We start from the raw sequence: 57,671 nt of genomic DNA on the forward strand, positions 1-57,671 counted from the left end.
CGGGGAATGCGTCTCAAAATATACTGCAGAACAATGGTTTTGAGGAAGTCTATAATTTATCCGGTGGTAATAAGAATTATCAAGCGTTTGTTCGGTGAACGATCTTTCTGAAAGTGCCTGCCCCTACTTTGGGTCAGGTGCTTTTTTTCGGTTATGCAACCCTGAAGGAGAACCAAGAAGAGAAGTAAAGGAAAAAACTGTCACCTCAGGTCATCCAAATTATGGATGACCTGAGGTGGTTAATTATGGATGAGGGTAAAACGTGATAAAATAGATACAAAACGTGCGACGGAGGATGAAATCTTGAAAATCAGTATTGTAACCGTAGGAAAACTAAAAGAGAAATATTTAAAGCAAGGGATCGAGGAGTATGTGAAGCGGCTCGGGCCGTATGCCAAAGTGGACATTATCGAAGTTCCGGATGAGAAAGCACCAGAAAACCTGAGTGAAGCGCAGATGGAAGAAGTGAAGCAGAAAGAAGGGGAGCGGATCCTGTCTAAGATCTCACAGGACACGTACGTGATGACGCTTGAAATTGAAGCGAAACAGCTGACTTCTGAGAAGCTGGCCAGTCATATGGACAGTCTGGCTACATATGGGAAGAGTAAAGTGGCGTTTGTGATTGGGGGATCGCTTGGGTTGAGTGATGAGGTGCTGAAGCGGAGTGACTTTAGTCTGTCGTTTTCTAAGATGACGTTTCCGCATCAGTTGATGCGGTTGATGTTGGTGGAGCAGGTGTACAGGGCGTTTAAGATTATGAAGGGTGAACCTTATCATAAATAATAGATAGTGGAATTAGTTTTCAGATAGTGGAACCATTAATGAAATGCTAAAATAGTTGTAGAAAAGATACTGTTTATTAACGGTATCTTTATTTTTTTGTTATAGGGAAGTGGGTCTCTTATTGAAATAATAGCATTTATAATAATCATTTTAATCGCCTCCATACTTCAGACGAGTACAGGATTCGGATTTTCAATTCTGGCTACTCCATTTCTTCTTTTAATATTTGAACCAATTGAGGCCATTCAAATAAATTTAATATTGTCTTTAATTATTTCCAGTGCATTAATCATGAAAATTAGAAAGGATATTGATTTTGGCATCCTTAGAAGATTTGTGGGAGGAAGTGTTTTGGGTCTCCCCGTTGGAATTACGATCTTCCTGTTAATTGATATAAATAGTTTAAAGCTGGGAGTGAGCCTTCTTATCTTGGTATTAACCATCATGCTTATTCTTAAGTTTCGAATTAACCAAAATAAGACGAGAGATTTACTTGTAGGCGGACTATCAGGTTCCTTCACCACAAGTATAGGAATGCCCGGTCCACCGTTATTATTATATTTTTCAGGAACAGATACTAAAAAAGAAAAATTAAGAGGTACTACACTAGCTTTTTATTTGTTTATATACCTTGTTAGTTTAATCATCCAAGTAATTTTTGCGGGGACCAATCAGACAATATGGGTGTCCAGCTTATGGGCCTTACCTTTGGTATTTGCAGGATTGTATTTGGGACAACTATTATTTAAAAGAATTAATCAAAATGTCTTTCGAATATTTACGTATATAATCTTATTTTTTACAGGGATTTACTTGATGATCGAGAGTTTGGGAGGGTTATAACCTAATAAAAATAATGGAACATAGCATGAAACTATATTCTGTTTTCCTGTTATGTCACCGAACACCATAGTCAAACAAACTATCTTCTTAAAAGATTCCCGATCCAGAACTTATATGTCGACTTAAGTGGCACCATTTTAACCTCTATGTTTAATCCAAATTCTCTTTAGGTTTTTCCTTATGCTTTCTATTCTTAACCTCGGTAAACAAGTTATCTGGTTCACTTGATGTATCTGTTGATGTTTCATTTCCTGAAGTAGCTCCTTGGGCTTCAATCAACGCTTTAAGCATTTGAATATCCTCTTTCGTAGCATAATCCTTATCAGGTTTCAGCATATAACCTAACTGCCCGTTTGGTTCTATGGTTGCCCATTTTAAATCGGAAAAATGCTTAATGTTCTGCTGTCTCATTCGCACCTCAAGCATATCAACCGTTAAGCGCAGTTTTTTTAAATTAGCTTCATTAATCTGGCCGTTCTCAACGACCAAAAGTGATTTTCCATATATGAAGCTTTCTAGAGCATCTGACCTCAAGACCACATATTCAATCGAAAGAAGCGTAAGTACCATGAGAAAGGTGATCGCCATAGTAATCCAGATGTTCCTGTCGCCAACCGGCTGAATAATCAAGGATCCAACCGCGATCATCATGACCGTCTGCGCTACCGTAAGCTGGGAGATAGACTTTCGGCCAGCTAACCGTAAAATAAGGACGCCTCCAATGACCACGACAACGGCTTTCCATATGAAGTTGAAATCCATAAGCGTCAACCTCCCGAGCTATCCATTTGGTTTCGTATCTTTTTTCTTTTTCTCCACATTTTCTATCGTTTCTCCCGGGGGAAGATTGTATAACCTGCTCTTAAGACCATATATCTTTTGAGAAGGCCATAGTCCATGATGTCCTGAGAAGAGATAGCTGACTAAGCAGGCAACTAAAAAGAACTCTAACCCTTTTCCGTCAAACATCTCCATAGCCAAAAGGAAGGCGGCCAAAGGGGTATTGGCACCTGCACAAAAGGCAGAAATTAATCCTAACGCAGCGAGAAAAGACAGAGGCAAGTCGATAAAGCCATGTAAAGCATTGCCTAGAGTTGCCCCAATGAAAAATAGAGGGATCGCTTCCCCGCCTACAAATCCGCTGCCTAGGGTGACCGCAGTAAATACCAGCTTGGCCAGAAAAGCAAAGGGAGGGACGTCTTCCTGGAAAGATTGTTCAAGCATCTCTAATCCCCGGCCGTTATAGTCCTGGGATCCAGTCAGTAGTGTTAATCCTACAATGATCAGTCCTCCAACGAAGGCTCTTTTCATATGATTTTTCTTAAAAAGTTTCTCAGAGAAATTTTGTATGCCGTGCCTCAACTGACAGTAGCAAACACTGATGAGACTGAAGATGACCGCTAATAAAATCACTTTCATAAAAGTACTCACCGATACTTCCGGTAGGCTTTGTATGATAAATTCTTCGTGTTCATGTCCCCAGGCTGCTGTTGTTACATAGTGGCCGACGAAGCTTGCCGTAAGACAGGGAACGAACGCTTCCAGTCTCAGCTTTCCTAAGGCCGTCATTTCCATGCCAAATACGGCACCGGTGATGGGTGCCCCAAAGGCAGCGCCAAAACCAGCACTAATGCCGCTCATCGTTAACGTTTTTCTGTCCAGTTTGTTGACGTTAAAGAATTTGTTCACGGCTGCCGCTACACTTCCGCCCATTTGGACAGCTGCGCCTTCTCGTCCCGTTGACCCGCCAAATAGGACAGTTATAAAAGTGCCGAGATAAACGATCGGCCCCATTCGCCGCGGCACTTCTTTTTTTCCATGTACAGAGTCGATCACGAGATTATTTAATTCAGCCGTGTCATTTAAAGTGTTATTCAAAAATACCTTTCCGTAGTTCATATACAGATATCCTATGAGAACTCCTCCAAGGGGGAGGAAGAAGATCAGCCAATCTTGTTCTAATCGAACCTCATCTCCAAGATAATCGTTCGTTTCTAAAAGGAACGTGGTTGTCGAGCCAACGATTAAACCAATTATGCTTCCAAAGAAAATCCATGAACCAAGAATTGAAAAGAAGTTTTTGTACTTTAGAAGCATCCACCATTCACCTCATTTCCATCTAGTGGGAATGTTGGTTCTAGTTTTGCCTATTGGAATAGAATTATTAAATTAAGGGTGGAATAAATGGTGGTTGAGTGAAGTGAAAGAGGCTATGGAGCCCAATACATATAACCGTACGTTCGAATCCTTACAAAAAAATCCCCTCAGGTCTCCCAAAATAGGAGTCCTAAGGGGGGGACGGAAGTTTGACTTCGGTACTATCGTAAAAATCAAAAGTGATGATACACCGACAGCCACTCCCAGAACCTTTCCTGTCCAGTTCCCATAGAATACAGGACAGGGAAGGAGGGGATTATCATAAACGAAAAGAACCTGTTACAACGACTCATCGCCGCCGGACTTGAACTCATGATCGCCGGCTTTATAGCCGCCTTATATACGCAGTGGCAGGATACCGGCCGGGGATTCGAGCCGAACCCAGTGTTTTGGAGAGCTTTTATCATCACTCACTTCACTTTCTTACTCGCCATTCCACTGTTCGCAAACGGAAGGACACTGGGGATGCTGCTGATGAATTTAACGGTCACATCTAACAACGGAAAGAAACCAAACTTCTTCCAAATCATCTTGCGGGCGGTGCTCGGATTCGGACCTATCATTCTCACCAACGGGCTGTGGTACTTCGTTTCTTTGATCACCGGTTTGGTCGATAAGAAGGGACGGGGATGGGGAGAATTGATCTCTTATACCACCGTAAAACGAAAGGAAGAGCCTTTTGATTAAGTACTGACAAGGATCAGTGCTTTTTTGTGTTCATAAAAAGTGATTTTCAGTCCATGAGAGGACATATCTCATGAGCTAAAAAAAGCCCCTCAGGCCTTCCGGAAAAGAAGTCCTTAAGGAGCTTTTTGAATCGATTACTAGCTTCGCGACTGCCGTAAAAACCGCGGATAAGATACCAAAGCAAGCACTCCACCAGCCACACCCGCTACAATTAAGAACACCAGATGAAACCAGATATCACCGACTCCGCCGCCAGACAGAATAATCTCTTTATACCCCTGAAGCGCCCAGTACTGCGGCAGGGCTTTACTAATGTTCTGAACCACTTCAGGCATAAACTCGACCGGCATCCAAAGACCACCGAGGAGCGCCCCGCCTAAGGCGAGAATCTGTGTCATGGCAATCCCCATATTTTCCGTTCGCACAATGACGGCCATCGCCATACCCCATCCGGTCACGATAAACGCAAGCGCCAGGGATAAGAGAATGAGAGCAAAGGGGTCTCCAAGCGGCAGATCATAGACCACGACACCAAACCCAAAAAGAACCGTAATTTGAACAAGCACGACGATCATGAACGGCAGCCACTTGCCGAAGAAGTATTGATGGATCGAGAGGGGAGTGCTGGCAATCCTTGCGACCATCCCGCGCTCTCGATCTTTTACAAAAACAATGACCATAGAAATCATAATGAAAAAAGCGAACATGATCGTGTAGCCCGGGATAATCTGAGTCACCACTTCTTTATAGCTCGTGCTCTCATCGCCAGAGAAAATCGCGACAAACGCCACAATAAATACAATCGGGAGCACAAATGTCCAGAACCACAGCCCTTTATCCTGGACCGTCTTTTTCAATTCAGTACGAGCGATTGCCCACATATGGATCCCTCCTTTTCTTAAGCATCCCTTAATTGCGTGCCGGTCAAATTGAAGAAAATATCTTCAAGCCGCGGGTGATAGAGTTCCAGCCTGTGAGGCTCCAAATTATGCTCGCGGCAGTGCACCACCAATTTTTCCAGAGTGAGAAGCGGCTCGTCACTATTCAGTAAATAGCCGTTTCCTTTCGATTCCGGCTCACCAAAGGTTTGCAACATCTCAAGCTCTATACCCTCTCCAGCAATAAACAACGAAGGCTTCGCATACTTCTCTAACAACTCTTCCATCCGGCCGAACTCCATGAGCTGCCCCTTATCAATGAGGCCAATGCTGTCACACAGCTGCTCGACCTCCTCCATATAGTGACTGGAGTAGATGATCGTACTTCCTTCAGATTTCAGTTGCTGAATAATTGAAAAAATCGAATTCCGCGACTGTGGATCAATCCCGACGGTCGGCTCATCCATGATGACGATGCCCGGTTTATGCAAAAGCGCACAGCCGATGTTCAGCCGGCGCTTCATACCACCCGAGAACGTCATGACTTTATCCTTCACCCGATCCGTTAAGCCGATCTGATCAAGCACCTCATCCATACGACGCTGCAGCTCTTTTCCTTTTAATCCATACAAGTTGCCAAAAAGGATCAGGTTGTCACGAGCGGTCAGCGTATCCTCCAGGCAGATTTCCTGAGGAATATAGCCGATCTGCTGCTTGATCTTGAGGCGGTCCTTCGAAACCTTCCAATCTTTCACATGGATGTCCCCGTCAAAATTAAGTAAAATTCCGGATAATATCTTCATGAGCGTCGATTTGCCAGCGCCATTTGGTCCAACCAGACCAAAGCACGTACCTTCGTTGATAGTGAAACTGATATCGTTGAGTGCATGTATGGAACCGTAGTGTTTGCTGATATTCTCTACCTTGATCACAAAACTGTCTCCTTTCTCTCTAACATTCAATTGTATTAACTGCCTTTTATACGTATGCTAAGAATTACAGGTTTCGGAATTTTGTGAAAAAGAAGGTGTATTTTCTTTTTAAAAACCTCAAGAGACGCAAGTGATCACGCTTGAAATCGAAGTGAAACAACTGATTTTTGAAATGCAAGCTAGTCATATGTACGGACTAGCTACTTATGGGGAGAGTGATGAGGAACTAAAACGTAGTGGCTTTAATTTGTCGTTTTCTACGAAGGGGTTGATAAGTGGAGCAGGGCTACAGGGTTTATAATTATTACTTAGGGAATCTTATCTGAAGTAACAGTGAACCCTATAGGAAGTAAAAATCCCTTCTGACCATCGTCAGAGGGAGGATTTTAACAGTATTCTTTTGAAAAAGTAAAGAATTGTTGGTTAAATTAGGTCATGACCGTTTTCTTGAAATTTATTATCCAGTTGGTTTACAAGGTAGTCCTTAGCATGATTTGTTATTTGAATATGAGGTTTTTGGTGGTGCCTTCTAGTGATTCTGGTTATATCTGTATCAGGGTTATTGATAGTCCTTGGGTAGAGTTTATGTCTCAAAGTATTGCACAATTCTATTAGTGGAATTCCTTCACGTATTGGACTATTAAGAAATTTTCCATTAAAAAGCTCGATATAATAGGGGTATCTATTGTTCCACCTTTTATAATTACTATCAGTATGATCTATCTTGTTATTGTTACTGAATCCTTTAGCATAAGCATAACCAACAATAACGGGGGTCTCTATTCCAGTTTTACTTTTACTTACCATCGCAATAAATATAAGATCGCCATTTTTTACCCCTCTAGGTGGCCGTGGGTAATACGTTCGTTCAATGTACTCATGAAGCTCCTTTTTCCTATTGATATAAACTTTATCATTTGGAATTCTACTATCACTATTACCCTCAAATTTGATCCAAATCCCTGTATTAATTTCCTCAAATTGTTCTTCTTCATCAATGAAATCTTCTACAAAATCTTTTTTTTCTGGGATCCATTCTGGGTCATTCAATTCTCTATTATTCTCATTATCATCCAATATTGCCCCCCATCTTTTTCTGTTTCTGTATGCTGTACTAGAACTAGTTCGCTCTGATAGTAATTTGTTTACTTCCTCTTTTTCTTTTTCTATTAAAGAAATGTCAATTTCAAACTTCTGAATTCTTTCTATTAGATCATTAAAGTATTGGACAGTATTACTTATAAATTCACTTTCGTTTTGTATAAAAACGCCGAATTCATGATTTTTGAAAAGCCCTTTAAAAGTGAAGTTTGCCGAACCTAATAACACACTACTATTATCGAAAATATATATTTTACTATGTAAATGCTGCAAAGAAAATAGCTTTACACCTACATTGTAAAGCTGTTCTAATGCTTCTAAACTATTAACTCCTTGGATAAAGTCTTCTCGATTAAAGCGTGTTATTAACTGACATTGTATAATCTGGTCATGGTTTTCAAGCCAACTTGCCAAGTAGGAAGCTGTTTTGTAACTAATAAAAGGGGAAGATATAGACAGGGATGATGTCGTTTTTTTGAGTAGCTCTTGAAATTTTGAACCAAAATTATTATCAATTATTTCAATATTCATTAAAGACCTCCCTATACCATATATGTTAATTATACACTATTATCAGACATATATGGTATTATATGTCTGATAATTTAGAATATAGTATCCGTTTAACCTTAAATATAGGATGGAGGGCGATTATGGAATCAATTATTGAACAATTACAACACTCGTTTCATAAGGGCTTTATAGACAAAGATTTTTCAACATCTACGCGCTTTCGCCCAGAGCTATTAGTTAACAGTAAAGAAAAGCATAAAGATGTCCTTACATCATTGGTTGATGAGTTGAAGAATTGCCGTTTCTTCATGTTTTCCGTGGCTTTTATTACTGAAAGCGGGCTAGCAACGTTAAAATCACACTTGCTTGATCTAAAGCTTAAAGGTGTCAAAGGGGAAATCCTTACTTCTACCTATCAAATGTTCAATAAACCGAAGGTGTTCAAAGAACTTTTAAAGTTAGATAATGTTAACGTGAGAATAGCTAATATTGAAGGGTTTCATTCGAAAGGATACATATTCAACCATGACACACATGTTTCTCTTATCGTTGGGAGTTCAAATTTAACGACCAATGCTCTTAAAGTAAATTATGAATGGAACATCAAGTTAACGTCTCATGAGAACGGAGAAATCATTCACCACTTTAATGGTCAGTTTAGAGACATGTGGGATAAAGCTGTCCCTTTAACCACCTCATGGATAAGTAGGTATGAAGATCAATATGAACCACTGCTATTATTTGAAGTGTCGGATGCACCAGGCTCGTATACAAGTAATAAATTAATGGATTCTTTATCAATTCAACCCAATAGTATGCAAAAAGCTGCTTTAGATGGGATTCAACGAGTGAGAGAGTCAGGAGAAGAAAAAGCTCTCATAGTTTCAGCAACTGGTACAGGAAAAACCTATTTATCTGCTTTTGATGTTCGTAGAGTACGACCGAAAAGAATGCTATTTATCGTTCATAGAGAACAAATTCTACATAAAGCTAAGAAAGATTTTCAAAACGTCCTGGGTGGAGAAGATAAAGACTTTGGTATTCTATCTGGATCGAATCGTGATACTGATGCTCGTTATTTATTTGCTACTGTACAAACGATGTCAAGGTCAGACATCATGAGTTCTTTCAATCCAGAAACTTTTGACTACATATTGATAGATGAAGTACATAAAGCGGGTGCACAGTCTTACTTAAAGCTCATTAAATATTTTAACCCTCACTTTTTATTAGGTATGACCGCCACACCTGAACGTACAGACGGATTTAACTTATTTGAGTTATTTGATTATAATATAGCCTATGAAATTCGTTTGCAAGAAGCATTAGAAGCGGATATGCTCTCGTATTTCCATTATTTCGGAGTCGCTGATTTTGCTATAGATGGAGAGAAAGTTTCGCAACACGAGCTATTTAATCACTTAACAGCGCAAGATCGGGTCGGTCACGTGCTTGAAAAAATTAGGTATTACGGATTTTCAGGGGCCCGAGTCGCTGGTCTAATTTTTTGTAGTTCTAAAAGAGAAGCCAAACAGCTCTCTGAACTCATGAACGAGCGAGGATATCGTACAGTTGCGCTTACAGGCGATAACTCACAGGAAGAACGACAAACACAAGTTCAAAGGTTAGAAAACGGAGCATTAGATTATATATTAACGGTGGATATTTTTAACGAGGGAATTGATATTCCATGTATTAATCAAGTGGTCATGTTAAGGCAAACTCAGTCTAGCATTGTTTTTATACAACAACTTGGACGTGGTCTGAGAAAACATGATAATAAAGAATATGTAACCGTAATAGATTTTATAGGAAATTATGAAAATAATTATCTCATTCCTATAGCTTTATCTGGCGATCATTCACAAAACAAAGATAATATACGAAGAAGAGTGATTGATACCAGTTATATTCAGGGAAGGTCGACGATTAACTTTGAAGAAGTAGCTAAAGAGCGAATTTACGAAGCTATTCGAACGACGAACCTTACACAAATGAAGGTGTTACGAAATGCCTATACAGAATTGAAGAACAGGATTGGCCGTATCCCTTTATTAGAAGATTTCCAAGCCCATCATTCGATTGACCCAGTTGTGTTAGTAGATAAGAAAGGGAACTATTATGACTTCTTGGAAAGTATGAAAGAAGAAGTTGGGCACTTAACCATTCGTGAAAAACAAATTTTAACCATGTTATCGCAGGAAGTGTTAAATGGAAAAAGGGTGCATGAGGCATTATTGCTTTGGTTATTATTAGACAATCAAACGATCTCATATGAATATTATAAAGAACAAATCGTCAGAGTTAGTGGAGTGGTTGATGAACCCACCCTACGTTCAGTTGAGCGTATGTATAGTCTAGATTTTTTTAAGAGCTCTGATCAAATTAAATATGGGGGTAAGCCAATCATATTTTTTGACGGTCAGAAGATTAGATGGGAAGAAGAGATGCAAGCGTCCTTAATCCAGAATGAACTGTTCCACAAATTTGTTAAAGATATTGTTTGTGTATCTATAATTAAGAATCAAGCATATTCAGATCAACAACCTTTTACACTTTTCCAAAAATATTCTCGGAAAGACGCTTGTAAACTCCTTAACTGGGAGAATGATGAAAGTTCAACTATTTATGGTTATAAACCAAAGTTTGGAACGTGTCCTATCTTTATTACCTACCATAAGAGTAATGAAGTCGAATCAAGCATTGATTATAAAGATGAATTTCTAAACCCTGAAGTACTAACATGGTATTCAAGAAGTAATCGGACATTGCAATCAAATGAAGTAAAACAGATTGTTGAAGCCACACAGAGAAACAATGATATCCATATCTTTGTAAAAAAAGACAACGGAGAAGGAAGCGACTTTTATTATTTAGGAAAAGCCCAGCCTGATCAGAGTTCGGTAGTACAAACTACCATGGAGGATAAAGAAAAACATTTACCCGTTGTTAGAATGAATATGAAATTAAAGCATCATGTCGACCAAAAATTATATGATTATTTTCATGAATAAACAAAAGCCCCTTCTTGGTGAAGGGGCTATACTTATTTTTGGTTAATTAAAAGTTCTACTGCTGGGACATCTGCTGGCGCCCACCTCAAAGAAGAAAGATTCTCTCTTTGCAACCATAATAGCTTCGAATGTTCATGAGGGTTTGGTGCCCCATTAACTATCTTTGCTTTTAGTGCGATCAATTGAATAATAAACTTGTCATATTCATGAGTATGGTCTTTTAAAACATCATGTGCTTCAATCTCACAAGATAACTCTTCTTTAATTTCACGTTCCAAAGCGGTTTGAAGATCTTCTCCTTCTTCTACTTTCCCACCGGGGAACTCCCACATATTTGGAATTGACATTTTTGGTGAGCGGAGCGCACAAAGAATTTCTTTATCTTCATTTTCAATAACTGCTGCAACGACTCTAACGGTTTTTTTCATTGAAGAACGTCCTTTCCTATATTGTCTTCGATTATAGTAGCATAATGTCTATTCAAATCCGTGTAAATAAATTACAGTTAGAATAACATACATGGTTATAGTTGAGTTCTTAAGCTTATTCGGTAAGTTTAGTGTTTAAGAAAGTTTAGGGTTGGTAGGAAGAGGCGCGAATATACTCAAAAATTAAGGTCTTTCATCATTTTTGAAGTCGCCTAAGTGTTTCTACTTCTTAGTTTTTAAAAGAGCAATACCATTCCAGAGTCGATTCGTAATGCAGTTAAAAAAAGAGAGAAAAGCACCAAAGGCACTTCTCTCCTAAAAAAATAAGAATTATTCGCTTCAAAAGAAACGGGCTTTGCTTAAGAAACAGAAAAACTTTCCTCTTCATTCACGCCATCTCTCTCTGTAAACTCATCCAGCAGCGCACGTACTTCATCAGTAGAGTTTGTACTCATCAGCTCATTCCGCAAGGCACTCGCTCCACTGAATCCGCGAACGTAAATCTTAAAGAAACGGCGAAGCGGTTTGAATATCCGAGGTTCCAGCTCTTCAGAATACTTATCATGAAGATCGAGTTGCAGGCGCAGGAGATCGAGAAGTTCTTCACTGGTATGCTCTTTCTTCTCTGTTTCGAAAGCGAACGGGTTATGGAAGATTCCGCGGCCGATCATTACGCCGTCTACGCCATATTTTTCCACGAGCTCAAGTCCCTTCTGACGGTCAGGAATATCCCCGTTGATTGTCAGAAGTGTATCAGGAGCCACCTCGTCACGAAGCTGCTTGATTTCTGGAATTAGATCCCAGTGAGCATCGAAATTACTCATTTCTTTTTTCGTACGGAGATGGATGGAAAGGTTGGCAATATCCTGTTCCAGGAGGTGCTTTAGCCAGTGGTGCCACTCCTCCACCTCTGTATAACCGAGACGGGTTTTCACACTTACGGGCAGTCCTCCTGCTTTGGATGCCTGAATGATTTCAGCCGCAACATCTGGACGACGGATCAACCCGCATCCTTTCCCTTTGGCTGCAACATTCTGTACAGGACAACCCATGTTAATATCCACGCCACGAAAGTCCATTTCGGCTAGACCAATACTCATGTCCCGGAAGTGTTCAGGATTGTCTCCCCAAATATGGGCGACAATCGGCTGTTCATCTTCCGTGAACGTTAGACGCCCCCTTACGCTGTCGTTTCCTTTCGGATGGCAGTAGCTATCCGTATTCGTAAACTCTGTAAAAAATACGTCAGGTCTCGCTGCTTCACTCACAACATGACGAAAAACGACATCCGTCACAGCTTCCATCGGTGCCAGAACAAAAAATGGTCGCGGCAACTCATGCCAAAAATTATCTTTCATAATATATCTGAACCCTTTCCTTAAGGGAATCCGTGTTCCCAAAATTAAAAAGTGAATATGTTTTTGTCTTATCCATTACCATGCTAGTTTTCAACCATTATATACTTTAATGGTTTAAGACGAAATGTGCAAGGGAACGAGCCGTCTTATTTTGAAGAAGTTAATTGTAGCCAAAACCAATGTGGCGGAGTTGGTAAAGGGAGTGAAAGTAAAGTAGAGGATAATAGACCATGCGATTTTGAATACATAATAAAGGTATGGCTGAGAGCTAGGGTTACGGGGTTATTAGCGTGGAAAAGATTTGGTGGTTCAAGGTTTAAGGGAGGCCGTATCGACTTATCTTTAGACCCTTTTAAATACCTCGTATTAAGAATGGGTTAACGAACCTAATTTATATAAAAAGATGGGCGAAGAATCACCCATCTTTAAAAGTAGCCTCTAATAAAAATTAGGCTGATTTTTAAGGGAGAGAGCTACTTAATAATATTTTATCAAAATTCCTAATTTGTATAAAGGTCTTATTTGACAAATCGTCATCAAGAAGCCTGACAGAGGGGATGGAAGAAAGTATTTCTAACCACTTTTATCCTCCTGATCAAGGGAAAGAATATCTGTGCTTTAGGATAGAAGTTACACCGGTACTCTCCAAGCAAGTCAGTCTATATTGGTTCGCAGTCTCCATTAGCTTAAAATTGAAGGCTCTTAAGCCTTCTAGAAAGTGAAAGAATTCTCCGTAAACAAATTAGAGAAAATACTAAAGGTTTGGTGCCAAACCGTTTAGAAAAGCAATGTTAAGATGAAGGAGACTATAGCACTATGAAGAATAAGGAATAGTTTAAGTAGTCAGGTACATAGCGAAAAGGGAAGTATTAATTAATCCGCGTAACTGAAGGTCAAGATAAAAAGATTTTGTTCCAAATGAAAAAGGGGAAAAAAACGAAGAGTACTATAAGTGGCAGTTTATATATTCCTTAATATATAGCGGGCTATATTCTAAGGATTTTATAGGGACAGAGGTTCGATTTCCTAAAGGAAATAAAAATTCAGCTCCTCTAAGGTTAGATGCAGCTATTTTTGATAGCCCTGATTGGATCGATCGCTACAAGAAATATTGGTTAGAAAGAAGATCTGAAGATTTAGAATGGCTTAACGAACATTTAATTGCCATAGTTGAATTTAAAAAAAATGAAAGAGAAATAGAAAAAGTGTTCAGTGGGCAAATTAAACCAGCAATGAAAGAGAAAGATCCTTCAACTGCATATGTTTTAGGTATTTACTACGATAATTTAGAGAGAACCTATCTATTCCAAAGACGCAATGGGTTTTTTTTAAGGTATGACGAAGCAAAAAACTCTAAAGGAGACGAAAGTAAAACTGGAAGTTTATCGCTAGATATTTCCGATCCATACGATTACTTACCTTCCTACAATGACCTAATAAATCGTGTCAATCGCCCAAACACTATTACCAGAGATAAAAGGGGAGTAGAAGATTTAAACATAATTGCCTCAATCAATACTTCACAGTCTCAAGCTGCATTATCTTTTGTTCTTAGATCATTAGACAAAGCAGGTCTAGTAAATCAGAGAGGATATCAGATTTTAATCCAAACTCTAGCCTTAAAAATATTTGATGAAAAAAGGAATGAACAATATCCTAATAGGTATTTAGAATTCTATGTAACAGATCAAGAAAGAGAGTTTACTGATTTAACCGACGAAAGAATTCAAACTTTTATCGAAAGGCTACGTAATATTTGGGAAAAGGCAGAAGAAAAGTACCAAAAAATCTTAAGTGATCAGGCGATAAACTGGACAAATATTAATCATGTTAGAGCAATTACTGCAATATGTGCTGCTTTTCAAGATTATTCTTTTATTAATTCAGCAAGAACTGATTTGTATCAACTAGTTTTCTATAACTTCGCGAACGCGTTTACCCGAGATGAATCAGCACAATTTTTAACCCCTCTCCCCGTTATTGAATTTATAGTTGACATTGTAAATCCCCAAAGTGATGAGACAGTTCTAGACCCTTGTTGTGGGACGGGGGACTTTTTATCAGTGGCATTTGTAAAATCTGCTGAAAAAAGATGGAAACTAGATGATGCTAACATATTTGGTATAGATGTAGATGAAAGCATGATTATGCTTTCAACTTTAAATATGCTTCTAAACGGAGATGGAGAAGCAAAACTCTTCCACGAACCAGATAAAGGCTCTATCTTAGGGAAAGTTGGTTATAAGCAGGGGATAACAACCCCTGAATTAATTCCATTAGACTTAGACAAACATAAGAATGGTGAATGGGACGCTCCATTTGCAGATGGAAGTAAATTAAAAAAATTCGACGTAATACTTACTAATCCACCATTTGGAGATGATCGAGCATATAAACCTACTACTAAATTTGATAGAGATGTTATTGAATTATATGATACTTGGAATATGGCAAGTAGATCTAAAATCGACTTAGGAATTGTATTTCTTGAGAATGCCTACAGAAGCCTTGCAGAAGGCGGTAGATTAGGGATAGTATTATCAAATTCCTTTGCAGCGGTAAACAAATACCAGGAAGTAAGAGAATGGCTAATGGACAAGATGCGAATAGTCGCTTTATTTGACTTGCCACCTAATGTATTTGCAGAGGTAGACGTTCATACTACAATTATTATAGCTTATAAGCCTAAAAAAGATGAGTTGGATAGACTGAGTGAGCAAAGCTATTCTGTTTTTACAAAAGATATACAAGCGGTAGGTTATGAAAAAAGAACAAGAGAGAGAAATAAGTTTTTTAATCCTATATACAAAGTGAACACACTTGATTTTACAGTCCAAACGGATGAAGAAAACAGACCTATATTAGACGAAGACTTTTCTGGAACCATAAAGGATTTTAGAGCTTGGGCTCTTGGACAAGAGGATAATTTGAAAAAACTCTTCTTAAAAGGAGATGAATAAATTGAATTATTTCAAAGTACCAAGAGAAATAAATAGTAAAAATATAAATAAAAATGATGCATGTTTTTCCCCAAGTAAATACCGTCAATTCGTAGTACCTAATAAAGACACTTCTAAGGTTAAGTATGAGAATTTAAATAAGTTAGTAGTATTAAGGGAAGAAACCTTTAAAATCCATAAAACAGAGCTTTATAAGTATGCTGAAATTGGAGATATTGATGTAAATACTGGGGGAATAGTTTTTAGGAATGTAAGAGGTAACGAACTGTCTAGCAGCAATTTGAAGGTAGCCAAAAAGGAAGATATTTTGATGTCAACTGTTAGAACATACAGAAAAGGAATTGGCATGGTATCTTCCAGTAGTGAAAACCAGGTTACTACTAATGCTTTGATAAATATTTGCGACACCACAAATTATTTTCCTGAAATTACCAAGCGTTATATCTATTCTTTTTTAAGATCTTCCTTCTTTATTGATCAAGTTTGGTCAATGATTAATAGAGGAGTTTATCCCAGAATGGACAAAGGTGCATTAGACAAAATTATTGTGCCCATTCCCGCTGATAAGAAGATTATTGAATATATTTCAAAACTCACAAAAGCGATTGTTGAAAAGGAAGAGCAGATCAGAGCTAAACATAAGCAGATGATTAATAAAATTGAAAGTGAGCTTGAGAACAATCAGGGGAGTGGTAATAAATATATTCATTCCTACCCAACCAACAACGATATTATAACTAGTCGTCGAATGGATGCTAGTTTTTGGTCCGAAAAATTAAAAAGAAAGATACATTTTATAAAGTCATATAAGTACGGGTGCTGGGAATCAATTTATCAGGCAGGATATTTTACAAGAAGAGGTCAGAATTTACAAGTTTCAAATGTTGGTCAAGGATATTACTACGATCATCCAGTAGGTAATTCATATGCCTTGGTATATCCTTCTGATATTAATGATTACATGTCAATTAGTAAGTTTTCGTATTATGGTAATAAGCGAAAATTAAATTATGTTCGAAAAGGTGAAGTGATTTTTGCTGCTAAAGGAAAGCGAGATGTTAGTATAGGTCATTCTTATGTTAATTTAATGAATAGGAAATTTCTGACAAATATTGATGCCTTTTTAATTGATTCAGGTGATATAGAAATGAATATATTCTTAGGGCAATGTTTCAGCTATTATAAACAAATAGGTTTGTTTTCCAATTTATCAGATGCATCAAATGGTGGAAGTTTTGTAGAAAATTACTTTAACTACTTGCCTATTCCTAAGTTTCCAAGTGATAAAGTTAAGGAAATCACCAATCTATATCATAATCCTAGCCCTGAAATGAGCGAGCAAGAGGATGTGAATTTGAATAATTTTGTGGTCTGGCACAGAAGGAGAAATAAAGAGCTCGGGGTTTGGGATTTAGATATGGATTTGAAGACTTTACAAAGCGAATTGGATAAAGTGCAAAACCAATTGGTGAAGGGTGAAGATATTAATATTCCTGGAGAAAATCTGGTTTATAAATAATATTTATATTGGTGATTTTGAATAAATTTACCCAAACCTAAGAGGATTTTCAAATTAATTTGAAAGCTATATGAGTTGGTAAAAGAATAGAAAAACTATTGCTAACCTAGAATCTATTAAATTTTTGCCTAACATTACCTTCCAGTTAAAGCAATATCCAATCATGTGTTTCTAATTTATTTACTTGTTATTGAACTAATTTGAATAGTAAGAACTAGCTTTTCTAAAAAAACAAGAGCCTTCTAAACTTAATTCAAGTGGATTATTAGCGCGGGTAGCTTTATGAGATGAATTCTACAAGTCTTCAACATACAGTGATTTAAAGCACTTCAAAAAATGAAGAAGCCATCAGTGGCGCTATATCCACTATCACTATTATTGACTTAAAAGAAAATAAACCTAGTCTTTTGAAGCGAATTTATCTTCTATTGACTAGGATTTATTTTTTTGGAAATAAATTATTTAATGTAAACCAATTATGGAATGGCATTGCATATCCTCTTTCAGATCTTGAAAATTTATTAGACTATAGTAATTTGACCTATTTTTCTAATGTGGTTACCCTCAAAAATCCGCCTGTTAAGAAAGTTTGGTAATAAAAAAATGGTTGCCGGCTACTGTTGACAGCTATTTTTTTATGTGTCTTTCACGAGGAACGTAAGGCTCCTCGAAATCTTTCGATATTTTTAGTGATAAAAAATTACAACGATTCATTTTTTAAAACGGAAATACTCGAATCCTAAAAATTCTTTATAAATATTTTTGAAAAAATTGACACCAAAGCAGACCTTCCACTCGATTCTAGAGATAAGAAGGTCTATTTTTTATGCCTTCAAAAAAGGAGGAGAAGAATAATTGAATTACTTAAAAGAATTGAACGCGTTTTTAGATCAACTGGAAATGGAGGAGTTATCTTTACCTGCCTCAATGCTTTGGATTTCTCTGATGCACTTCAATAACAAAGTCGGATGGAAAAAAGAATTCGCAGTTCCTACAGCCACGCTTATGACCAAGGCTCGTCTTACGGAGAGCACTTTTAAACGTGCCCGCGCAGAGCTGAAGGAGAAGGGTTACATTAAGCACACTTTTATTAACCGGAATCGTGCACCTTTGTATGAAATGATATCACGCATAAACCAGATCGTGACCGAAGAAGCGGGCGAAGAAGTGAACGCAGGAGTGAGCGTAGGACTGGACGGAGGACTGGGCGCTTTATTTAAAAGAAAAGAAAGAAAAAGAAAAGAGAGAGAGGAAGAAGCGGCCATTGGTACAAATCCTCATGAATTTTACGAACAGAATATCGGAATGTTGACCCCCTATACAGCTGAGAGTATTACCCAGTGGTGTGAAGAGTTGTCCGACGAACTGGTCGTGGAATCGATGAAGCGAGCCTTACAGCATAACAAGCGCTTTTATAAATATTGTGAAGCTATTTTAAAACGATGGCAGGCAGCGGGTGTTACAACACTCAAAGGGGCGGAGGCCCTGACACTTGAGCACCGCCCCAATATAAAAGATGCAGATGAAAAAGAAGACGATGTTTTTGAGCAGATTAGAAAGGAGAGAAATGTATGAACTATGAAGAAGCGGTAGAAGTGTTAAAAACCATTGAGGAAGTGTATGTAGGCAAGTTTTCACTGACGAAAAGGAAGGTTGCCCTCTGGACGACCGAGCTCGAGAAAATGAAATACGATCCTGTGATGAGACGTTTAACGAACCACGTGGTGAAATCACCGTTCCCGCCAACGCTATCAGAAATCGCCGTATATGAGGTATCGGATAATGGAATGGCTGAAAAGATGGCGCGTTGGAAAAAAGAAGCGGCAGAAGTATCGGAGGAAACGAAACGGATGTTTCTTGAGAAACTGGATGAAATGGAAAGGAAGATGGACAAATGATTTTCAATCAACAAGCAGAACAATCAGTTATCGGCACACTGTTAATGGAAGGGTCGCTGATGGATGATGTCATTCTTTCACCGGAACATTTCTCCGATAAAAGGCACTTGAAAATTTTCCAGGCGATGAGAACCGTTTATGAAGCCAATGAGCCGGTCAACATTGTCACAGTGACCACAGTGTTAAAAGATAAGATCAGAGAGGTGGGAAGTGTCACCTATATGACCGAGCTTGCTACATCGGTCCCGACGACGGCTACCTTTAAACATCATCAGCGTCTGGTGCTTGATGCGTACAGACACCGCATCACCAGGGCAGCGGCAATCCGATACGTCAAAGATCCAGGCGATGAAACGTATGATACGTTAAGTGCGAATATGGATTCTTATCGAGAGGTTGGCTTCATAGAAGATGAGGGTTCGGTAAGAGAGGTTCTCATTGAGATTGCAAAGGAAATGAAGACCCCAGTAAAAGATGGTATAACTGGTTTCTCAACCGGATATGAAGAGCTGGATCAAATGACAGGCGGCACCCAGAAAGGGGATTTAATCATTCTTGCGGCCAGACCTTCGATGGGGAAAACGGCATTTGCCCTCAACCTTGCTTCCCACCACTGTAAGGAGGGCGGGAGTGCTCAGATCTTCAGTCTGGAAATGGGGAAAAGGCCGCTTATCAAGCGGATCCTTTCCTCAGAAGCTTTAGTGGATGGAGCGAAATGGCAATCCATGGATTTTAACAAGCAGGATTACATAGACATTCTAAATGTCATGGGGCCAGTATCCGAATGGCAAATCAACATTGAGACTAAACCAAGAACCGTCAGTGAAATCCGTGCAAAAATCAGGTCCCATATGAAGAAAATAAAGAACGAACGCCACCTGGTCATCATAGATTATCTTCAGCTTATGTCCCCCTCAACACGCTCCGAACGTCGTGACCTCGAGGTCGGCATTATTACAAGAGAACTGAAGTTATTAGCTCTTGAGCTTGAGATTCCGATTGTACTACTCTCACAGTTATCCCGCGCTGTAGAGCAACGGCAGGATAAACGGCCGCTCATGTCCGATTTACGTGAATCGGGAAACATTGAACAGGATGCCGACGTGATCGCGTTCCTATATAGGGAGGATTACTACAATTTGCAGGAGAATAATGACAAGATAGAATTGATTATCGGTAAGCAACGGAATGGTCCGGTAGGAAAGGTGAAGCTTCAGTTTCAGAAGGAGTATGGGAAGTTTGTGGGAGATTCATCTCAGCTGGCTATTTATTAATCATTCAATGAACAAGGTTTCTCTCAATCTCTTATTATCTGATTATCGCTTGGTAATACAATTGTCTTCATCAATAAATCAATGGTCGCATTGCTTTTTTCGGCCGTCGATTTATTGATGTTGCGATAGCAGATAAACCAAAATAAGCTATATTAGTACTGGAGGTATAAAAAGGTCAATATTTTCATACTTGATTTGTACCAGGAGTAATTATTTTATAATAGTATTTTATTTTACACCTTACGATTTGAAGAAATTATTTAGGTCTATAAAAAAAGAAATAATATCATTTTTGGAAAAATATGCTATTATTAGAGTGGAAATTATTATTTTCGTAAACAAGTTTTATATTATAATTAGAAAGTTTTATTTACTATGGAAAGGTGCGTGAAAGCTTGCTGAAAATATTGGAGATTATAAAAATAATAACCCCTATCTTATCAACAATAATTTTACTGTTATTATTAAAGCCAAGTTTTTTAACATTTTTTCAATCCACCTCTAGCGAAAAAAAATTACTAAGTAAAGAGGTAGAAATAGCTTATAAAACTTTTTTGTTTCTAGTACTTTTTATTTTATCGCCAGTCCTTTATACTTATCCTTTTTTTGAAAGCATTAATAGTAAATTGCTTTCCTTCCTGGGTGAGGATAGATCTACTAGTCTAATTAAATTTACAATTTGGGCTAATGTTATCTTAGGTTGGGGTTATTACATATTAGTACTTAAATATTTTAAAGAATTCGTTGAATTACGAAGGAGTTATAAGAATGCAAAAAATAAAATTCGTAAATATAGAGATAAAAGAAAAATAACTTATATAAATTTGGCTTATCTAATTACTGCCTTGTTGGTTCTAAATACAATTTTATGTGCATTTTTTATGGGTTTTATTCATTCAAGCCTTTATATTTCAAATAATGAACTTCTAGATGTTATAACAATTATCCTTTTCTCTATTCTCTTATTTCTGCCGAATTTCTTTAGCTATAATTATATTAATACCCCCTTAGTTAAGATACATAAAATTGTTCTAACAGATGGGGTTACTATAGTAAATAAATATTTATCACATAGAACTTTTAAAAATAATATTCTGATTAGGGATCATCCTGATCAGAAGAAAAACAGAAAGCTGATACTGGTTAAGAGTACCGAAATTGTCTATTGGGAGCTAGAGGAAGAATATATTTTTAGAGTCAAAAATAACAAATGATTGATGATTTTCTAAGATGGATACATTTTCTTCCTTTAATGTAGGAAAACAGCCCGCATGGATCTACCATGCGGGCTGTTTTAACTCTTATCTACTTGAAACAGAAGATAAGTACTAGGTTCCTCCCCGTTTCCTTGCTGTGCTTTTTTTATTAATTCTCTGGTGTCATATTGAATTTGGCATAGGAAGAGTAACACGGAAAGGATAAACAGGGCCGACGCTAAAACAAAGTAGGAGGTGGAATGAGTGCCGTTGATGATGTAATTATACGCATCTCCGCCAACATAAGCATTTTTTGGATCTTCGCTATCATTATCAAGCAAATAGGACTCTTCACTGTCCGGGTTATTATAATTGTGTATTCGGTCAAATCCTAAAGTTAGAAAAGTGATGCCGATAAGCAAAAGTATGAAGCTTAGAAAAGTGAAAATTTTTATTTCTTTCATAAGCAAAACTCCTTTGATGTCATGAAATTTCTCCATGGAATAGTTTAATAATGTGTAAGTGTATTTATTCCATATAAGAAGTTGACCTTATCGGGATACCTGATTTTACTAGGTTATTTTTCTTAATTATCCAGAAAATGAGACTTCCTAATTGCCCTTTCCTGTGAAGAGGAGTACAGTGGCACCATATTGAAAATATGCATAGAAAGGGTGGTTGGAATCATGCAAGAAGGATATGTAAAAGTCAACGACGTCAATCTTCATTACGTCACAGAAGGAGAAGGCGAGCTCATGCTGTTTCTCCACGGGTTCCCTTATTTCTGGTACAACTGGCATCACCAGATCGAAGAATTCTCAAAGGATTATCGTGTGGTCGCGGTGGATATGAGAGGGTATAACCTTTCAGATAAGCCGGAAGAAGTTTCTTCTTACGATATGTCGATTCTGGTTGAGGATGTGAAGCAGCTGATTGAAGCCTTCGGGGAGAAGGACTGCATTTTAGTTGCCCATGACTGGGGCGGGGCCATTGCGTGGACACTTGCGTACACGGAGCCAGACTATGTGAAGAAACTGATCATGTTTGATGCGCCTCATCCATACACGTTCAGGCGTGAACTGAAGGAGAATCCGGGGCAGCGCGAAGCGAGCAATTATATGGGCTATTTTCAGCGTACGGACTCGCATGAGAAGCTGCTGGAAAACAATGCGGAGCGGCTGAGAAAAATGATGACGGAACCTGGTAAGAAGAAGGGGTATCTGACCGAAGCGGAGGAACAGAAATACATAGACGCATGGATGCAGCCGGGTGCGATGAAATCGATGCTTCATTATTATCGGGCAGCTTCTTTCTATCCGTTCGAGGAGCACGTGAAACAGCCACTGGATCTGCCTTATCAAATGTTCGAGTCTCCGACGTTGATCATCTGGGGCGATGCGGATCCTGCTTTTGAAAACAGCAATCTGGATGGGGTGGAAGACTATGTCCATGACCTGACGATTCATCGTATGGAAGGGGTCAGCCATGCCCCGCATCATGAACAGCCGGAAACGGTCAATCGATATATGCAGGAGTTCTTAGAAGAAAAGCAATAAGCGAAAGGGCGGTCCTCACGGAGAGGATCGCCCTTTTTTCTATTCAGTAACGCATATCCATACCTCTCCGTTGGTTACTTCGGCGTACACATCCCGGTCGCAGCCGGTTAGGATATGATCAGCTTTCTTCTCTGTGACCGTTTCCTTTGCTCCCTCTTTCACTTGGATCGTTTCTCCGTCTCGTTCTTCGATCTCTCCGTAGTTTTCTACATAGTAGCCGTCGTCGTTCCATTGTTCTAATGCCCTATTGTTTTGCGAGAAGGTGATCTCCCCATCTGCAAGCGTAAATAAAGCTATCAACACTCCTATGAACACGAGTGCCCAGGACCCGTAGCGCAGACGGTCGATTTTCACCCGTGGCAAATCAAACTTGCCCTTCGAAATAGCGATCGATAAAGCTACGCCTCCCGCCGCAATCAGGATCGCTACCACCAGCCAAATCCATACTGTCCCAGTTGATCCGTAATCTCGTAACAGTTCTTCCACACGATCTCCTCCCTATTTTTATAAACTTCCCCTTTCATAGTTTCGAGAAAACGTAAAAAGACCTATTTTTTTACAATATAATAGTTCTTCATTCATGTCTTATCCACGGTTTCTCTTTGTTTTAAAGTTATAAGAAAAGATAATAAGCAAAAGGGCGGTCTTCAGCGAAAAGGATCTCCTTTTTCGTTCTTAATAATATTTTGACCAGGACAAAAGAATTAGAGTAAGATGTAAGAAATAGATTCGGCCACCACGAAACTCTCCAATATGACAAATAAGGGGCAGAAGAGACATGGACTATGTCGTGCAATTTCAAGTGAATATTTTTGCGATCATGATTCTTGCTGTGCTCTTTATCATCATGCGGGCGAAATCCAGGGTGAAAAGCTTCAGTAAGCGGCTGTTGAAGATGATTATGGTGGTTGCGGCTGTGGCGATCGTCTTTGAACCGCTGACCTGGATTTTTGACGGTAAATTCTTCAATGGTGCCTATGTCCTCGAGTACTCGACCAATTTTATTCTGTTTCTATGCGGCCCGGTGCTCGGTGGTCTAATGCTTTCCTATGTCGATTACCACCTGTTTGGAAACCCCTCTCGTGTTTATAGGAGGTGGTTCTACCAGCACCTCAGTTTTCTCACTCTGTTTATCCTGCTCGTGAACCTTATGTATCCTGTTTATTTTGATGTGGACCCTTCCAGCCATAACTACATAAGCGGGGATTATAAAGACTTTCATAACGCGCTTCTAATTGGTCAATACATCGCTATTTGTGTGATGGTGGTTCGTAACCGCAGCAGAATTTCTTCCCCCGTGAAATGGATCTTCCTTATTTTCTTCGCTTTACCCATTGTCGGGATGTTCGTTCAGCTGTTTGATAAGCAGTTGTATTTTTCCTGGACATCGATTGTACTTGTCGTTCTTATGGCGTACACATTTCTTGAATCGGCTGCGACCGAGCAGGATTACCTCACCAGGCTGTATAATCGGCATAGCTATGAAACCTACCTTCAGCACCTGATCGAAAGGGAGCGTGCGTTTGGAATTGTGCTGATCGATTTGAACGATTTTAAACACATTAACGATGAGTATGGCCATCATAAAGGGGACCAGGTCTTAATCGAGTTTGGACGGGTCCTTGTAGATGCCTTTCCTAACCAGGCATTGGCTGCACGGCTTGGCGGGGATGAATTCATCGTCCTTGTAGAGAACGGCAGGGATATTGATACTTATGTGTCCAGCATCCATCGTTTTCTTGAAAAAAGTGATGATCCTTTGTTGCAAAGTTTAAGCTTCAGCTATGGCTACCAGGTTTACCAAGAGGGGAGGTCAATGGATGAGCTGTACACGTCGGTTGATAAGAAAATGTATAACGATAAGCGTTCGAAGCGGTCGATGTAGAGGGGTGATAAGTATGTCATCGGCCTGCTTTAGGAGGGGACCGACTACTTTTTCAGAATTTTAAATCCAGCGGAACTAGAGGATCATAGCGGAGAAAAGAGATATGACAACCAATAGGATTATGCAAAAGTTGATAAAAATCCAGCCAAAAGATTTTTCTTTTTACGAAAAAGAATAGAATGGATCAATCCGAGGAAGATCCTAAGTCTGTGTAACTCGTGAATAAGAAATATACCTACCTTGCCCCGCATCATGAAGGGTCATGCCGGTCCACGTGGGTACATAGCCTAATTTATTGCCTTTATACCTAGTATTAGGTACTATGGATGCACAAAGAATTATGTATGCAATGGAGGAAAAAATATAATGAGCAAGGAATTTATGCCGTCAACGATTAGCGAAACCGATGACTCTGACTCGAGTAGTGACAGTCCCTCTACTCAGAAGCCACACCATTGTATCCAGCCAATCTACTTCATTAAGGTGGTAGATGGCTTATGTTAATAGCTACACTGACTTTGCTGCTTGGCATCATCGTGATTCTCGCCATCATAGCTGCAAACGGTTATTTTGTCGCCCAGGAGTTTGCGTACATGTCTGTCGACCGCTCCCGGTTAGGCGCATTGGCCGACCAGGGCAATAGTGCAGCTAAACGTGCATTGGCGGTCACAAAGCGGACCTCATTTATGCTTTCTGGAGCTCAACTGGGTATCACGGTTACAGGCCTGCTGATTGGGTACGTGGCCGAGCCTCTTGTGGGGAGGAGTTTGGGCGTGCTGCTCGATGGGGTGGGTGTGCCTGCCGCGGTCAGCATCTCGGTCGGTACTGTGCTGGCTTTGAGTGTGTCGACAGTTGTACAGATGATCTTTGGTGAGTTGTATCCTAAGAACCTCGCTATTTCCAATCCTGAACCATTGGCTCTCAGACTTGCCCATTCAACGAATATTTACCTTACGATTTTTGGCTGGTTAATTAAGGTTTTTGACCAGGCAGCCAATAAATTCCTGAGGATGCTAAAAATCGAGCCCGTCCATGACATCGATAGTAGTGCCACCGCTCGTGACCTGGAGCACATTGTGGCCGACTCCCGTGAAAGTGGTGATCTGCCCAAAAATCTGTCCATCGTACTGGATCGGATTCTTGACTTTCCGCAGCGTGACGTCGAGCACGCCATGACACCGCGATCTCATGCAGATACTGTGGAGCCGGATATTTCCATCGGTGAGGTGCGGTACTTGATGGCTAAGGAACATACCCGTTATCCGGTTATTAATTCCGACGAAGAACCAATTGGTGTTGTGCATCTTGTCGATGTACTGGCTTCATCTTCAACTGACGATAAACCTGTCACTTCGATTATGAGAACGCCGCTCGTAGTCCCCACCGTAATGTCGCTGCCGGAGGCACGAATGCGTATGAGTCAGTCAAAAAACGACCTCGCTTGTGTGATCGATGAGTATGGCGGCTTTACTGGAATATTGACATTGGAAGACTTGGCTGAAGAAGTGGTCGGTGAAATTTCAGATGAGCACGACAGCGAACTGCCTGCCGTCGTTGAACCTGAAGGAGAGGACTCATGGCAAATAAGCGGAGATGTTCACGTCGATGAGGCCGAGCGCGAAATCGGTTATTATCTGCCGCGAGGTGATTATGAAACGGTAGCTGGAATGCTTATTGCCCATTGTGGTAATCTCCCGGCTGTCAGTGAAACAGTCACGGTCGAACTTCCAGGGGACCCGGCTGACCTCGTTCATGAGGATCCCGTCCGCCGTTACTTAGTGGCGCGGATAATGGAGGTAGACAGATGGGTCCCGACCTTGATCCACCTGACAATAGATGAATCACAAAAGGATGTTGGGCATGAACCGACTAAGGAGGGGAAATCATGACTAACCCCTTGATTATAATATTAGTGACAACAGTAATTATTTCACTAAGTGCGTTTTTCGTTATCGTTGAATTTGCGCTGCTTGGAGCCCGGCGTCATCGACTCGAAGAAGCAGCGGTCACCAGCCGTGGCGCCCGAGCTGCATTGCGATCAGTAAATGAACTTACAGTCATGCTCGCAGGGGCACAGCTGGGAATTACGGTATGTACATTCGCCCTCGGTGCAGTGACTAAACCAGCGGTTGATGATTGGTTTTCACCGCTATTCGCTGAGGTGGGGCTTCCATACTGGCTGGCCGATGGAACTTCTTTCTTTTTATCATTGCTGATTGTGACGTTCCTGCATCTCGTCGTTGGCGAAATGGCGCCGAAATCGTGGGCGATCGCGCACCCTGAGGCCTCGGCCATCATGGTCGGCTTGCCTTCCCGCATATTCATTCGGCTATTCCGGCCCCTGCTGTTATGGGTTAATAATATAGCCAATCGTCTCGTGAAGGCTTCGGGTGTGGAACCATCCGATACCGCTGCGATTGGTGGTCAGGATGCTGCGACCATCCGACACCTCGTGGAACATTCGGCTAATGTCGGTGCGCTGGACGCGTCCATCCGCAGGCCTATTTCAGGCGCTCTTGATTTGGAAACCTTACGGGTCGCCGACTTACTTCCAAAAGAAATATCTCCAACAGCGGTGGATTCAGATGCCACAGCCCTTGATGTCCAGAAAGCGACAGAACGTACCGGTCACAAACGCATCCTCGTTATGACAGAGGATGAAGAGCCCCCGGCAGTCCTTCATGTTCGTGATACTCTGCTTGAGCCGGCGGACCGGCCGGCAAGGGAACTTGCACGCCCTTCGTTCGTCCTGCACCCGAGTACACTTTTGCATGAAGCTCTTACAAGCATGCGACGGTCCAGTGAGCAGCTGGCCGTGGTTATGGATGGTTCTGAGTTCCTCGGCGTCATTACGACGAACGATGTCTTTCACAATGTGCTCCCTCGCATGAACGAGCACTAAAGTAGGAGACTTCCTCTCGAATAGATATCCAAGTCGATCAGGAAGAAAATCATATAGCAAAAAGCATTGGATTTGGACATATACATGTCCTATCTATATTCGTTAAATGAAGAATAGAAAAGAAGCTGGTCTCCCCCCCTTGAGATCAGCTTCTTTTTCGTTTGAGTGAAGATACTGGAATTTTAAGCAGGGTAAGAAAGCAAAGTCGAACGGTCGAAACTCTGTTTTTTTATCCTGTCATTCTTTTTAAAATAGAGTTACTATAGTGGAGGAATAAAAATAGAAGTGCTCCATCTGGCATTTTTAGAAAGAAGGATTCACGTTGTTCAAAGACAAAGCCATCATCATACCCATACAAATTGCCATGTTATATCTGATTTATCTAGCCGGCGTAGGCATTCAGAACCTGTTTAACCTCTTCATCCCCGGCAGTGTGATCGGCCTCTTAATCCTGTTTACGTTACTATCTTTAAAACTGGTGCCGGAATGGATTCTGCAACAGGGAGTCTCCTTCATGGTCAGGCACCTGCCTTTCTTTTTCATACCGGCGACGGTTGGAATCATTAGCTATGCGTACGTATTTAAAGGAAAAGGCATACTGCTGATTGTGATTGGTCTCTTCAGTACGGCGCTCGTCATGGCGCTGGCCGGACGGGTCACCCAGTGGATGGTGAAAAGGAGGGAAGAAGCATGAATGCTACGCTTGTGGCTTTATTTATGATTGTGTTCACGATTGCTGCTTATATCGGGTCTCTCCAACTTTACCGGAAGCACCGCCGCATCTACACGACCCCAGTAATTGTGGCAACACTTGTGATCATCGTGTTTCTGGTGCTTTTTAATATTCCTTATGATACGTATATGACGGGCGGGAAGTGGGTTGATCGTCTGTTAGGTCCGGCGGTGGTGGCGCTCGCTTATCCGCTCTATCAGCACAGGGAGATTTTGAGAAAAATGCTTGTACCTATCATGACGGGGACTACGATCGGAGCGGTTGTCGGTATCAGCTCTGGTCTTTTACTTAGTAAATGGGCCGGCTTCAGCAATCAGATTATTTATTCGATTGTGCCTAAATCGGTCACGACACCAGTTGCGATGTCGATCTCCGAATCCACTGGCGGCGTGATGCCGCTCACCGCCGTATTCGTGATGATCGCCGGGATCGGCGGGATGCTGATTCATCCCCTCGTCATGCGTTACAGTGGTCTGACCCACCGGATTGGCCGGGGCGTCGGGATGGGCAGTGCTTCCCACGCAATCGGCACGGCGGCTTCGATGGAACGGGATACGCTGGAAGGCTCGATCAGTACGGTAGCAATGATCCTGAGTGCGGTGATTGTCTCGATTATTGCGCCGGGACTGACGCTGTTGCTGTTGTAATAAAAAAGAAAGCTCTGATCCATTAAGGGTCAGAGCTTTCTTAGTGGTATTGGGGCAAGGATTAATCGTCTATGACAGCCTTTCCTTGTGCACGTAACTCATGAATAGAGGTAACCATGTGATTGATTTCTTCCTCAGAATGTCTTTCCCATGAACCTAGCTCAGCTACAATTTTCAAAGGTGATTTCGACCTGTAAGAGCGTGTAGGATTACCAGGGAATTTTTTGTCCGTTACGTTCGGGTCATTTTCAAAATCGCCTACTGGTTCTACCATGTAGATTCTTTCCTGAGATGAAGAGGAGGCTAATTCAGCGCCCCATTTGGCAGCTTCCAGCGAGGCCGTAAAATAAATGTAGTTCGATTTCTTGTCCTGGTAATTGGAGCGGTATTGCGGTTTTAACAGCTCTCCAATTTTTAGTTCTGCTTTTGTACCGTGAAAGAAGGGACCAGGGTCTAAGACATCTTTTTTCCCATTCAAATGAATACACCTCTCCGGGTTTAGACTTGTATATAACAGTATAGATCAGGGTCCATAGAAAGAGTAGTCTATAATTTACGGCCAGCTCGCGGTATAATGGAAGTAGAAAGATGGGGGAAGCCCTATAAAGCGTTCAATTATAAGTGATTTTTCATAAAAAAGGGAACTCAAACTTATTGAGTTCCCTTTTGCTATAGGTTATTAGTTTTACAGAATGCCAACCGGAGATAATAGTGTGTAGATAATAATCATCGCAATGGTTACGGCAATTCCAACTGGATATAACAGCTTCCATGGCGTCATATCTACTTTGGATTTTTCTTCTAGATAGAAATCTTCGTTTCTTGGATAAAGTTTTCCGATGATTAACATTAGCGTTGCACATACAACGAACAATATACCCAGGATATGAAGGAAGTGTAAGCCAGTATCCCATACTAATTGCGTCGTTGCGTACGTCGAGATAAATACAAACAACGCGATCTTCGCTGCAATGGCAGGCACTCGTTTGGTCAGATAACCGACGATCATAATTGTGAAGATCGGCACGTTATAAAATCCATTGACCATCTGCAGGTATTGGAAAAACCCTTGTGGTACTAAGTCGATTAATGGCGCAATACTGATCGCGAATAAAGCAATGACCGTACCGACATATTTCCCTTTACGGACCACTTCTTTATCAGAAGCCTTTGGTTTGAAATAGGGCTTGTATATATTTAACGCAATCAATGTAACCGATGAGTTTAAAGCTGAGTTAAAGGAAGAAAGAATCGCTCCAAACAACACCGCAGCGAAAAAGCCTACTAAAGGTGTTGGCAGAATCTCATTGACCAGTCTTGGATAAGCATTGGTCGGTTCCATATCAGGACCAAACATATTGAAAGCGATGATCCCTGGTAAGATAAGAAAAATGGGTCCCAGCAATTTTAAGAAGGCCGCAATCAGGACGCCTTTTTGCCCTTCTTTTAAACTTTTAGCTGAAATGGCCCGCTGCATAATATGCTGAGCCGTACCCCAGTAGAACAGGTTCACAAGCAGCATCCCGGTAAACATGGTACTGAATGGGACGGGGCTGTCAGAATCACCAATGGAGTTCATCTTCTCCGGAGAATTTTCCAGAATCGTAGAGAAGCCGGCGCCAATAGAGCCATCGCCGAGGACGAATAAGCCGATAACCGGAATCATTAACCCGCCAAATAAAAGACCAATTCCATTAATCGAGTCGGAAACGGCAACCGCTTTCAAACCTCCGAAAATAGCGTAAATAGAGCCGACAATTCCTATAGCTAATACGGTTACATATAAAGAGGGGATCCTGCCGATGCCAAGCGCTTCGGGAATGTTGAACAATCCATTCATGGCAACGGCTCCGGAATATAAAATCGGCGGTAATAGATTTAATATATAGCCGAATAAGAATAGGATCGTGACGATCTGCTTGGTACCAAAATCATAGCGGTCTTCCAGAAAATCTGGAATCGTAGTAATGCCGCCTTTTAAGTATCTTGGTAACAGGAAAAAGGCCACGACGACGAGCGCAATAGCCGCTCCTACTTCCCACCCCATAACAGCAATGGTGTCGGAATACCCTTGAGCGTTAAGCCCGATTAATTGTTCCGTTGACAGGTTCGTTAGCATCAATGAACCTGCAATCGTCCATGCACCTAGACTCCTGCCTCCCAGGAAGTAACCATCCTGCGAATTCAAATCTTCTTTTCTCGTAATATAATAGGAAATTAAAGCAACTAAACCTGTGAAAAATAAAAACGATATAATCGTAAATGGATTCATATTTTTCTCTCCTTCTCATTAGGTGGGGACTTTCTTTTGGTCTACACAACCATGGAATCTGCATGTAAGACTTACGTAAAGGCGTGAGATGGTAGTCTATGTACCGAACAGATATTGAATGCGTTTACAAAGTAGTTTATAAAATAATTTAATTAATTATATGCTAAGGTAACATATGGAATCGTGTTATAAAAGACATAATGAAAATTTTGGTAAATTTCAAGTGTTTTATAGATAACTTCGTTAAATTACTTTATTTTTAGGGGGGAGGGAGTTCAATTGGAATACCTGGAAGCGTAATAAAGCATGCCATCACGAAAGATGTCCCGGATCGAGTTGTTGTAGGTGGAAATCCGGCTAAGGTTATTAGGGAGCTGGAGCGGTAAGGTTTGGAACTAACTGTTTAATCAAGATAGTGTAGGTTTGAAGAAAGGCATTTTGTTAGTGATTCTAATTGCTTCCCTAACGGTAGTAAGCGGCGTTCGACTGTAAAGCTGTATTTTTTTGTTCTAATATAAAAGGCTGAAGCATTTGTGAAATAATTCACAAATATGCCACAACTAACTCTGTTTAGATCACTAAATAGGGGTATAATAAAAGTGTAAAGAAGATAACAAACAACTAAACAACTTAGGTGGCTCAACCATCACGAGTTCGTTTCCAAACGAACAAAGAGACCGGCCAATTAAGGATGTGAAATCCTTTGAAAGGATGGAGAACAAACTTTGAATGGTCAGGTGCTCGATTAAACCTACAGTTCGTAGGTAACGTGAAGACTTTGTAAGAGGATGCTTCCCCCTTAAGGTAGATTAAGGATTAAGTATTCCAACACAGAGAACCACCTTAGCAAGTGCTTCATCTCTTCATTTAAATTTAGGAGAAATGGAGGAGAAATTGGACTTAACAGGAGGAGGAAACGGACTCTCCAAGGATTGTCCATCAAGCAAGTAGAAATTCAGAAGTGTTTAGAATCAAGGATGATTCTTACATGGTTGGGTCACCTAAGTTGTTTACCTTAGCCCTCTCACTCAGTGACAGGGCTTTTTATTTTGAATTTTTACATTTAACTCTTACTGAGGGGCAGCGTAAGGGAATTACAAATTTACAGCCACCCCATTATCCTAAAGTGCTTTATTTCTTTTCTAAAATTACATCTTACCTCTTCTAATTTTTCCTTCATATATTCGATAAACCTTTTAATAGCCTCTAAAAAATTATTCTTACCGGATTCTTTCTTTCCGATCAGTGCAGTAACTTTTGGCTCTGCAGATAAATAGTTCTCCTTTATCAACATTTAAAGAGCCAAATTTAAAAAACGATTGCAAAACGACACCAGTGTCGCTATAATATAAAGTATCAAAACGACACGAATGTCTTTTTAGGGAGAGGGGCACGTACATGAAGCGTTTATTAAAGAACAAAGGGTATATCACCTTGATGTCCGCCCAGGCCATTTCCAGCATTGGCGACTGGCTCAGCATCGTCGCCATCATTTCGCTGGTCGGCTTGAAATGGGAAGCTTCACCGCTTGAGGTTTCGTTCGTATTCTTATGCTTAGCGGTACCGATGGCGTTGTTTGGCCCTGCGGCCGGTATGGTAGCGGACCGTTTCAGCCGGAAAACGCTTATGATCGTATCGGATGTGGTCCGGGCAGGTTTGATTCTTCTTTTAACCGTGGCTTCATCGCTCTGGATGGTTTATGCCACGCTGCTCGCGGTCGGGATTTTTTCCTCGCTGTTCATTCCAGCGAAAAACGGAAAGTTGAAGGAAATCGTGGCAGAGGAAGATATGAAAGGGGCGATGTCGATCACCTCAATGATCGATTCGTCGACTAAGATTCTCGGTCCGCTTGTGAGTGGCTTACTTGTGACGGTATTCGGTGCCCAGCAGGTGTTCATGATCGACTCAGCCACCTTCGCGGTTTCGGCGGTGATCCTGCTGTTCATTCCGAACGCCGTCCATGATGAATTATCGAAAACGGAAGCTGAACAGGAGTCCTTCAAGAAGGAATTCGCGTTAGGATTTTCTTTTATCAAATCAAGCCGCTTCATGTTGTATGGTTTGGCCCTGGTGGGACTCAGCCTGTTGATCCTGCAGGCTGCCGATTCACAACTGATCGTGCTGATTAGGGAATTGACCTATGCCTCTCCTGATTTATTCGGGTACCTTGTGACTGGGTCTGGTCTCGGGATGTTCACGGCTGGCTTTTTACTAACGAAAAAAACTGACTATAATCCTTATCCACTCATGCTTCTTGGCGTTTGTGGGATCGGCGCGAGCTTTGGCATGATGGGTGTCCTTGCCCATTACGACCTTGGTTATTCCATCCTCTGGGGGCCAGGACTCGGATTCACGGCCGGCTTCTCAGCGAGCCTGATTTTCGTCCCTTTCCAGGCGACCGTCCAAGTACACACGCCTGTCCATATGACGGGCCGCGTGTTCGGCGTTCTCAACAGCGTGATGACAACGGCGACGATCATTGGTCCGCTGCTTGGAGGGTGGATCGCGACGATCATCGGAGTGGTTCCGACGTTTACGATTACGGCGAGCCTTCTCGTCCTGGTATCACTGATTGGATTTTTGACAAAACGAAAAGTAGAGCGAGGGAATGCAGATGTCTCCACGAGTAAGCAAAGAGCACCTGAAGCAACGACGAGCTGATATTATGGAGGCCGCAACCAGCGTTTTTATCGAGCATGGTTATGAACATACGACGATGAAGCACGTCATGGAAGCCGCCAATGTCAGCCGGGGCGGGCTTTACCAATACTTTGCTAATAAAGAGGATCTGTTCGAAGCGATTCTTGAAGAAGGACTTAGTCAGGAAGCGGAAGAGGCAGATTTTTCTCTTGAAGAATCAGTATCTCAGCACTGGACCCTACTCATGGAGCTGATGTTCGGAGAAGTTGGAAGTCCTGATGCGAATATGGACCCGCTCGCCCCGAGCAAGCTCGAATTCTTTATCACCGGCCGCAACGATGAACGCCGTCGCACCTATGGGGAGAAGCGGTATGAGATAGGACTGAGCATTTACGACGAAATCATTAAAGCCGGTCAGGAAGCCGGAGAGTTCAGCGACCGCTATGATAGCGAGTTGTTAGCGAGATCGATTATTACGTTTGTAGATGGTCTGGCGCTTGACCATGCCATTCTGCCTGAGGAAAAGGTGAGAGTGAAGGAGCAGTCGGAGTTGTTTGTCGAGTATTTAAAGATGGCGCTGGATGTATCCTCCTCTTCATGAGGGGGATTTTTATTTGGGCTTGTGGGTATTTGCTTACAGGCCGCTTCCATTTAGGACAAATATAGTAAGGAAACTTTTGCAGATGGAGAACGTGAAAAAGGACTTTTACCCAATAAAAGCGAACCTATCTAAGTACAAATAAATATCCAGGAGGAATTTTTATGCGTTTAGGTGCTTTTTCTATAAGTTTAAGTGTGAAAGACATTCATACATCGAAAGCCTTTTATGAAAAGCTGGGATTTGAAGTATTCGGGGGTGACATTACGCAAAATTGGCTGATGATGAAGAATGAAAACAGTGTCATTGGTCTGTTTCAGGGAATGTTTGAAGACAACATCATAACGTTCAATCCTGGCTGGAATCAGAATGCCGAAGATGTGAATCCATTTACAGATGTGCGGGAAATCCAGAAGCATCTTAAGGAACACGGAGTGAACCTGGTATCTGAAGCTGACGAAACGACGGAGGGGCCGGAAAACATTACTATGGTAGACCCTGATGGGAACCCGATCCTGATCGATCAGCACAGATAGGTTGGTAGATGCAAAGGACATCCGTGTGGAACACAATGGGAGTTGGGGGACTTCAGGAGTTTATGGGAACTCAAAATCAGTTAATGGAGGCTTTCGACCTTATTCTTTGAACCTGTCGGGGCATGTAGAATAATTCCTCCATAAATTGTTTTTAGTTTTTCATTTGTCTAATGACTTAATGGACGGGACGACAACGACGAGAGATATGTAGTTCTTTTAGATCTGTTCAGCATGAGTCATAGGTCACCTCCTTATCATTGGACATAAACAAAGCCCTTCCTATAAAAGGAGAGGGCTATTTCAATTGTTTTTTTTCTTTCTTGAGAGTACGGACCAGGCCAATCATAGTAACGATTCCAAGTACAAAAAGTAATCTTGATGAATCATCGATGCCGAAGGACAAAAGGGAAATTAGAAAGAAAGCTGCAATCCCTATAGACACATAGGACATGAATATCTTTCCGAATTTCTTTTGAAATAAAAGAAATACACTAAGAAATATTAAGAAACCAACTAACTCGATCATTAACAACAACGTATCATCCTCCGTTCTTATTATCGTTTATATGCATAGGCTTTAGGCGGAGCCCATCTAAAGACCATAAGTGAACCATGATAACTTCTATTATCTCTTAATTGGGTATATAGTTTTCCTATTATCGTTATATTTTCACTCAAATACAAATAGATATATTCTTCTTTTAATTCACAATTCCTCCTTTTATTTACAAAAAAGAGGGGGAGTCGTGAGTCAAAATGGTCATTATAAACGAGCGTAGGTGAAAAGTTTTACTTTCGTAAAGGTTAGGGTTCTTCAGGTGAGCAACGGAAATAGCAGCCCGCATGTTTCCATCCTTCTTCATCCTTCTTAACCTATGATACGTGTTTCGGTTGTCTACAAAACTATAGGTCTAGCCCATTTGGACAAGACCACTGTTAAGAGTAGCGGGAAATAAACAGTCTATGAATTAATCAACCATTTCCTCATCTACAAGATCCCCCTCCATTGTGTATATATTTTCAGGGCAGGGGCTTTAACTTTTTTCTCGATTCGACCATCTCCACAAATTTTAAGAAAGTGGATGTTCACTACGTTTTAAAAGCAGACCGTCAGAGCCTTTTGGCAATCATTAAAGCATTCTAATTAGAACCGTGCTCCACTGCTTATCCACACATTGAATGTCCGGTTTTATGACTCCATTCCACCTTGCCTCCTACTGATCTCCCCAGGCAAAAAGGATTGAAAAAGTATAGAATGAGTTAAAAAGGTCACAGTTACGGGGGGGAGAAAATACCAGCCATTATGTTCATTGGGATTGTCCAGTGAGAGTAGCAGCTGAAATCTGGGACTGGAAAAACGTGAGATAATGGTGCTTGCGGCATTTAAACGAGGGTCTCAGGAGCTGAATAGTGTGAACGGTTCTTCCTTCGATCACCCATGTTTATTTCATTTTTTAAAAGGGAAATTGGCAGATGTATTATAGGAAGATTTACACGGAGAAAAAGAGGGAGAAGTACACCTAATGAAGCAAATGAGACAAATCGTTTTCATTCTACTACTCGGCATTACATTTTATCTGACGTTATTTAGCGAGCAGCCCTTTCCGATCAGGGTATCGGCCGCCGCTGTTTATATAGTAATCATAGTATCTGTCTGTTATGTACTGATTTTGGAAAATCGTTCGCCCCACAAAACACTATTATGGCTCTATTCGATCCTATTTTTCCCGGTGGTGGGTTACGTTTTCTTTGTCTATTCAGGTCAATTACAGGTCAGAGGACATTTATTCGAAAGTAAAAGAGAGGATAACCAAAGGTATTTAGATTCTTCTATCGATAAAAACACATCTAGTGGCTGGAATCAGCTGACCAGTGAAGAGCAGTTTATTTCCAATAGAATCGAAGCGGAATCAGGCTTTCCGATTAGTTTCTCTTCTGAAGTATCCGTCTTAAAAGATGGGGACGAGACGTTTCCTGCTATTAAAGAACGTTTGCAGGAAGCTAAAGAATATATTCACATGGAGTATTATACCTTTCGTGATGACCAGATTGGCCAGGAGATTATCGATATTCTGAAGGAAAAAGCGGAACAGGGTCTTGAGGTTAAGGTCATTTTTGATGCGGCCGGCAGTATTGGAATGTCGGGGAATGCGAAGCGCAGCATGAAAAAAGCCGGTGTCGAAATGGCTTGTTTTCATTCTATAACAAGTGGATTCTTCACTCAGAAGATTAATTTCCGCACCCATCGGAAAATTATTGTAGTCGATGGCGACACTGCGTTTGTCGGCGGCCTAAATATCGGTGATGAATATCTTGGACGACATCCTAAAATCGGTTTCTGGCGGGATACGCACCTGAAAGTAAAAGGAGAATCCATACGAAGTCTCCAGACGATTTTCATGATTGACTGGTCCTATTTGAAAAATGAGACCCTGGGTCTGGATACGTACACGCCTGTTCAGAATAAGGAGGAGTACTCTGGCGGGGTACAGATACTGGGCAGTGGTCCTGACGCCAATCAGGGCATGATCGCGGAGCTTTATTTCGATATGATTGCGACCGCTAAGCATTCTGTGTGGATCGCTACGCCTTACTTCGTGCCGGATAAGGACATTCGTACGGCCCTGTCCATGGCGGCGAAGAAAGGGGTCGAGGTTAAATTGATGGTGCCCGAGATCAGTGATGGTTATTTACCGAAATATGCCACCCGGTCTTATTTTGCTCAATTCCTCAATAAAGGAATTGAGATTTATCAGTATCAAAAAGGGTTTATGCACCAGAAAATTATGATTGTAGATGGTCGGTCTGCGTCAATCGGGACGGCTAACGTCGATTTTAGAAGCCTGAATTTAAATTTCGAAGTGAATGCCTTTTTATTCCGGACTTCAAGCGTGCAGAGTCTGATCGATAACTATAAACATGATATGGAGAACAGCCATAAAGTGGATGCAGAAGCTTTTCAAAATAGAGGGGTCCTTGTTCGAACCAAGGAATCTTTTGCCCGTTTATTTTCACCTGCTTTGTAGTAGTGGCATAGATAATATGAAAAGAGCTTCCATGAAAGTGGAAGCTCTTTTTTTAATACGGATACTGGAGGAGGTTCTTCAATTAGAATCGCCGCTTTTTTATTAGTAGGGATTTTGAAAGAAAAAGCTGCTCTCCTAAGACAAAGTTAAGGGGGGTTATTGGATTTGAACCCACAACCTTTCCGCAGACAATAGATGTCTCTGTTCCGATTAAGCTATAAATACAAATCATATTGTTCTACAGTTCGTACGTTAGGTTAATCGATTCCCAGTCATAAACCGTTTGTAAATCTATCTATCAACCAAATCTTCCTTTATACGCTAGAATCTTTTTCATGGCTTCTTTATGGAGCTTTGCCATTTTTGAATTAGCCAACGTTTCTTCTGAAAAATGAGTAATGCCACGCTTGAATTTTTCAATTCGTTTGGGATCTTTAGCCATTTGGCTTGATCTCCCTTCTCCCTTGTTTTTACTCATTCTATTCAAAGGACAGGAAATCTATACAAAAAAACAGGGTGCTTATTGGGGCACCCTGTTTGTAATCTATCGATTCAGATACGACATTATTTTTTTATTCAGTCTTTCAAGTTCTTTGGTCGTTTTACTTTTGGAATGCTCCGATAACGTAGTCACTTGTCCTTCCCTGGAGAAGCGGGCATGGCGATTGTTAGCACCTTTCAGAACTTTGCCTCTAATTTTTGTTTTCTGAGGAAGTTTGATACTCATAGTAAGCCCTCCTTTTACAAGTGTTCTTACACTTATTATAACACATAGCTAACGATACAGGTGATACAGGTTGGTTAGATTAACGATATGAAGAGCGTCTATTTCTAATACTTCCCCGCGTTCACTCTTCAAAACTATTAAATAGTGCTCTTTATTGTTGATCACGGGAACAATCATGCTTTCTTCCTCTATTAAAGAAACCACTTCATATTGAAGCAGGTAATCGGCATATTCCTCTTTATGATTTCCCATCTCAAAATTATGAGTGGCTTCAATGGTGTCCAACTGTCTTAAAATAGCTTCATATACAGGCTGGACTTCTTCATATTCATATTTTTCTTCTTCACTCATTGTTTCCCATCCAGGATTATACTCAGGCGGAGACACTTCCAAGGGAGACACTTGAACAGATATACCATACAGGTCTGTGTACTCTTTTAGGTACTTTTCTATATCTCTAGCGCGACTTAGCATCGGAAAGTAATCATCTGGAAAATAGTTATGTGCATTTTGAATCATGGCTGACATGGTTTCAACCCGTCGGTAATTTGCTTTTCTCACCTTTTCATATGTCAGAATAATGTTTTGCAAATCGTTATTGCGTTCAAACTCTGCTTTCCATAGCTTCATAATGCTTGGAGTTAGTAATAACGCTAAATCCATAAATACTATGACAGTAGTGATTGTTAAGATGAACGGCCAATTAGATAGATGTGTCTCTCCCACCAACAGTCCTACAGCGAGTCCACCCACATAAAGAGTGTACAAAGTCTTTCTAATTTTCGTTAAAGACAACCAATATTTCTGTTGATCCCATAAGAAAAATAGATAGTTTCCTATAGTAAAAACCAATAACGCCCCTACAAAGAAATTAAAAGCCAAGTCATCCTCTCCCCTCCATTTTAAAGATCTACTGATTTGTCTGTTTTACATATCAGCTCCGCCTCCTCATGTATCGAAAGGTAGTAAGTTAATTCTATTTTACCATTCCAGAGATTGGAACTCTGTTTAAAAAGAAAAACAACCCTATCCATAAGAATGGTAGAGTTGTCGAAGCAACAGGACTCTAGGTTGTCCGTTCTTTTTCTAAAAGAGTCTAAGGCTTCTTATAGAACTCTTATGACATCGGTGCATCATCTTCCTATTAGAATTTGTTCGTTCTTGGGTGTAAACTGTCAGTGGAAGGTTTATTCCTATTCATTCGTCGAATAAGAACGCATAAGAAACATCGATCTATTTTACTTAATCCGTACCTTTAACTTAAAAATGAAACAGAGAAGGTGAAAACCAAATTGAAAACACGCAGCTTAGGTAATACAGGAATTCAAGTGTCCGAAGTTGGTTTTGGAGCGTGGCAATTAGGTAATGAGAAAGACTGGGGAAAGATGTCCGATAATGAAGCGATTGATCTAGTGAAGGCAGCTAAGGATTCGGGCTGCAATTTCTTTGATACCGCTCCTAATTATGGCGCGGGTAAAAGTGAGGAACTGCTGGGACAAGCTCTTAAAGGAAAAAGAGATCAGGTGGTCATTAGCAGTAAATGCGGCCATCATCCGAATGATGAACAAAACTTTGATCCTGAAAGATTGATAGCATCAGTAGAAGATAGTTTACGAAGGTTACAGACGGATTATCTGGATAGTCTTCTCCTGCATAATCCTCCTTTCTCCTCTCTTCATGGAAATAGTCCGCAGTTTGAGGTACTACAAAAACTGAAAGACGAGGGAAAGATCAGAGCTTTTGGGGCTTCGGTCGATACGGGAAAAGAGATGGCTGAACTATTGAATCAAACGGAGAGTCAGGTCATTGAGGTGATGTTCAACCTTTTCCATCAAGAACCAGCGGACGCCATGTCATCAGCCCATGAGCAAGGAGTTGGCGTTATTACCAAGGTTCCACTTGATTCTGGATGGCTTACCGGAAAGTACGATGCCAACAGCACCTTTAGTGGAATCAGAAGCAGGTGGAGTGCAGAGGAAATCGAAAGAAGAGGAACGTTAGTCGAACAAGTTCGTCGTATTGTAGGGAATGACTACTCGATGGTACAGGCAGCCCTGCGATTTATTCTTTCGTACAGAGAGGTGTCTGTCATCATTCCTGGAGCTAAAAATATTTCACAATTAAATCACAATCTGAGTGCCTCAGAAGGTGTCCTGCCCATGCAAATGGTTAAGGAATTAAAAGATTTTTGGGAAGAAGAAATCAAGGATTCCAGGTTGACGTGGTAAGGGGAGGGGATCCCTTACCGGATAAATGAACCTTTTTTTACCAGTTATGAATCATGTATAATGGGTAAGGAAGCATGACTTTTTCACTGTTAAAGCGTTATCATATAGGTAGCTAGTAAATAATCATTGGAGAGGCGCGACTGAATACCGCTCGCTGCTTCTCTGCAAAACTCAGGAATAAGGATGGTTAACAATGACCAACAGAGAAACGAGTAAGGATGTCGTCCTGATCGGCGCCGGCATCATGAGTGCCACATTAGGATCGCTTCTGAAAGAATTAGCACCCGATTGGAATATTAAAGTGTTTGAAAAGCTTGATAAGACAGGTGGAGAAAGCTCGAACGTATGGAATAACGCCGGGACGGGCCATGCGGCACTTTGTGAACTCAATTACACAAAAGAGCAGAGCGATGGATCGATCGATATCAGTAAAGCGATTAAAATCAATGAACAGTTCCAGATTACGAAGCAGTATTGGTCATACCTCCTAAGCAAAGGCTACATCCATAACCCGGAAGAATTCGTGCGCTCCCTGCCTCATATGAGTCTCGTACACGGCAGAGACAACATTAACTTTTTGAAAAAGCGTTATGAAACGATGACCGATCATCCACTATTTAAGGGGATGGAATTTTCCGAGGATCCGGAAAAGCTGAAGGAATGGATTCCGCTGATTATGAAGAACCGCACGCTGGATGAGCCGGTGGCGGCGACTCGAATGGAAACCGGAACCGATGTGAACTTCGGAACCTTAACCGAGAAGATGTTTGATCACTTGGAAAGCCAGGACGTTCAATTGCACTATAATCAGCGCGTGGACGATGTGAAGCGTGCAGATGATGGCTCGTGGATGGTCAAAGTCCAGCATATGGACAGTGATCAAACGGCGCTTCATTCCGCTGATTTCGTCTTTGTCGGCGGCGGTGGCGGCAGTCTGCATCTGCTGCAGAAATCCGGTGTGCCTGAAGGGAAAGGCTTTGGCGGTTTTCCAGTAAGCGGACAGTTCATGGTCTGTAACAATCCGGAAGTGGCGAAGCAGCATGAGGCGAAAGTCTATGGCAAGGCTGCAGCTGGTGCTCCGCCGATGTCGGTACCACACTTGGATACGAGGTATATCGATAACGAGCAGTCGCTGTTGTTCGGTCCGTTTGCCGGCTTCTCTCCGAAGTTCTTAAAAGCGGGTTCGCTCGCTGATTTATTCACTTCGATTAAAGTGAGTAATATCTTGACCATGCTTGCGGCGGGTGTGAAGGAAATATCCCTGACGAAATACTTAATTGGTCAGGTCATGCAGACGAAAGAACAACGGATGGAAGCGCTGCGCGAATTTATCCCGGATGCGAAAAGCGAGGATTGGGATCTTGTCGTCGCAGGCCAGCGTGTGCAGGTGATTAAAGATACAGAAGAAGGCGGTAAAGGAACGCTGCAGTTCGGTACCGAGATTGTGAATAGTGCCGATGGATCGATTGCAGCATTACTCGGTGCTTCGCCGGGTGCTTCTACGGCGGTGCATGTCATGATGGACGTGCTCGATCGATGCTTCCCGCAATATATGGATGAATGGGGGCCGAAGCTTACGGAAATGGTTCCTTCTTACGGGAAATCGCTGAGTGAGCATCAGGATCTTCTGAACGAAATCCACAGTTCCACGGCGAGAACGCTTGGGCTGAAGGAAAAAGAACCGGTCCATCAATAGTTCATCGTATAAAAAAGAATAGGGTACTAAAAAAGGATGATCTCTGCTTCAAGCAGGGGTCATCCTTTTTCATGATGTTACTTAGGAATTAAATGCTTATACGTTTTTCGTAAGTCACTTAATGTTTTTAAACGTTCCAGTGATACTTCCTCTAATTCCAGCCCCACGCCCATCACCATGGCCTCGAGAACAGCGACGGGAGCCACCATCGTATGGAATTCCCACATTTCCCCGCGGTGTGTGTAAAGCGAATAGTCTACATACTCATGCAAGTTCGAAACCAATTGATCGGTAATTAATATAATTTTCATTCCCAGGGAATTGGCATGTTCAAATAAGGCCTGGGTTTCAGCAAGCATCTCGACAAATTGAAAAACGATCAGGGTCGAAGCTGAGGACATGTGCAGCATCGATTCGTAGACTTCAAATCCGCTTTTAGCGATCCGTTCGATCCGAATACCAAACCGTTTCAGACGAAATTCTAGTAGATCCCCAAGTCCCTCCGATGAAGCGGGTGCGTAAATATACACGTCTGAAGCGGTGCAGATCGTCTGAATCGCTTTTTGCATATGTTCTTTGTTCAGATGGTTGCCAGTCTGAACCAGATTTTTAAAATGATGTTCAATCAGTCGATTCAAGATGTGATCTTCATCCATCTGCTCGGCGAAGTTCTTAAATTTATTCTCCGGGGTCACTTCGATCCGACCCTTCATCACCTGCTTGAAATCCTTGAAATTCGTAAAGCCGATAAGCGGCCAGAACCTTGATACCGTGGGGACGCTGACCCCCGATTTATCGGCTATTTCCTTTTCCGTGTGATAAACGATGGACGTTCCCTCTTTCTCCACCACATCGGCGATTCTTCTCTGCTTCGGAGTTAAGTGAACTCCTTCCAGTGAAAATAATGACTCCATATCCACCCCTCCCTCGTGAAGTATAACCCGATTTCTTTTTTGTTTGAAAAAAAACTTTCATTCTTATAAAAATGTTTACTTTATTTACAAACCTTTATAGAAAAGCGGGGAAGTCCATTTACGTTTGTTTCTTACCATAAGAATTAGAAAAACATTAGGGAGGTCATTCACATGAACCAATTAAACCGTGAGCAGTATTCGCAGTCTCAGAAGATGATGATTTTTATTTTAGCGATGTCTTTGTTTGGACTGGCTAATTTATTCACAGAGCTGCTACCTGAATTTGTAATAGGTCCTGTAGAAATTTCCGTTTCGTATCTTGCCTTTATTCCTTTGTCGTTAGTTATGCTTTTTCACCCTTTATATGCAGCAGTTGGAGCTTCTGTAGGCGAAATTATTTTTGGGGATTTACTGTTAGGTGATTTTGGTGGACTTGGAGAATTAGAAGGTTTTATTCAATTTACACTCGCCATGTACATTGCCGGCTTGCTGGTAACCAACCTTAAAAGTAAGAAGCAGATCGGTATTGCAGCGCTTGTCGGGATTGCCATTGATCAAATGCTAAGTACGATCGTCGATGTGGGTAAGGTCTGGTTTGGCATTGAAGAAGTAGAAGCCGTGCCTGGATTGCCGGAATCGATCCTCGCGATTGAGGGACTCAGCTTCCTGACAGAAATGATAATTTCCGGCATCATTTTTGGTCTGATTCCTACCTTGTATTTAATTCCCAGATTATATGGAAAAATTGAACCTCTGCTCGGAATTAAGCCTCGTGAAGGTCGCGTGAAAGCCTCTATGACGGGATGGTTGTCGGTAAGGTTTGTCATCCTCGCGATTTTCCTCACCTTCGTTGGAATTGTGGCCGAATTTATGGCAGAGATGGATATCAACTTCGCCGTATGGGAGCCTGAGTTCTTAGAACAGTTTGGAGAAGGGTATATTTGGCTGCCGATTTCTGCTGCCGCTATCATCTTCGTTGTAGCAGTTTCGATCGCGGTGAAAATGATGGGGTCTTCCAGCCAGCGTAAGGAAGGGAAGTCAGCATGAAGGAACCCATCATTACGATCGATCAAGTATCTTTTAAATATCCTGGAGGCACGGATTGGGTCCTCCAGGATTCCTCTCTTACGGTGAATAAGGGAGAATTTCTAGCGATCATCGGTGGCAATGGAAGCGGCAAGTCCACCTTGTGTAAAACCATCAATGGGCTGATTCCGCATTATTATACCGGGGACTTCGAAGGCTCCGTTTCTGTAGACGGAATTAATATGTATGAATCTGCTGTCGCTGTGTTGAGTCAGAAAGTAGGTTATGTGTATCAGGATTTCGAGAACCAATTAATGCGTCCGACGGTATTTGAGGATGTCGTCTTTGCCCCTTTAAACTTCGGAGAACCTGATTTTAAAGAAAAAGCCGAATGGGCCCTGGATGTGCTGGGGTTAACGGATATTAAAGATAAAAGTATCTGGCAGCTTAGCGGTGGACAAAAGCACTTAACAGCGATCGCAGGCGTTTTAGCCTTAAATCCGGAGATCCTTATTATTGATGAGCCTGTCGCGCAGCTGGATCCGCATCATGCGAAGGAAATTTACGAGAAGTTAAAAATTCTTCAACAAGAGCATGGCAAGACCATTATCGTCATTGAACATCATACCGAATTCATCGCTGATTTCTGCTCGGATGTAGCGCTGCTCGATCAGGGAGGCGTGCTATGGAAGCATGATGTGAAAACCGGACTTCAACGGATTGACGATCTACTTGTCCGTCAGATCTTCCCGCCACAGGTGACCCAGGCGGCTGTTGGCGCCAGGAATCCGGAAAAAAACAGTCTGCCCATCACCATCGATGAAGCCGTGGACTACTTTGGGGGTTATAAAAGGAAGGATACAGGCAGAGAGAGGCGTGTTTCTGAAGTAAACGAAGATAGAGAAGAAATCGTGAGTCTTGAGCATGTGAGCCACTATGCCAAGTCCCTGAAAAACCAGAAAATTACCATATTAGATGATCTTGATCTATCGATTAAAGAAAAAGAGCGGATTGCTTTAGTCGGCACGAACGGAGCCGGCAAGACTACGCTGATGAAATGTCTGGCTGGAATTATCAAACCTTCAGAAGGCACAGGACATATTGGGCCGTACGAACTTGAGAAGACGTCACTCGAGAAATTATCACAGGTCGTAGCGTACGTGTTTCAAAATCCAGAAGAGATGTTTATCGAGGATAGCATATCGAAAGACTTGTCTTTCTTTGCGGATTCTAGAGAACTGCAGATGGATGACTTCCTGCAGCAGCTGGTTACTTCTTTTCGTCTGGAAGAAGTGATTGAAAAAGACGGACGTTTACTGAGCGGCGGTCAGCAAAGAAGGTCCTCGTTAGCGATCGGGCTTGCGATTCAGCCTTCGCTGCTTATGTTAGACGAACCGACCGCAAGCCTTGATGTCAAAAGCCGTCAGGAGATGGTCAGAACCCTGCATCAAGTCAGCGAGCAAGTGAAAAGTGTGTTGATTGCTACCCACGATATGCAATTAGTCGCCGAGTGGGCCAGCCGGGTGATTGTTATGGATAAAGGAAAAATTGTATTTGATGGGGCACCGGTGGACTTGTTTGCCAAGGAGCAGATTTGTGACCGGGCCGGATTAATCCCTCCTCAAATTGTTCAGCTTTCCAATCAGTTGATGTTAGATCCTGTAGCTTTATCCATCTCCGATTTTATGAACGATGTAGAAAGGGAGGAGAGCTATGGAGTTCGTTAGCCGCTTGAAGAAAACGTACAATTTAGAATGGATCAAACTGGAGTTATTGAAAACCGCTTTCGGTAAGAAAGATTCCTATATGGGAAAAAAAGACCCGAGATTAATTATTGTCTGGTATTTCATTGTCAGCCTGCTTCCCTGGTTTACGTTTAACCAGACGATTCTGGTAGGTCTGCTTGTCTATACGACGATTATTTCATTCGTTTCACGCGTCAGCCCCCTGATCATAGGTTTATTGACGATAGGGGTGATCGGAGAATTATTTTATATCCTCCTCTTAGTCTTATTGTTCGGAGGGGAATGGGCTGCGTTTTCCTCCTTAATTACCTTCACGATGAAAATAACGATTATGTCGATCGCGAGTATTGCCGCCTTTGCCAGCATGGACCCGGAGAAGCTCAGTGATGCGTTACTAAGCTTCGGCGTCCCAGCCCAGTTCAGCTTCGCCGTATCGTATGGATACCGCATGCTTCCTATTTTATTAGATGAGTATCAGCAGATTATCCTTTCGTTCCGCTTAAGAGGGAAAGCGCCAGTGAACGGCGGCTTCCTGAAATGGAGAACCGTCTATTATTATTCCAAAATTGTCGTCAAAGCGTTCTATCCGATGATGCTGAATACTGCGAAGAAAACTCGTACGACGGTAGAAGCTTTAGAGGTCAAAGGGTTTTCTTATTCCCTTCATAACAAAGAAGCTAAGAAACAAAAGCTGTCACATCTGAAACTGACAACCCAGGATTATAGATTTTCTCTGCTTTCCATCGCTATCTTACTCGTAATCTACGCAGCAGGGAACTATTATCCATTATAAATAGAAAAGAAAGAGGGATCCGATGATGAATATTGATTTCCACACACACGCCAATTTATCCAAAAAAATCCCCGTATCTACGGAAGAATTTAAAGAAAAAATGGAATCAGCCCATGAAAATGGACTTGATGCTGTAGCTGTCACTGAGCATTTTAACGCCGAGAATTTTTTATCCTTTTATGAAGAAATGGAAGAGGTCTTTCCTTATCAAGGGGGCCATTACCAGGTAGGTGAGTTAAAGGTTTTCCCTGGAATTGAAATTGATGTAAAAGAAACGGGCCACTTTTTAGTGGTGGGAGATCGTGACAGCATTAAGGCCATCAGAAAACGATTAATCGGTCACGAAGAGGAAGATCAGTTTATAAACGTGAAGGATTTAGTAGAATTTCTGGCTGACTATGATGTTCTTAAAATTGCGGCGCACCCTTATCGAGAATCTACTCCGTGGGTGCATCATGATGAGGAGATCCTGCGTCAATTTGATGCATTTGATATTAATGGCAAGGATTTATTTAAGTACGGCAGGACGATGAAACAAAGAGTAGAGAACCTCGGCAGACAATATGACACGCCGGTAGTAGGCGGCAGTGACACGCACCAGTACCTGCAGTATGGATCGATCTACAATCGCTTCCCGGATTGTGATACCATTACCGAGTTAAAAGACGCTCTTAGGAACCAGAACTATGAAACCGAAGTCTCTCCGTGTCTGGATACGAAAGTGCATTCGGCCAAGGTCGTGAAGAAGATGCTCAAAAAACAATCGTCTTAGGGTAAGCGCTAAGGAAGAGACTTTGTAAAAAGTTATTGATGATTTTTTATAAGAGGTTGATTACGTAATAGGGCCGTTTAGCTGAAGACTCAGTTTCGAGATATTGGGTGGAGAAGGGGCTCCAGGGAACGGCTCGCTTTCCGTGGGCATGTGGTGAGCTTCCTCAGGCTACGCCTTCCGGGATCTCACCGATCATGTTCATCCCACAGGAGTCTTCGCCGTTCCCTTCCACCCCTTTGCGATCATGGAGCGCTTGAAATCCTTTACGTATATACTCCACCTGAGGAAGAACGGCCTACGTTAAATTCCGAGTCTGTCCAAAGGGTAAACCTCGTTATAGAAGCATTTTAGACAATTTCAGCTTCCCGTTTCTCCTATTAACAGGGTCCGTTCCCAAGAAAATGATGGGTTGGTGGGGAAATGGCGAGACTCCCATGGGAGAAGGGACTAGGTGAGATCCCGCAGGGAGTGAAACGAGCGAGGAAGCTCCTGGTAATAAGGAGGATCGACTAAGATCGCCACGTCCTGTGGCAACGTCGATCGACCCCACATCTTGTAGGACCATAGGAAAGCGAGTTATTTCCCCACCAGCCCTCTTCGACAAAGAGTAACGGACCCAAAATATCTCGAAATCAAGTCTTCAACAAACGGGAGCTTTAGTTTAAATCAACATGAAAGTTTACTAGAGCTATGTAATCAAAAAGCTGACCCCCGCATGATGCTGGGGCCAGCTTTTTCTAATTATTATTCAAAAGACTTCGTACCTAAATAGTGGTCCTGCCAGTAGTCATTCGTCAGATCGGCGTATTCAATGCCGTCACTTCCTGCGTGAACGATCTTGTTATCCCCTACATAAATGCCGCTGTGAGAAGCGCCATTTACATCATAGGTGTCTTCGAAAAAGACAAGATCTCCAACCTCCGGTGACTCAACGAATTCGCCGTTATTACTCCAATTCGTACGGTGCGTACGGGATAGGTCGATTCCGGCTTGTTCATAAGCATATTGAATGAAGCCGCTGCTGTCGAAACCGTCTGGTGTGGTACCGCCCCAGACATAAGGGACGCCGATGAGATCTTCGGCAACCTCAGCCACTTCGCTGGATTCGGAATCCACTTCTCCAGAAGCTGATACTTCTTCCTCAGGTGCTTCTTCTGCTTCCTGTTCATCTTGAGCTTGAGCTTCATCAGTCTCTTTACCTGTATCTTCGGTGGATGATAGCGCGGCCATTGTATTCGGTCCCGCCAATCCATCTACCTTGAGACCTTGATCAGCTTGAAACTCTTCCACGGCGTCTTCGGTAATCGGGCCGAAAAGGCCGTCCAGGCTATATGTATAATAACCAAGCGATTGAAGTTTAGTTTGCAGAGCTTCTACACTTTCCCCTTGATCCCCTTTATGCAGGAAGGAAATTTCTGAAGACTCTTGAGCGTCACTTTCCTCTATTTGGTCTGGATTCGCCTGCGCAAATACACCCTGAGCTGCCATAGGCGAGAGGACGATGGTTGCGGCCATAGTGGATGAAACCACATATTTTCGTACGGATGATCTAGATTTATACATTCAAACTCCTCCTTGTTGTAAATTCCTGCGGACGTTGGGCAATAGAAGTTTGAAAGAGGGCTGTCTTGTGTATCTGATTTATGTACTTCCTGTCGTTTTGAAACGATGTATGTTGAATAGTGCGTGTCTTTCAAACTAATCCTTAGTCTAACAGAGAATTTTTCCAAGGAGGTTTCAGGGACATTAAGCTAAGATGATAATCATTTTACAAATATCTACAAAAGGTTACAGGAGCGGAGAGGCCCTCGCTCCATTCGCTTTAGTAGAGGTTACCGTGGTCATCTGCATAAATGGATTGAATGATGGTACGGCGAAAAGGCTGCTGGGCATAGCTTCCGTGAATATTCATTGTCATATTATACATACCTTCGCCGAGGTCGGGTACGTGGAAGTCGGTTTTGCTTACCTGACTGGCTTTCATATCGCTGAGCTGCAACTGGCCATTTTTGTAATAATCGATCGTTACATTGGTTTGGTATTCTAAGTTATGAGTTTTTATTGTTATATTCCTGTCATCGCTGGAAAGTGCCGTGCTGAGTAAAGCGTTAAGCGGACTCGCGAAGCTGACGTGTAATAAGTAGTGCTCCTTCTGAACAGAGCTTGCTTCCAGCGTCCATGTTCCGGATGCCGGATTGTGAATGGTGAGGGTGTGATGGTACGCTCCTTCGAAAAAAGCATCTGAATCTTGACCCGTTGTGAAATACGGATGGGCATTCCGCTCAGGATCGGTAAGGGTTAAGTTGGAATCCGCCTGGTTACTCAACCAGTTGACGGTCAATTCATAAACCCTTTTTTCCACATGGATGGTTTCATTCGTCGTACCGGTGAATGCTCCGCCGCTCACGTAGTTTCCAGCTTCGGGATTCTGCACCTCATGGGCTGTGTGCGCGGCCTGACGATTCGCAAAGGACGCTGCTTTTTCCTGTAAAAACGGCTCAAAAACGTCGAATGTCGAGGAACCCTCTTTAATCGTTGTGTGGTCCCATTCCCCGGCCTGGATTTCAGTCGCATATTCAATCCGCGAGCTTTTCACCGTAACGGCTCCGTCATTGCTGCCATACGCCCGCAAGTATAAGCCTCCCCAGTATAATGAGCTGCCAAACCGACCCCATTTCGTGCCGGCCAGGGTATAAAACGGCGTCTGATACGCATTTGGCTGGCTGTCGGTTTCGGAGCGGAAATGGCTCATGTAGCCGGTTTGCAGGGAGTAGGTGGCTTCATTTTTACTACCCAGTATATTCGCCAGCCAGCTGGCCCAGCGGCTGTAGGCTAAATCCGCTAGTTGCGAACCGTAATAAGGAGTGGCGAGCGTGATCATTCGTTCGATATAGGGGTCGGCACCATAGTGAACGAGAGCGACCTGCGTATCAAGGCCGCCTTTACTGTGGGCGACGACTACGATTTTTTCTCCAAAATGCTGGTAGATTTCCTTTATTTTTTGTGCGAGTAAAGCGCCGTTCTCCCACATGCTCCGGTCTGGATAGACATCGATAAAGGCAGTTTCGTAGCCATTCTCGTAAGCGGTCGCGTACATATCGTTGCCTTCATACCACGTGTTTGAGGATCGATTAAATCCGTGGATGAATAGAATGGGATGCTTGGAATCGGAGATGGTATCCGGTTTGTCCCCGAGATACCATTCGCCGGGCGTGCCGGAAGCTTTGTTTTTGAATGGTAATGAATCACGTCTGGCGGGGTTTGGTCTCATCTTAATCGGCCTCCTTATTAACATTTCAATATCTTTATGAAGTTTAAGAGGGAGCAGCAAAAAATTAATGTGGCTGCCCCATGCCTGATACCGCGACGGCTAAATAGAGTATAAAGGCTACAGGTAATGCCAGGATGAGGGAAAGCACTGCGATCCATCTTCCAAAACCTTTACTGATGAATAAAGCGATCAAGGCGGTTAATGCAGCTAGGGCTAAAAGAGTAAAAATAATCGTTGCAGGGGCGGTCATATATTCCCCTGGCGGATCATTATTGAGAAATGTGTTAAACAATAGAATGGCCGCCATGTTGATTAGGAGCGATACTCAGCTAAGCCAGGTATTTTTCAGCGAAAACATACTCCGGAGAGAGTCAGTGATTTTAGAGTTACTCATACGATCCACACCTTTTTTATTCATTTTACCATAAATGCCCATTTGGTTTTACCTGAGGGAGGTAAGGATCAAGTTTACGTTTATACAATTGGGGATTTATAGAATAATTTATATGCTATTCAGGAGGCGTTCCCTTGAAGACCTCGACATGGCTTTACTGCGGTCCAGACCTTCTGTATGGAAAACCTCTTTTTCCTTTCATGTATGGAGGGGACATGACGATCAATCTCTGTTCTACTAAAATGAAATAAACGGTTTACGGGCTTTATGTTGATGGAGGGGTATGTTGGAAAGAAAGTTTAAAGTAACACGAAATATTGATATTGTACTTATTCTATCGTTAGCGGTTTATGTGTTCGTAACAGGATTCACTGCCGCAGCACTTCCCGCTATACTTCCAGGGACTATTATTTTTAGCATGACTATTATTAGAGGACTTGAATCGTGGTGGAGAGGCAGTAAACTAGCTGGCGGCATTGCGTTCAGCTTTAGTTTAATCTGTTTATTTGCAATTTTACTGATTCTATTAAATGGATAGGGACTCTGTTTCTTTATCCGAAGCTTGTTCATACTATAATCAAGTAGATAAGGTCGTAATGGGAAAGGGGATTGTGTATGCAAGTTGAAATAAGAAATGAAAGACCACAGGATTACAGAATAGTGGAAGAGTTGGCCAGAGAAGCATTTTGGAATTTATATTTTTCCTGGATGCCATGAACATTTTGTGATCCATAAAATGAGGGAGCATGAAGATTTTATTAAAGAACTTTCCTTTGTAATTGAAGTGGAGGGTAAAGTGGCAGGAGGTATATTTTATACTCACTCAAAGGTAGTATCCGAGGATCATAAAGAATATCAAACTGTCAGCTTTGGGCCTGTTTTTATCGCTCCTGACTATCAGGGCAAGGGACTGGGGAGAAAGCTGATCACTCACTCTATCCAGGCGGCAAAAGAAATGAACTACCGGGCTATTTTAACACTAGGATACCCGTATCATTATGAACCATATGGATTTACAGGCGGTAAAAAATACAACATATCCATGCCGGATAGAAAATTCTTTAAAGGATTGCTGGCATTACCCCTTTATGAAGGTGCGCTGGATGACCTATCTGGTTATGTGGTTTTTTCTGATGTCCTGGAAGCGGACGATGATGAAGTAAATGAGTTTGATCAATCATTTCCTCCAAAAGAGAAGAAGTATCAAGAGAGTCAAGATGAATTTGAAAAAGCAGCCTCTATGCTTGATGAATCATAAGGGGGAATAGGGGGTATCCACATAAAAAAGCGCCTGTCCGTCCGGGACAAACGCCGCGCTTTAATAATGGATAAGCTGGATGGTATATGTTCCCCGCTCCGTCACCAGGGAGAAATGGTTCTCGCCAAACTGGTACTGGGTGGAGTCCTCCAAAGGAATCTCATAGTAGGTTGACGGAAGCGGCTGTACACTCAGGACATCCGTTTCCGTTCTGCCTGTGCCGTGCAGGTGTAAAGCATGCAGCGGTTCATAATCATCCATCCGTCTTGTATCTTTCGAATAATCAATGTGGTCTAAGTTCATATATACGGTATCCTGGTCACGGAGTTCATGCTTCGTAATTCGGATGGTCTTTCCGCTCCATTGCTGCAGAAGTTCGTTGAATTCTTCAATTGATAAGCTGCGTTCGTCCATGATGATCCCTCCTGCTTTTAGAGTCTCCCAGCTGTAAAAAAATCATGCGCTTCTTTGTCACCATAAATGGGTAAAGCATATTTATTTTGTCGGTCCGAAATATGTGCTACACTCCTCAAATGCGAAATTTTATCACTATAATATTTTGACAATTCAAAGGATTTTGCAGTTAGGAGATGCAGCATGAGTATTGGACAAGCTTTTATACAAGAACCAATGGCGATTTTTGCTTATTTAATCGCGATTGTCGGCATTGTTTTTATGTTATCTACCGTAAACAGTAAGCCGATTAAAAAATTCTTCGGCTATCTTCCGCCGTTGATCTGGATGTACTTTTTACCGATGCTTTCAACCACTTTCGGAATCATTCCGCAGAGCTCTGATTTGTACAGTTTCATGGGTACGTATATGCTCCCGGCTGGTTTGCTTCTGTTAATGATCAGTACAAACGTTCCAGCGACCTTCAAACTTGGAGGCAAGGCTGTACTTGTGTTCCTTGCTGGTACCGTTGGTGTCGTTGTGGGCGGACCGGCTGCCTTCGCACTGTTTCAGGGAATTCTTCCTGAGGAAGCCTGGCGCGGAGTCGGGGCACTCGCTGGAAGCTGGATTGGCGGGTCTGCCAATATGGGTGCGATGATTGAAGCCTTCGATACACCCGACGATATTCTAAGTCCGATCATTTTGACTGATACGCTGGTTGGTATCGGATGGATGGGTGTCATGATTTCTTTTGCTAATTTCCAGGACCGCTTCAACCGTTGGAATGACGCAGATAACGCTCAGATTAAAAAAGTGAACGAGGAAATTGCGACGGATGTTCAGCGTAACGCTAAGCCGCTTCAGCTGCCACAGCTGTTTGGTATAATAGCGGTCGGTTTTGCCGGGTCCTATTTGGTTCGGTTGTTCGCAGATTTATCCTTTATTCCAAAGACTGATGTGATGAACACGTCCACGTGGACGTTCCTGATCATTACAGCCGTAGGAATTCTTCTATCTTTTACGAAGGTACGGAATCTGGAGTACTACGGAGCGAGTAAAATCGGTTACCTGGGGATCTACTTGTTCTTAACGGCGATCGGTTCCCAGGCCAATCTGATGGATATTGTACAGGCGCCGCAATTTATTTTGATGGGCATGGTTTGGCTGTCCATCCACATTATCTTTATCTTCGCAGCCGCACGACTGCTGAAAGCGCCGCTTTTCTTCGTAGCAGTCGGATCACAGGGGAACATTGGCGGTACAAGCTCGGCACCTATTGTCGCATCTGTATTCCAGCCGGCCCTTGCACCTGTAGGGTTACTGATGGGGATTCTCGGTAATGTGGTCGGCACCTATGCTGCCCTACTCTGTGGTCAGCTTGCACGGATGATTGCCGGCGGTTAATTTCCGGATCTCATTTGAAAAATGGAAAAGGTGATGGAACATCACCTGAAAGAGACCTTATGCATGGAGGAATTGTCTCCCCCGCATGAGGTCTTTTTTTAAGATCATTAAACTTGCGTGTTGACTTTAAAGTAAAGCTCCCGATACTGGAAGACTCAGTTTCGAGACATTGGAGGAGCGGAAGGTCCTCCGGGGGACGATTTCGCTTTCCGTGGGCATGTGGTAAGCTTCCTCAGGCTTCGCCTTCCGGGATCTTACCGATCATGTTCATCCCACAGGAGTCTTCATCGTCCCCCTCCGGACCTGGCCGAATCAGAAACTCGAAACAGCTTCGTTCTTCACCCGCTTGAGAAGAAATAACAACATGGGCGTATATCCTTAACAGGCTGGAACTACGCTGGATAGCCTGTTATATAAGCATTTCAGGCGGGATAAGGAGATAGGATACTCTCTTTCCGAAGGGTCCGTTCGCCCTAATAAAGTTGGGCTGGTGGGGATATGGCGAGACTCCCATGGGAGAAGGGACTAGGTGAGATCCCGCAGGGAGTGAAACGAGCGAGGAAGCTCACCGTTCCCCCATAGGAAAGCGAGCTATATCTCCACAAGCCCTTCTCCAAATATCGTAACGGACCCAAATTATCTCGAAACTGAGTCTTCAGCTAACCGGCCCTTTTGTGCAATAAGAATCTTGTGAAGAATCAACAATAAAGTTTAACAGAGCCTTTTTTTAAAATGTTCGTTATCTTAACGTATAATGATGCTATACCATATTTTGACTAGGGGAGATGACTGTGAAAAAAGTCTGGATACTTATAGCTGCCGGTCTGCTTATTCTATTAACCGCCTGCGTACAGGGAGATGTAGGGGTGAAAATTAATAAAGATGGCAGCGGAACAAGTACGATTACGCTCGGAATTGAAGAGAGTACCTATGAACAGTTCGGCCAGCGTGCCGAAACGATGCTGAGCTCTGTCAATGAGGAGCTCGAGGCTCAAGGCTATACCGTCGAATCCTATACGGAAGAAGGCTACAAGGGTTTTAAAGCCATGCAGTCGTTTGAAAATGTTCGTGATATGCAGATGATCCCTTCGATGGGATCCGTTAGTGAGACAGGGACAGGAGGTTCCATGAGTAATGTACCGCTCGATGTGTCGGTGGAGGAAGGCTTTTTTACGAAAACGTACCGTGTCGAAGGGGAGTTGGATCTTGAAAATTCAGGGTTATTGGGCGGCATGCAGCAGCTCGTCTCCAATCAGCTGGATCTGACCTTCACGCTGGACCTGCCGATTTCTCCTGAAGATCACAATGCCGATGAAGTAAACGGCAATGCATTAACGTGGAATATTAAAACCGCCGGAACCACAGAACTTATGGTGGAAGCAGCGGTTCCGAACGTTCGAAATATTATCCTGACAGCGGCGGGCGTCCTTTTATTAGGTGGCGTGTTGTTCTTTGTCATTAGGAATAGGAGGCGTACATCGTAAGGACCGAGTATGCACTTGATCAGACCTTTGGAAGCATTTTTTATAAAAAGGTAATGGTAATCGTACCGAAGTGGGGAGCGCTGCCCTTTATTCTCGCTCGAGCCCTCTCTCAAATGCAGCCAAATGATTCACCGATGCATCCCGAAGCTGCGTAAACACCATCCTTATATCAGCAGGAAGCGGGTACGTTAAGAATTTGTTGTACATCGCAATATTATCGATTTCGCCTCGAACGCCCGCTCCATAGGCTCTTTTAATATTGTCGGGGGTGACGACAAAGAACTGGGAGGTGTCTTCAGGCAAGGGTACCTGATAGCGCGTGAAAAGCGTATTTAAAGCAGCGATGTGCCGTAATTCTGCTTCTTTAATCCGTGCAAATGTACGAACATTCCCGAACGTGTTTAAAACGTCCTCATATCTCGCCTGTGCTAGATACTCATCCTGCATCGCGTAGGTAAGCATGTCAGGAATGGTTAAAGTGGAAGCATTCATGGCTCCCTTAGCGCCGAATTCCTCATCCGTCTGACGTTCATTTTCCGAATTTCCCCCACTTTTCATCTGAAAAGATAAAAACCAAACCGCGTGGTTCTGTTCATCTGCAGCAGCACGGCGGAAGATTTCTTTTACGGAGGGGTCCTGAGCCTGATCGGCTATGTCTAAATAAAAATCAACCGTTTCCTGTTCATCATCGAAGGCAAAGGCAATGCCTTTTTCAAAGGAATCGGGGCATTCCTCGGTGATTTGCGGCGTCGGCTGTCCGCCTCCGGTTAATTGGGTGTAAAGTCTGCGGAACTCTGTGTAGTGCCGCTGTTCATCCCTGCGTATTTCCTCAATGCGTTTTTTAGTCATTTTGTCCGGTGCAAGCTGGGCCAGCTTCTTATAGCAGGAGATTGCGCTGTATTCACCATTAATTGCTTTCTCAATTGCCTGAATGAGCTTTTTTGGGGAACGCATAAAGTCCTGGGGGTACGAAGGATAAGGATAGTAATTCATAGATGATGGTCCTCCCGGTAAGTAAAGGTTCATCTATCCTATGCTTTTATCTGGGGAAAGCGTGCATGATTGATGGGAAACGAAAAAAGCAGCTTCCGCGTTGGGAAGCTGCTTTTCTGCTTAGTTTTCAGAAGAAACCATGTCAATAAAGTGGGAGAGAATGCGTGCCGTAAGCCCCCAGATCACTTTATCCTCATACTTGTAAAAGTACTCCTCAAACTGGCGCGTCTGCCAGTT

The 57,671-nt window shown here is 42.2% G+C and carries 53 protein-coding genes (2 of these 53 cut by a window edge); 31 read left to right on the top strand and 22 right to left on the bottom strand.

Features of this window, described 5'->3' with window-relative positions; all coding sequences use genetic code 11:
• The 3 genes from ACTWP7_RS10810 to ACTWP7_RS10820 form a co-directional block, all read left to right on the top strand.
• Positions 1–98: the final stretch of an FAD-dependent oxidoreductase gene (locus tag ACTWP7_RS10810; RefSeq protein ID WP_443123179.1), read on the top strand. The gene continues 1,540 nt to the left of window position 1, outside the view; the window shows 98 of its 1,638 coding nt (coding positions 1,541–1,638); the start codon falls outside the window, past its left edge; it ends in the stop codon at positions 96–98.
• A 205-nt stretch (positions 99–303) separates the two neighbouring features.
• Positions 304–783, top strand: coding sequence for a 23S rRNA (pseudouridine(1915)-N(3))-methyltransferase RlmH (gene rlmH, locus ACTWP7_RS10815; protein WP_443123273.1), 480 nt, complete (start codon positions 304–306; stop codon positions 781–783).
• Between the two features lie 120 nt (positions 784–903).
• Complete coding sequence (locus ACTWP7_RS10820) at positions 904–1,626, top strand: sulfite exporter TauE/SafE family protein (RefSeq protein WP_443123274.1); 723 nt, start codon at positions 904–906, stop codon at positions 1,624–1,626.
• A 150-nt stretch (positions 1,627–1,776) separates the two neighbouring features.
• On the opposite strand, the gene ACTWP7_RS10825 is transcribed toward ACTWP7_RS10820, so the two are convergent.
• Both ACTWP7_RS10825 and ACTWP7_RS10830 read right to left on the bottom strand, forming a co-directional pair.
• A complete protein-coding gene (locus tag ACTWP7_RS10825) occupies positions 1,777–2,388 on the bottom strand; it encodes a DUF421 domain-containing protein (RefSeq protein ID WP_443123180.1) in 612 nt (203 codons plus the stop codon).
• 18 nt (positions 2,389–2,406) lie between these two features.
• Positions 2,407–3,723 carry a voltage-gated chloride channel family protein gene (locus ACTWP7_RS10830; protein WP_443123181.1) on the bottom strand — a complete coding sequence of 439 codons (1,317 nt, stop codon included), beginning with the start codon at positions 3,721–3,723 and terminating at the stop codon, positions 2,407–2,409.
• 336 nt (positions 3,724–4,059) lie between these two features.
• Here ACTWP7_RS10830 and ACTWP7_RS10835 point away from each other — a divergent pair, with 336 nt between their 5' ends.
• A complete protein-coding gene (locus ACTWP7_RS10835) occupies positions 4,060–4,470 on the top strand; it encodes an RDD family protein (protein WP_443123275.1) in 411 nt (136 codons plus the stop codon).
• Between the two features lie 137 nt (positions 4,471–4,607).
• On the opposite strand, the gene ACTWP7_RS10840 is transcribed toward ACTWP7_RS10835, so the two are convergent.
• The 3 genes from ACTWP7_RS10840 to ACTWP7_RS10850 all read right to left on the bottom strand — a co-directional run bounded on the left by ACTWP7_RS10840 (position 4,608) and on the right by ACTWP7_RS10850 (position 7,912).
• Entirely contained in the window at positions 4,608–5,351 is a 744-nt protein-coding gene (locus ACTWP7_RS10840) for an ABC transporter permease (protein WP_224894839.1), read from the bottom strand.
• Positions 5,352–5,368: 17 nt separating this feature from the next.
• Positions 5,369–6,280 (bottom strand): ABC transporter ATP-binding protein, encoded by a 912-nt coding sequence (locus ACTWP7_RS10845; RefSeq protein WP_443123182.1) that lies wholly within the window; start codon positions 6,278–6,280, stop codon positions 5,369–5,371.
• A 423-nt stretch (positions 6,281–6,703) separates the two neighbouring features.
• A complete protein-coding gene (locus ACTWP7_RS10850; protein WP_443123183.1) occupies positions 6,704–7,912 on the bottom strand; it encodes a phospholipase D family protein in 1,209 nt (402 codons plus the stop codon).
• 122 nt (positions 7,913–8,034) lie between these two features.
• Between ACTWP7_RS10850 and ACTWP7_RS10855 the strand changes: the two genes are divergently transcribed.
• Positions 8,035–10,908, top strand: a complete 2,874-nt coding sequence (locus ACTWP7_RS10855) for a DUF3427 domain-containing protein (protein ID WP_443123184.1) — start codon at positions 8,035–8,037, stop codon at positions 10,906–10,908.
• 32 nt (positions 10,909–10,940) lie between these two features.
• Here the strand turns inward: ACTWP7_RS10855 and ACTWP7_RS10860 are convergent, their stop codons facing one another.
• Positions 10,941–11,336: a (deoxy)nucleoside triphosphate pyrophosphohydrolase gene (locus ACTWP7_RS10860; protein ID WP_443123185.1), complete on the bottom strand. Its 396-nt coding sequence runs from the start codon at positions 11,334–11,336 to the stop codon at positions 10,941–10,943.
• Positions 11,337–11,695: 359 nt separating this feature from the next.
• The gene (locus tag ACTWP7_RS10865; protein WP_443123186.1) at positions 11,696–12,694 is read right to left on the bottom strand and encodes a tRNA dihydrouridine synthase; all 999 of its coding nucleotides are present in this window, start codon (positions 12,692–12,694) and stop codon (positions 11,696–11,698) included.
• Positions 12,695–13,926: 1,232 nt separating this feature from the next.
• On the opposite strand from ACTWP7_RS10865, the gene ACTWP7_RS10870 reads away from it, so the two are divergent.
• The 6 genes from ACTWP7_RS10870 (at position 13,927) to ACTWP7_RS10895 (ending at position 21,559) form a co-directional block, all read left to right on the top strand.
• Positions 13,927–15,654, top strand: coding sequence for an HsdM family class I SAM-dependent methyltransferase (locus tag ACTWP7_RS10870; protein WP_443123187.1), 1,728 nt, complete (start codon positions 13,927–13,929; stop codon positions 15,652–15,654).
• 1 nt (position 15,655) lies between these two features.
• Positions 15,656–17,173 carry a hypothetical protein gene (locus ACTWP7_RS10875; RefSeq protein ID WP_443123188.1) on the top strand — a complete coding sequence of 506 codons (1,518 nt, stop codon included), beginning with the start codon at positions 15,656–15,658 and terminating at the stop codon, positions 17,171–17,173.
• Between the two features lie 855 nt (positions 17,174–18,028).
• Complete coding sequence (locus ACTWP7_RS10880) at positions 18,029–18,748, top strand: DnaD domain-containing protein (protein WP_443123189.1); 720 nt, start codon at positions 18,029–18,031, stop codon at positions 18,746–18,748.
• Complete coding sequence (locus ACTWP7_RS10885; RefSeq protein ID WP_443123190.1) at positions 18,745–19,071, top strand: hypothetical protein; 327 nt, start codon at positions 18,745–18,747, stop codon at positions 19,069–19,071. The genes ACTWP7_RS10880 and ACTWP7_RS10885 overlap by 4 nt, the downstream gene beginning before the upstream one ends.
• Positions 19,068–20,345 (top strand): replicative DNA helicase, encoded by a 1,278-nt coding sequence (gene dnaB / locus ACTWP7_RS10890; RefSeq protein WP_443123191.1) that lies wholly within the window; start codon positions 19,068–19,070, stop codon positions 20,343–20,345. Before ACTWP7_RS10885 ends, dnaB begins: the two co-directional genes overlap by 4 nt.
• A gap of 395 nt (positions 20,346–20,740) precedes the next feature.
• The gene (locus tag ACTWP7_RS10895; protein ID WP_443123192.1) at positions 20,741–21,559 is read left to right on the top strand and encodes a hypothetical protein; all 819 of its coding nucleotides are present in this window, start codon (positions 20,741–20,743) and stop codon (positions 21,557–21,559) included.
• Between the two features lie 80 nt (positions 21,560–21,639).
• Here ACTWP7_RS10895 and ACTWP7_RS10900 read toward each other — a convergent pair whose 3' ends face one another.
• Positions 21,640–22,005 (bottom strand): hypothetical protein, encoded by a 366-nt coding sequence (locus ACTWP7_RS10900; RefSeq protein WP_443123193.1) that lies wholly within the window; start codon positions 22,003–22,005, stop codon positions 21,640–21,642.
• 222 nt (positions 22,006–22,227) lie between these two features.
• On the opposite strand from ACTWP7_RS10900, the gene ACTWP7_RS10905 reads away from it, so the two are divergent.
• The gene (locus ACTWP7_RS10905) at positions 22,228–23,097 is read left to right on the top strand and encodes an alpha/beta fold hydrolase (RefSeq protein WP_443123194.1); all 870 of its coding nucleotides are present in this window, start codon (positions 22,228–22,230) and stop codon (positions 23,095–23,097) included.
• A gap of 39 nt (positions 23,098–23,136) precedes the next feature.
• Here the strand turns inward: ACTWP7_RS10905 and ACTWP7_RS10910 are convergent, their stop codons facing one another.
• On the bottom strand, positions 23,137–23,583 hold the full coding sequence (locus ACTWP7_RS10910) for a hypothetical protein (RefSeq protein ID WP_443123195.1): 447 nt from the start codon (positions 23,581–23,583) through the stop codon (positions 23,137–23,139).
• Between the two features lie 292 nt (positions 23,584–23,875).
• On the opposite strand from ACTWP7_RS10910, the gene ACTWP7_RS10915 reads away from it, so the two are divergent.
• The 5 genes from ACTWP7_RS10915 to ACTWP7_RS10935 all read left to right on the top strand — a co-directional run bounded on the left by ACTWP7_RS10915 (position 23,876) and on the right by ACTWP7_RS10935 (position 29,264).
• Positions 23,876–24,982 carry a GGDEF domain-containing protein gene (locus ACTWP7_RS10915; RefSeq protein WP_443123196.1) on the top strand — a complete coding sequence of 369 codons (1,107 nt, stop codon included), beginning with the start codon at positions 23,876–23,878 and terminating at the stop codon, positions 24,980–24,982.
• A gap of 497 nt (positions 24,983–25,479) precedes the next feature.
• Positions 25,480–26,871, top strand: coding sequence for a hemolysin family protein (locus tag ACTWP7_RS10920; RefSeq protein ID WP_443123197.1), 1,392 nt, complete (start codon positions 25,480–25,482; stop codon positions 26,869–26,871).
• Entirely contained in the window at positions 26,868–27,884 is a 1,017-nt protein-coding gene (locus tag ACTWP7_RS10925; protein WP_443123198.1) for a CNNM domain-containing protein, read from the top strand. The genes ACTWP7_RS10920 and ACTWP7_RS10925 overlap by 4 nt, the downstream gene beginning before the upstream one ends.
• 364 nt (positions 27,885–28,248) lie before the next feature.
• The gene (locus tag ACTWP7_RS10930) at positions 28,249–28,578 is read left to right on the top strand and encodes a CidA/LrgA family protein (RefSeq protein WP_443123199.1); all 330 of its coding nucleotides are present in this window, start codon (positions 28,249–28,251) and stop codon (positions 28,576–28,578) included.
• Complete coding sequence (locus ACTWP7_RS10935; protein ID WP_443123200.1) at positions 28,575–29,264, top strand: LrgB family protein; 690 nt, start codon at positions 28,575–28,577, stop codon at positions 29,262–29,264. Before ACTWP7_RS10930 ends, ACTWP7_RS10935 begins: the two co-directional genes overlap by 4 nt.
• A gap of 61 nt (positions 29,265–29,325) precedes the next feature.
• Here the strand turns inward: ACTWP7_RS10935 and arr are convergent, their stop codons facing one another.
• Both arr and ACTWP7_RS10945 read right to left on the bottom strand, forming a co-directional pair.
• Positions 29,326–29,742, bottom strand: a complete 417-nt coding sequence (gene arr / locus ACTWP7_RS10940) for an NAD(+)--rifampin ADP-ribosyltransferase (RefSeq protein ID WP_014645271.1) — start codon at positions 29,740–29,742, stop codon at positions 29,326–29,328.
• Between the two features lie 207 nt (positions 29,743–29,949).
• Complete coding sequence (locus ACTWP7_RS10945) at positions 29,950–31,536, bottom strand: solute:sodium symporter family transporter (RefSeq protein ID WP_014645270.1); 1,587 nt, start codon at positions 31,534–31,536, stop codon at positions 29,950–29,952.
• A 1,398-nt stretch (positions 31,537–32,934) separates the two neighbouring features.
• On the opposite strand from ACTWP7_RS10945, the gene ACTWP7_RS10950 reads away from it, so the two are divergent.
• From ACTWP7_RS10950 to ACTWP7_RS10960, 3 genes are all read left to right on the top strand, one after another.
• Positions 32,935–34,197, top strand: a complete 1,263-nt coding sequence (locus ACTWP7_RS10950; protein ID WP_443123201.1) for an MFS transporter — start codon at positions 32,935–32,937, stop codon at positions 34,195–34,197.
• Positions 34,151–34,777 (top strand): TetR/AcrR family transcriptional regulator, encoded by a 627-nt coding sequence (locus ACTWP7_RS10955; protein ID WP_443123202.1) that lies wholly within the window; start codon positions 34,151–34,153, stop codon positions 34,775–34,777. Before ACTWP7_RS10950 ends, ACTWP7_RS10955 begins: the two co-directional genes overlap by 47 nt.
• A gap of 161 nt (positions 34,778–34,938) precedes the next feature.
• Positions 34,939–35,310, top strand: coding sequence for a VOC family protein (locus ACTWP7_RS10960; protein WP_014645264.1), 372 nt, complete (start codon positions 34,939–34,941; stop codon positions 35,308–35,310).
• A gap of 295 nt (positions 35,311–35,605) precedes the next feature.
• Here the strand turns inward: ACTWP7_RS10960 and ACTWP7_RS10965 are convergent, their stop codons facing one another.
• Positions 35,606–35,845: a hypothetical protein gene (locus ACTWP7_RS10965; protein ID WP_443123203.1), complete on the bottom strand. Its 240-nt coding sequence runs from the start codon at positions 35,843–35,845 to the stop codon at positions 35,606–35,608.
• Positions 35,846–36,833: 988 nt separating this feature from the next.
• Between ACTWP7_RS10965 and cls the strand changes: the two genes are divergently transcribed.
• Positions 36,834–38,336 (top strand): cardiolipin synthase, encoded by a 1,503-nt coding sequence (gene cls, locus ACTWP7_RS10970; RefSeq protein ID WP_443123204.1) that lies wholly within the window; start codon positions 36,834–36,836, stop codon positions 38,334–38,336.
• A 298-nt stretch (positions 38,337–38,634) separates the two neighbouring features.
• On the opposite strand, the gene ACTWP7_RS10975 is transcribed toward cls, so the two are convergent.
• The 3 genes from ACTWP7_RS10975 to ACTWP7_RS10985 all read right to left on the bottom strand — a co-directional run bounded on the left by ACTWP7_RS10975 (position 38,635) and on the right by ACTWP7_RS10985 (position 39,945).
• Positions 38,635–38,778 (bottom strand): hypothetical protein, encoded by a 144-nt coding sequence (locus tag ACTWP7_RS10975; RefSeq protein WP_014645262.1) that lies wholly within the window; start codon positions 38,776–38,778, stop codon positions 38,635–38,637.
• Between the two features lie 102 nt (positions 38,779–38,880).
• On the bottom strand, positions 38,881–39,063 hold the full coding sequence (locus ACTWP7_RS10980; protein WP_443123205.1) for a hypothetical protein: 183 nt from the start codon (positions 39,061–39,063) through the stop codon (positions 38,881–38,883).
• A gap of 48 nt (positions 39,064–39,111) precedes the next feature.
• Positions 39,112–39,945 (bottom strand): type II toxin-antitoxin system SpoIISA family toxin, encoded by an 834-nt coding sequence (locus ACTWP7_RS10985; protein WP_443123206.1) that lies wholly within the window; start codon positions 39,943–39,945, stop codon positions 39,112–39,114.
• 410 nt (positions 39,946–40,355) lie between these two features.
• Here ACTWP7_RS10985 and ACTWP7_RS10990 point away from each other — a divergent pair, with 410 nt between their 5' ends.
• Both ACTWP7_RS10990 and ACTWP7_RS10995 read left to right on the top strand, forming a co-directional pair.
• The gene (locus ACTWP7_RS10990) at positions 40,356–41,291 is read left to right on the top strand and encodes an aldo/keto reductase (RefSeq protein ID WP_443123207.1); all 936 of its coding nucleotides are present in this window, start codon (positions 40,356–40,358) and stop codon (positions 41,289–41,291) included.
• Positions 41,292–41,484: 193 nt separating this feature from the next.
• Complete coding sequence (locus ACTWP7_RS10995) at positions 41,485–42,987, top strand: malate:quinone oxidoreductase (protein ID WP_443123208.1); 1,503 nt, start codon at positions 41,485–41,487, stop codon at positions 42,985–42,987.
• Between the two features lie 77 nt (positions 42,988–43,064).
• On the opposite strand, the gene ACTWP7_RS11000 is transcribed toward ACTWP7_RS10995, so the two are convergent.
• Entirely contained in the window at positions 43,065–43,901 is an 837-nt protein-coding gene (locus tag ACTWP7_RS11000) for a MurR/RpiR family transcriptional regulator (RefSeq protein ID WP_443123209.1), read from the bottom strand.
• A gap of 171 nt (positions 43,902–44,072) precedes the next feature.
• Between ACTWP7_RS11000 and ACTWP7_RS11005 the strand changes: the two genes are divergently transcribed.
• Genes ACTWP7_RS11005 through ACTWP7_RS11020 form a run of 4 tightly spaced genes read left to right on the top strand, consistent with a single transcriptional unit; the run spans position 44,073 to position 48,237 of the window.
• Positions 44,073–44,948: a cell division protein FtsQ gene (locus ACTWP7_RS11005; protein ID WP_443123210.1), complete on the top strand. Its 876-nt coding sequence runs from the start codon at positions 44,073–44,075 to the stop codon at positions 44,946–44,948.
• Entirely contained in the window at positions 44,945–46,654 is a 1,710-nt protein-coding gene (locus ACTWP7_RS11010; RefSeq protein WP_443123211.1) for an ABC transporter ATP-binding protein, read from the top strand. Before ACTWP7_RS11005 ends, ACTWP7_RS11010 begins: the two co-directional genes overlap by 4 nt.
• Complete coding sequence (locus tag ACTWP7_RS11015; protein ID WP_443123212.1) at positions 46,641–47,465, top strand: energy-coupling factor transporter transmembrane component T family protein; 825 nt, start codon at positions 46,641–46,643, stop codon at positions 47,463–47,465. The genes ACTWP7_RS11010 and ACTWP7_RS11015 overlap by 14 nt, the downstream gene beginning before the upstream one ends.
• A 25-nt stretch (positions 47,466–47,490) precedes the next feature.
• Positions 47,491–48,237, top strand: a complete 747-nt coding sequence (locus tag ACTWP7_RS11020; RefSeq protein ID WP_443123213.1) for a PHP domain-containing protein — start codon at positions 47,491–47,493, stop codon at positions 48,235–48,237.
• A gap of 744 nt (positions 48,238–48,981) precedes the next feature.
• On the opposite strand, the gene ACTWP7_RS11025 is transcribed toward ACTWP7_RS11020, so the two are convergent.
• The 3 genes from ACTWP7_RS11025 to ACTWP7_RS11035 form a co-directional block, all read right to left on the bottom strand.
• Positions 48,982–49,800 carry a C40 family peptidase gene (locus ACTWP7_RS11025; RefSeq protein WP_443123214.1) on the bottom strand — a complete coding sequence of 273 codons (819 nt, stop codon included), beginning with the start codon at positions 49,798–49,800 and terminating at the stop codon, positions 48,982–48,984.
• A gap of 259 nt (positions 49,801–50,059) precedes the next feature.
• Complete coding sequence (locus tag ACTWP7_RS11030) at positions 50,060–51,508, bottom strand: esterase/lipase family protein (RefSeq protein WP_443123215.1); 1,449 nt, start codon at positions 51,506–51,508, stop codon at positions 50,060–50,062.
• 64 nt (positions 51,509–51,572) lie between these two features.
• Complete coding sequence (locus ACTWP7_RS11035) at positions 51,573–51,800, bottom strand: hypothetical protein (RefSeq protein WP_443123216.1); 228 nt, start codon at positions 51,798–51,800, stop codon at positions 51,573–51,575.
• Positions 51,801–52,188: 388 nt separating this feature from the next.
• On the opposite strand from ACTWP7_RS11035, the gene ACTWP7_RS11040 reads away from it, so the two are divergent.
• Together ACTWP7_RS11040 and ACTWP7_RS11045 are read left to right on the top strand one after the other, a co-directional pair.
• Complete coding sequence (locus tag ACTWP7_RS11040) at positions 52,189–52,440, top strand: hypothetical protein (protein ID WP_443123217.1); 252 nt, start codon at positions 52,189–52,191, stop codon at positions 52,438–52,440.
• A 198-nt stretch (positions 52,441–52,638) separates the two neighbouring features.
• A complete protein-coding gene (locus ACTWP7_RS11045) occupies positions 52,639–53,160 on the top strand; it encodes a GNAT family N-acetyltransferase (RefSeq protein ID WP_443123218.1) in 522 nt (173 codons plus the stop codon).
• Between the two features lie 60 nt (positions 53,161–53,220).
• On the opposite strand, the gene ACTWP7_RS11050 is transcribed toward ACTWP7_RS11045, so the two are convergent.
• Entirely contained in the window at positions 53,221–53,574 is a 354-nt protein-coding gene (locus ACTWP7_RS11050; RefSeq protein WP_443123219.1) for a hypothetical protein, read from the bottom strand.
• A gap of 183 nt (positions 53,575–53,757) precedes the next feature.
• Here ACTWP7_RS11050 and ACTWP7_RS11055 point away from each other — a divergent pair, with 183 nt between their 5' ends.
• Both ACTWP7_RS11055 and ACTWP7_RS11060 read left to right on the top strand, forming a co-directional pair.
• Positions 53,758–54,957: a DUF819 family protein gene (locus ACTWP7_RS11055; RefSeq protein ID WP_443123220.1), complete on the top strand. Its 1,200-nt coding sequence runs from the start codon at positions 53,758–53,760 to the stop codon at positions 54,955–54,957.
• A 791-nt stretch (positions 54,958–55,748) separates the two neighbouring features.
• On the top strand, positions 55,749–56,441 hold the full coding sequence (locus ACTWP7_RS11060; protein ID WP_443123221.1) for an LppM family (lipo)protein: 693 nt from the start codon (positions 55,749–55,751) through the stop codon (positions 56,439–56,441).
• A gap of 87 nt (positions 56,442–56,528) precedes the next feature.
• Here ACTWP7_RS11060 and ACTWP7_RS11065 read toward each other — a convergent pair whose 3' ends face one another.
• Both ACTWP7_RS11065 and ACTWP7_RS11070 read right to left on the bottom strand, forming a co-directional pair.
• Entirely contained in the window at positions 56,529–57,434 is a 906-nt protein-coding gene (locus tag ACTWP7_RS11065) for a ferritin family protein (protein WP_443123222.1), read from the bottom strand.
• A gap of 120 nt (positions 57,435–57,554) precedes the next feature.
• Positions 57,555–57,671, bottom strand: partial view of an NUDIX hydrolase gene (locus ACTWP7_RS11070; RefSeq protein WP_443123223.1) — the final stretch only. 510 nt of this gene lie beyond the right edge of the window; only the last 117 of its 627 coding nucleotides appear in the window; its start codon lies off the right edge, out of view; the stop codon is at positions 57,555–57,557.

Source organism: Halobacillus sp. B29, assembly GCF_052246755.1.
In the GTDB taxonomy this organism is placed as follows: domain Bacteria; phylum Bacillota; class Bacilli; order Bacillales; family Halobacillaceae; genus Halobacillus; species Halobacillus halophilus.

Bases quoted from the DNA above. Each gene is read 5' to 3' on its own strand.
- ACTWP7_RS10825 (WP_443123180.1), bottom strand. From the start codon at position 2,388: ATGGATTTCAACTTCATATGGAAAGCCGTTGTCGTGGTCATTGGAGGC.
- ACTWP7_RS10830 (WP_443123181.1), bottom strand. From the start codon at position 3,723: ATGCTTCTAAAGTACAAAAACTTCTTTTCAATTCTTGGTTCATGGATT.
- ACTWP7_RS10840 (WP_224894839.1), bottom strand. From the start codon at position 5,351: ATGTGGGCAATCGCTCGTACTGAATTGAAAAAGACGGTCCAGGATAAA.
- ACTWP7_RS10850 (WP_443123183.1), bottom strand. From the start codon at position 7,912: ATGAATATTGAAATAATTGATAATAATTTTGGTTCAAAATTTCAAGAG.
- ACTWP7_RS10855 (WP_443123184.1), top strand. From the start codon at position 8,035: ATGGAATCAATTATTGAACAATTACAACACTCGTTTCATAAGGGCTTT.
- ACTWP7_RS10860 (WP_443123185.1), bottom strand. From the start codon at position 11,336: ATGAAAAAAACCGTTAGAGTCGTTGCAGCAGTTATTGAAAATGAAGAT.
- ACTWP7_RS10865 (WP_443123186.1), bottom strand. From the start codon at position 12,694: ATGAAAGATAATTTTTGGCATGAGTTGCCGCGACCATTTTTTGTTCTG.
- ACTWP7_RS10870 (WP_443123187.1), top strand. From the start codon at position 13,927: ATGAAAGAGAAAGATCCTTCAACTGCATATGTTTTAGGTATTTACTAC.
- ACTWP7_RS10885 (WP_443123190.1), top strand. From the start codon at position 18,745: ATGAACTATGAAGAAGCGGTAGAAGTGTTAAAAACCATTGAGGAAGTG.
- dnaB (WP_443123191.1), top strand. From the start codon at position 19,068: ATGATTTTCAATCAACAAGCAGAACAATCAGTTATCGGCACACTGTTA.
- ACTWP7_RS10900 (WP_443123193.1), bottom strand. From the start codon at position 22,005: ATGAAAGAAATAAAAATTTTCACTTTTCTAAGCTTCATACTTTTGCTT.
- ACTWP7_RS10905 (WP_443123194.1), top strand. From the start codon at position 22,228: ATGCAAGAAGGATATGTAAAAGTCAACGACGTCAATCTTCATTACGTC.
- ACTWP7_RS10915 (WP_443123196.1), top strand. From the start codon at position 23,876: ATGGACTATGTCGTGCAATTTCAAGTGAATATTTTTGCGATCATGATT.
- ACTWP7_RS10920 (WP_443123197.1), top strand. From the start codon at position 25,480: ATGTTAATAGCTACACTGACTTTGCTGCTTGGCATCATCGTGATTCTC.
- ACTWP7_RS10925 (WP_443123198.1), top strand. From the start codon at position 26,868: ATGACTAACCCCTTGATTATAATATTAGTGACAACAGTAATTATTTCA.
- ACTWP7_RS10930 (WP_443123199.1), top strand. From the start codon at position 28,249: ATGTTATATCTGATTTATCTAGCCGGCGTAGGCATTCAGAACCTGTTT.
- ACTWP7_RS10935 (WP_443123200.1), top strand. From the start codon at position 28,575: ATGAATGCTACGCTTGTGGCTTTATTTATGATTGTGTTCACGATTGCT.
- ACTWP7_RS10945 (WP_014645270.1), bottom strand. From the start codon at position 31,536: ATGAATCCATTTACGATTATATCGTTTTTATTTTTCACAGGTTTAGTT.
- ACTWP7_RS10950 (WP_443123201.1), top strand. From the start codon at position 32,935: ATGAAGCGTTTATTAAAGAACAAAGGGTATATCACCTTGATGTCCGCC.
- ACTWP7_RS10955 (WP_443123202.1), top strand. From the start codon at position 34,151: ATGTCTCCACGAGTAAGCAAAGAGCACCTGAAGCAACGACGAGCTGAT.
- ACTWP7_RS10960 (WP_014645264.1), top strand. From the start codon at position 34,939: ATGCGTTTAGGTGCTTTTTCTATAAGTTTAAGTGTGAAAGACATTCAT.
- cls (WP_443123204.1), top strand. From the start codon at position 36,834: ATGAAGCAAATGAGACAAATCGTTTTCATTCTACTACTCGGCATTACA.
- ACTWP7_RS10975 (WP_014645262.1), bottom strand. From the start codon at position 38,778: ATGGCTAAAGATCCCAAACGAATTGAAAAATTCAAGCGTGGCATTACT.
- ACTWP7_RS10980 (WP_443123205.1), bottom strand. From the start codon at position 39,063: ATGAGTATCAAACTTCCTCAGAAAACAAAAATTAGAGGCAAAGTTCTG.
- ACTWP7_RS10995 (WP_443123208.1), top strand. From the start codon at position 41,485: ATGACCAACAGAGAAACGAGTAAGGATGTCGTCCTGATCGGCGCCGGC.
- ACTWP7_RS11000 (WP_443123209.1), bottom strand. From the start codon at position 43,901: ATGGAGTCATTATTTTCACTGGAAGGAGTTCACTTAACTCCGAAGCAG.
- ACTWP7_RS11005 (WP_443123210.1), top strand. From the start codon at position 44,073: ATGAACCAATTAAACCGTGAGCAGTATTCGCAGTCTCAGAAGATGATG.
- ACTWP7_RS11010 (WP_443123211.1), top strand. From the start codon at position 44,945: ATGAAGGAACCCATCATTACGATCGATCAAGTATCTTTTAAATATCCT.
- ACTWP7_RS11015 (WP_443123212.1), top strand. From the start codon at position 46,641: ATGGAGTTCGTTAGCCGCTTGAAGAAAACGTACAATTTAGAATGGATC.
- ACTWP7_RS11020 (WP_443123213.1), top strand. From the start codon at position 47,491: ATGAATATTGATTTCCACACACACGCCAATTTATCCAAAAAAATCCCC.
- ACTWP7_RS11025 (WP_443123214.1), bottom strand. From the start codon at position 49,800: ATGTATAAATCTAGATCATCCGTACGAAAATATGTGGTTTCATCCACT.
- ACTWP7_RS11030 (WP_443123215.1), bottom strand. From the start codon at position 51,508: ATGAGACCAAACCCCGCCAGACGTGATTCATTACCATTCAAAAACAAA.
- ACTWP7_RS11045 (WP_443123218.1), top strand. From the start codon at position 52,639: ATGAGGGAGCATGAAGATTTTATTAAAGAACTTTCCTTTGTAATTGAA.
- ACTWP7_RS11050 (WP_443123219.1), bottom strand. From the start codon at position 53,574: ATGGACGAACGCAGCTTATCAATTGAAGAATTCAACGAACTTCTGCAG.
- ACTWP7_RS11055 (WP_443123220.1), top strand. From the start codon at position 53,758: ATGAGTATTGGACAAGCTTTTATACAAGAACCAATGGCGATTTTTGCT.
- ACTWP7_RS11065 (WP_443123222.1), bottom strand. From the start codon at position 57,434: ATGAATTACTATCCTTATCCTTCGTACCCCCAGGACTTTATGCGTTCC.